The sequence below is a fragment of the Shewanella sp. SR44-3 genome, assembly GCF_014163735.1.
Taxonomy (GTDB): Bacteria; Pseudomonadota; Gammaproteobacteria; order Enterobacterales; family Shewanellaceae; genus Shewanella.
In genome coordinates this window covers 1-55749 of record NZ_JACJDV010000020.1, presented here as the reverse complement: position 1 = coordinate 55749, position 55749 = coordinate 1, and the positions used below count along the sequence as shown (strand labels likewise).

At 43.8% G+C, this 55749-nt stretch carries 61 protein-coding genes and 3 pseudogenes (1 of these 64 only partly in view); 38 read left to right on the top strand and 26 right to left on the bottom strand.

Translation table 11 applies throughout. The annotated features are described in order from the left end of the window. Positions 1-1381, top strand: the 3' portion of a protein-coding gene (locus H5073_RS11440) for an ABC transporter permease (RefSeq protein WP_182679707.1). 1103 nt of this gene lie to the left of the window's left edge; only the last 1381 of its 2484 coding nucleotides appear in the window; the start codon falls outside the window, past its left edge; it ends in the stop codon at positions 1379-1381. 106 nt (positions 1382-1487) lie between these two features. Here H5073_RS11440 and H5073_RS11435 read toward each other — a convergent pair whose 3' ends face one another. After that, on the bottom strand, positions 1488-2000 hold the full coding sequence (locus H5073_RS11435; RefSeq protein WP_182679706.1) for a lactoylglutathione lyase family protein: 513 nt from the start codon (positions 1998-2000) through the stop codon (positions 1488-1490). Between the two features lie 208 nt (positions 2001-2208). Here H5073_RS11435 and H5073_RS11430 point away from each other — a divergent pair, with 208 nt between their 5' ends. Then, a complete protein-coding gene (locus tag H5073_RS11430; protein ID WP_182679705.1) occupies positions 2209-3111 on the top strand; it encodes a LysR family transcriptional regulator in 903 nt (300 codons plus the stop codon). 338 nt (positions 3112-3449) lie between these two features. Here H5073_RS11430 and H5073_RS11425 read toward each other — a convergent pair whose 3' ends face one another. Continuing rightward, positions 3450-4178 (bottom strand): LysE family translocator, encoded by a 729-nt coding sequence (locus H5073_RS11425; RefSeq protein ID WP_182679704.1) that lies wholly within the window; start codon positions 4176-4178, stop codon positions 3450-3452. 368 nt (positions 4179-4546) lie between these two features. Here H5073_RS11425 and H5073_RS18610 point away from each other — a divergent pair. Together H5073_RS18610 and H5073_RS18280 are read left to right on the top strand one after the other, a co-directional pair. Beyond that, positions 4547-4639: pseudogene (locus H5073_RS18610) on the top strand (DUF3302 domain-containing protein); the annotation flags it as partial. A gap of 204 nt (positions 4640-4843) precedes the next feature. Continuing rightward, positions 4844-5011 (top strand): hypothetical protein, encoded by a 168-nt coding sequence (locus tag H5073_RS18280; RefSeq protein ID WP_220488044.1) that lies wholly within the window; start codon positions 4844-4846, stop codon positions 5009-5011. A gap of 151 nt (positions 5012-5162) precedes the next feature. Here H5073_RS18280 and H5073_RS11415 read toward each other — a convergent pair whose 3' ends face one another. Next, on the bottom strand, positions 5163-6056 hold the full coding sequence (locus H5073_RS11415; RefSeq protein ID WP_182679703.1) for a TIGR01777 family oxidoreductase: 894 nt from the start codon (positions 6054-6056) through the stop codon (positions 5163-5165). A 94-nt stretch (positions 6057-6150) separates the two neighbouring features. Next, complete coding sequence (gene folX / locus H5073_RS11410) at positions 6151-6522, bottom strand: dihydroneopterin triphosphate 2'-epimerase (RefSeq protein ID WP_182679702.1); 372 nt, start codon at positions 6520-6522, stop codon at positions 6151-6153. Positions 6523-6593: 71 nt separating this feature from the next. Between folX and H5073_RS11405 the strand changes: the two genes are divergently transcribed. The 3 genes and pseudogenes from H5073_RS11405 to H5073_RS11395 all read left to right on the top strand — a co-directional run. Then, positions 6594-7832, top strand: a complete 1239-nt coding sequence (locus H5073_RS11405) for an AI-2E family transporter (protein ID WP_182679701.1) — start codon at positions 6594-6596, stop codon at positions 7830-7832. Between the two features lie 69 nt (positions 7833-7901). Further along, positions 7902-8819, top strand: a complete 918-nt coding sequence (locus H5073_RS11400; protein ID WP_182679700.1) for a class I SAM-dependent methyltransferase — start codon at positions 7902-7904, stop codon at positions 8817-8819. Positions 8820-9241: 422 nt separating this feature from the next. Next, a pseudogene (locus H5073_RS11395) lies at positions 9242-9595 on the top strand (transposase); the annotation flags it as partial. 60 nt (positions 9596-9655) lie between these two features. Here H5073_RS11395 and H5073_RS11390 read toward each other — a convergent pair. Next, positions 9656-10144 carry a hypothetical protein gene (locus H5073_RS11390; protein ID WP_182679699.1) on the bottom strand — a complete coding sequence of 163 codons (489 nt, stop codon included), beginning with the start codon at positions 10142-10144 and terminating at the stop codon, positions 9656-9658. Positions 10145-10624: 480 nt separating this feature from the next. Here H5073_RS11390 and H5073_RS11385 point away from each other — a divergent pair, with 480 nt between their 5' ends. The 7 genes and pseudogenes from H5073_RS11385 to H5073_RS11355 all read left to right on the top strand — a co-directional run bounded on the left by H5073_RS11385 (position 10625) and on the right by H5073_RS11355 (position 17720). Next, complete coding sequence (locus H5073_RS11385; RefSeq protein WP_182679698.1) at positions 10625-11896, top strand: efflux RND transporter periplasmic adaptor subunit; 1272 nt, start codon at positions 10625-10627, stop codon at positions 11894-11896. Beyond that, the gene (locus H5073_RS11380; RefSeq protein WP_220488043.1) at positions 11889-12596 is read left to right on the top strand and encodes an ABC transporter ATP-binding protein; all 708 of its coding nucleotides are present in this window, start codon (positions 11889-11891) and stop codon (positions 12594-12596) included. Before H5073_RS11385 ends, H5073_RS11380 begins: the two co-directional genes overlap by 8 nt. After that, positions 12586-14961 carry an FtsX-like permease family protein gene (locus H5073_RS11375; protein ID WP_182679697.1) on the top strand — a complete coding sequence of 792 codons (2376 nt, stop codon included), beginning with the start codon at positions 12586-12588 and terminating at the stop codon, positions 14959-14961. Before H5073_RS11380 ends, H5073_RS11375 begins: the two co-directional genes overlap by 11 nt. Positions 14962-15120: 159 nt before the next feature. Beyond that, entirely contained in the window at positions 15121-15975 is an 855-nt protein-coding gene (locus H5073_RS11370; RefSeq protein ID WP_182679696.1) for an alpha/beta hydrolase, read from the top strand. Between the two features lie 224 nt (positions 15976-16199). Beyond that, positions 16200-16519 (top strand): annotated as a pseudogene (locus tag H5073_RS11365) (GNAT family N-acetyltransferase); the annotation flags it as partial. A gap of 90 nt (positions 16520-16609) precedes the next feature. Beyond that, positions 16610-17233 carry an FMN-binding negative transcriptional regulator gene (locus H5073_RS11360; RefSeq protein ID WP_182679695.1) on the top strand — a complete coding sequence of 208 codons (624 nt, stop codon included), beginning with the start codon at positions 16610-16612 and terminating at the stop codon, positions 17231-17233. Between the two features lie 238 nt (positions 17234-17471). Then, positions 17472-17720: a DUF4282 domain-containing protein gene (locus H5073_RS11355; RefSeq protein WP_182679694.1), complete on the top strand. Its 249-nt coding sequence runs from the start codon at positions 17472-17474 to the stop codon at positions 17718-17720. A gap of 92 nt (positions 17721-17812) precedes the next feature. Here the strand turns inward: H5073_RS11355 and H5073_RS11350 are convergent, their stop codons facing one another. The 3 genes from H5073_RS11350 to H5073_RS11340 form a co-directional block, all read right to left on the bottom strand. Then, on the bottom strand, positions 17813-18313 hold the full coding sequence (locus tag H5073_RS11350; RefSeq protein ID WP_182679715.1) for a M48 family metallopeptidase: 501 nt from the start codon (positions 18311-18313) through the stop codon (positions 17813-17815). A 283-nt stretch (positions 18314-18596) separates the two neighbouring features. Beyond that, positions 18597-19034 (bottom strand): DUF3010 family protein, encoded by a 438-nt coding sequence (locus H5073_RS11345; protein WP_182679693.1) that lies wholly within the window; start codon positions 19032-19034, stop codon positions 18597-18599. A gap of 54 nt (positions 19035-19088) precedes the next feature. After that, positions 19089-20462: a DEAD/DEAH box helicase gene (locus H5073_RS11340; protein WP_182679692.1), complete on the bottom strand. Its 1374-nt coding sequence runs from the start codon at positions 20460-20462 to the stop codon at positions 19089-19091. A 164-nt stretch (positions 20463-20626) separates the two neighbouring features. On the opposite strand from H5073_RS11340, the gene rssA reads away from it, so the two are divergent. From rssA to nrdG, 3 genes are all read left to right on the top strand, one after another. Continuing rightward, complete coding sequence (gene rssA / locus H5073_RS11335) at positions 20627-21637, top strand: patatin-like phospholipase RssA (protein ID WP_182679691.1); 1011 nt, start codon at positions 20627-20629, stop codon at positions 21635-21637. A 285-nt stretch (positions 21638-21922) separates the two neighbouring features. Then, complete coding sequence (nrdD, locus tag H5073_RS11330) at positions 21923-24037, top strand: anaerobic ribonucleoside-triphosphate reductase (protein WP_182679690.1); 2115 nt, start codon at positions 21923-21925, stop codon at positions 24035-24037. A gap of 71 nt (positions 24038-24108) precedes the next feature. Further along, complete coding sequence (gene nrdG / locus H5073_RS11325; RefSeq protein ID WP_182679689.1) at positions 24109-24582, top strand: anaerobic ribonucleoside-triphosphate reductase-activating protein; 474 nt, start codon at positions 24109-24111, stop codon at positions 24580-24582. Between the two features lie 62 nt (positions 24583-24644). Here nrdG and H5073_RS11320 read toward each other — a convergent pair whose 3' ends face one another. From H5073_RS11320 to norR, 4 genes are all read right to left on the bottom strand, one after another. Beyond that, positions 24645-24950: a hypothetical protein gene (locus H5073_RS11320; protein ID WP_182679688.1), complete on the bottom strand. Its 306-nt coding sequence runs from the start codon at positions 24948-24950 to the stop codon at positions 24645-24647. Next, positions 24943-26676 (bottom strand): PepSY domain-containing protein, encoded by a 1734-nt coding sequence (locus tag H5073_RS11315; protein ID WP_182679687.1) that lies wholly within the window; start codon positions 26674-26676, stop codon positions 24943-24945. Before H5073_RS11315 ends, H5073_RS11320 begins: the two co-directional genes overlap by 8 nt. Beyond that, positions 26676-27014, bottom strand: a complete 339-nt coding sequence (locus tag H5073_RS11310) for a hypothetical protein (protein WP_259394882.1) — start codon at positions 27012-27014, stop codon at positions 26676-26678. Before H5073_RS11310 ends, H5073_RS11315 begins: the two co-directional genes overlap by 1 nt. A 117-nt stretch (positions 27015-27131) precedes the next feature. Further along, positions 27132-28727 (bottom strand): nitric oxide reductase transcriptional regulator NorR, encoded by a 1596-nt coding sequence (norR, locus tag H5073_RS11305; RefSeq protein ID WP_182679686.1) that lies wholly within the window; start codon positions 28725-28727, stop codon positions 27132-27134. A gap of 197 nt (positions 28728-28924) precedes the next feature. Between norR and H5073_RS11300 the strand changes: the two genes are divergently transcribed. Both H5073_RS11300 and hmpA read left to right on the top strand, forming a co-directional pair. Next, a complete protein-coding gene (locus tag H5073_RS11300) occupies positions 28925-29200 on the top strand; it encodes a hypothetical protein (protein WP_182679685.1) in 276 nt (91 codons plus the stop codon). A 381-nt stretch (positions 29201-29581) separates the two neighbouring features. Next, positions 29582-30796: an NO-inducible flavohemoprotein gene (gene hmpA / locus H5073_RS11295; protein ID WP_182679684.1), complete on the top strand. Its 1215-nt coding sequence runs from the start codon at positions 29582-29584 to the stop codon at positions 30794-30796. A 125-nt stretch (positions 30797-30921) separates the two neighbouring features. Here hmpA and H5073_RS11290 read toward each other — a convergent pair whose 3' ends face one another. After that, positions 30922-33399 carry a TonB-dependent siderophore receptor gene (locus H5073_RS11290; RefSeq protein ID WP_182679683.1) on the bottom strand — a complete coding sequence of 826 codons (2478 nt, stop codon included), beginning with the start codon at positions 33397-33399 and terminating at the stop codon, positions 30922-30924. A 322-nt stretch (positions 33400-33721) separates the two neighbouring features. Here H5073_RS11290 and H5073_RS11285 point away from each other — a divergent pair, with 322 nt between their 5' ends. The 3 genes from H5073_RS11285 (at position 33722) to H5073_RS11275 (ending at position 35808) form a co-directional block, all read left to right on the top strand. Further along, positions 33722-34078: a YibL family ribosome-associated protein gene (locus H5073_RS11285; RefSeq protein WP_182679682.1), complete on the top strand. Its 357-nt coding sequence runs from the start codon at positions 33722-33724 to the stop codon at positions 34076-34078. 90 nt (positions 34079-34168) lie between these two features. Continuing rightward, positions 34169-34786, top strand: a complete 618-nt coding sequence (gene ribA, locus H5073_RS11280; RefSeq protein ID WP_182679681.1) for a GTP cyclohydrolase II — start codon at positions 34169-34171, stop codon at positions 34784-34786. 44 nt (positions 34787-34830) lie between these two features. Beyond that, complete coding sequence (locus H5073_RS11275; RefSeq protein ID WP_182679680.1) at positions 34831-35808, top strand: hypothetical protein; 978 nt, start codon at positions 34831-34833, stop codon at positions 35806-35808. A 42-nt stretch (positions 35809-35850) separates the two neighbouring features. On the opposite strand, the gene H5073_RS11270 is transcribed toward H5073_RS11275, so the two are convergent. The 6 genes from H5073_RS11270 to suhB form a co-directional block, all read right to left on the bottom strand. Continuing rightward, on the bottom strand, positions 35851-36252 hold the full coding sequence (locus tag H5073_RS11270) for a VF530 family DNA-binding protein (protein ID WP_182679679.1): 402 nt from the start codon (positions 36250-36252) through the stop codon (positions 35851-35853). A gap of 68 nt (positions 36253-36320) precedes the next feature. After that, the gene (locus H5073_RS11265; RefSeq protein WP_182679678.1) at positions 36321-36644 is read right to left on the bottom strand and encodes a replication protein RepA; all 324 of its coding nucleotides are present in this window, start codon (positions 36642-36644) and stop codon (positions 36321-36323) included. After that, entirely contained in the window at positions 36631-37299 is a 669-nt protein-coding gene (locus H5073_RS11260; protein WP_182679713.1) for an AAA family ATPase, read from the bottom strand. The genes H5073_RS11265 and H5073_RS11260 overlap by 14 nt, the downstream gene beginning before the upstream one ends. Before the next feature lie 87 nt (positions 37300-37386). Continuing rightward, on the bottom strand, positions 37387-37692 hold the full coding sequence (locus H5073_RS11255; protein ID WP_182679677.1) for a PilZ domain-containing protein: 306 nt from the start codon (positions 37690-37692) through the stop codon (positions 37387-37389). A gap of 105 nt (positions 37693-37797) precedes the next feature. Then, positions 37798-38202, bottom strand: a complete 405-nt coding sequence (locus H5073_RS11250; protein WP_182679676.1) for a phosphate-starvation-inducible protein PsiE — start codon at positions 38200-38202, stop codon at positions 37798-37800. A gap of 113 nt (positions 38203-38315) precedes the next feature. Continuing rightward, positions 38316-39119: an inositol-1-monophosphatase gene (gene suhB, locus H5073_RS11245; protein WP_182679675.1), complete on the bottom strand. Its 804-nt coding sequence runs from the start codon at positions 39117-39119 to the stop codon at positions 38316-38318. Positions 39120-39280: 161 nt separating this feature from the next. Here suhB and trmJ point away from each other — a divergent pair, with 161 nt between their 5' ends. The 10 genes from trmJ (at position 39281) to H5073_RS11195 (ending at position 47169) form a co-directional block, all read left to right on the top strand. Then, a complete protein-coding gene (gene trmJ / locus H5073_RS11240) occupies positions 39281-40084 on the top strand; it encodes a tRNA (cytosine(32)/uridine(32)-2'-O)-methyltransferase TrmJ (RefSeq protein WP_182679674.1) in 804 nt (267 codons plus the stop codon). A gap of 17 nt (positions 40085-40101) precedes the next feature. Then, positions 40102-40923, top strand: a complete 822-nt coding sequence (gene cysE, locus H5073_RS11235; RefSeq protein ID WP_182679673.1) for a serine O-acetyltransferase — start codon at positions 40102-40104, stop codon at positions 40921-40923. 263 nt (positions 40924-41186) lie between these two features. Further along, a complete protein-coding gene (gene iscR / locus H5073_RS11230) occupies positions 41187-41648 on the top strand; it encodes a Fe-S cluster assembly transcriptional regulator IscR (protein WP_182679672.1) in 462 nt (153 codons plus the stop codon). 90 nt (positions 41649-41738) lie between these two features. Continuing rightward, complete coding sequence (locus H5073_RS11225) at positions 41739-42953, top strand: IscS subfamily cysteine desulfurase (RefSeq protein WP_182679671.1); 1215 nt, start codon at positions 41739-41741, stop codon at positions 42951-42953. Positions 42954-42991: 38 nt separating this feature from the next. Then, positions 42992-43375 carry a Fe-S cluster assembly scaffold IscU gene (gene iscU, locus H5073_RS11220; protein ID WP_182679670.1) on the top strand — a complete coding sequence of 128 codons (384 nt, stop codon included), beginning with the start codon at positions 42992-42994 and terminating at the stop codon, positions 43373-43375. 14 nt (positions 43376-43389) lie between these two features. Continuing rightward, on the top strand, positions 43390-43713 hold the full coding sequence (iscA, locus tag H5073_RS11215) for an iron-sulfur cluster assembly protein IscA (RefSeq protein ID WP_182679669.1): 324 nt from the start codon (positions 43390-43392) through the stop codon (positions 43711-43713). Positions 43714-43758: 45 nt separating this feature from the next. After that, on the top strand, positions 43759-44283 hold the full coding sequence (gene hscB / locus H5073_RS11210) for a co-chaperone HscB (RefSeq protein ID WP_182679668.1): 525 nt from the start codon (positions 43759-43761) through the stop codon (positions 44281-44283). Positions 44284-44354: 71 nt separating this feature from the next. Then, the gene (gene hscA, locus H5073_RS11205; RefSeq protein WP_182679667.1) at positions 44355-46214 is read left to right on the top strand and encodes a Fe-S protein assembly chaperone HscA; all 1860 of its coding nucleotides are present in this window, start codon (positions 44355-44357) and stop codon (positions 46212-46214) included. 8 nt (positions 46215-46222) lie between these two features. Beyond that, positions 46223-46558 (top strand): ISC system 2Fe-2S type ferredoxin, encoded by a 336-nt coding sequence (gene fdx / locus H5073_RS11200; protein ID WP_182679712.1) that lies wholly within the window; start codon positions 46223-46225, stop codon positions 46556-46558. Positions 46559-46872: 314 nt separating this feature from the next. Continuing rightward, a complete protein-coding gene (locus tag H5073_RS11195; protein ID WP_182679666.1) occupies positions 46873-47169 on the top strand; it encodes a cytochrome c in 297 nt (98 codons plus the stop codon). 155 nt (positions 47170-47324) lie between these two features. Here the strand turns inward: H5073_RS11195 and xthA are convergent, their stop codons facing one another. The 3 genes from xthA to H5073_RS11180 are packed head-to-tail and all read right to left on the bottom strand — an operon-like array spanning position 47325 to position 49019. Further along, entirely contained in the window at positions 47325-48134 is an 810-nt protein-coding gene (gene xthA, locus H5073_RS11190) for an exodeoxyribonuclease III (RefSeq protein WP_182679665.1), read from the bottom strand. Next, positions 48134-48433, bottom strand: coding sequence for a YciI family protein (locus H5073_RS11185; protein WP_182679664.1), 300 nt, complete (start codon positions 48431-48433; stop codon positions 48134-48136). The genes xthA and H5073_RS11185 overlap by 1 nt, the downstream gene beginning before the upstream one ends. Positions 48434-48473: 40 nt before the next feature. Then, positions 48474-49019, bottom strand: a complete 546-nt coding sequence (locus H5073_RS11180; protein WP_182679663.1) for a septation protein A — start codon at positions 49017-49019, stop codon at positions 48474-48476. 265 nt (positions 49020-49284) lie between these two features. On the opposite strand from H5073_RS11180, the gene H5073_RS11175 reads away from it, so the two are divergent. From H5073_RS11175 to H5073_RS11155, 5 genes are all read left to right on the top strand, one after another. Then, complete coding sequence (locus H5073_RS11175) at positions 49285-49983, top strand: aspartate/glutamate racemase family protein (protein WP_182679662.1); 699 nt, start codon at positions 49285-49287, stop codon at positions 49981-49983. Positions 49984-50030: 47 nt separating this feature from the next. Next, on the top strand, positions 50031-50345 hold the full coding sequence (locus H5073_RS11170; RefSeq protein WP_182679711.1) for a deaminase: 315 nt from the start codon (positions 50031-50033) through the stop codon (positions 50343-50345). Positions 50346-50450: 105 nt separating this feature from the next. Then, positions 50451-51086 carry a DUF6058 family natural product biosynthesis protein gene (locus H5073_RS11165; RefSeq protein WP_182679661.1) on the top strand — a complete coding sequence of 212 codons (636 nt, stop codon included), beginning with the start codon at positions 50451-50453 and terminating at the stop codon, positions 51084-51086. A gap of 148 nt (positions 51087-51234) precedes the next feature. Next, positions 51235-51549 carry a pyrimidine/purine nucleoside phosphorylase gene (locus H5073_RS11160; RefSeq protein WP_182679660.1) on the top strand — a complete coding sequence of 105 codons (315 nt, stop codon included), beginning with the start codon at positions 51235-51237 and terminating at the stop codon, positions 51547-51549. Positions 51550-51935: 386 nt separating this feature from the next. Next, positions 51936-52502: a TlpA disulfide reductase family protein gene (locus tag H5073_RS11155; protein ID WP_310734248.1), complete on the top strand. Its 567-nt coding sequence runs from the start codon at positions 51936-51938 to the stop codon at positions 52500-52502. Between the two features lie 52 nt (positions 52503-52554). Here the strand turns inward: H5073_RS11155 and H5073_RS11150 are convergent, their stop codons facing one another. From H5073_RS11150 to H5073_RS11140, 3 genes are all read right to left on the bottom strand, one after another. After that, positions 52555-53169: a GNAT family N-acetyltransferase gene (locus H5073_RS11150; RefSeq protein WP_182679659.1), complete on the bottom strand. Its 615-nt coding sequence runs from the start codon at positions 53167-53169 to the stop codon at positions 52555-52557. 2 nt (positions 53170-53171) lie between these two features. Continuing rightward, complete coding sequence (locus H5073_RS11145) at positions 53172-53585, bottom strand: hypothetical protein (protein ID WP_182679658.1); 414 nt, start codon at positions 53583-53585, stop codon at positions 53172-53174. 84 nt (positions 53586-53669) lie between these two features. Then, a complete protein-coding gene (locus tag H5073_RS11140; RefSeq protein ID WP_182679657.1) occupies positions 53670-54416 on the bottom strand; it encodes a class I SAM-dependent methyltransferase in 747 nt (248 codons plus the stop codon). Positions 54417-54678: 262 nt separating this feature from the next. Here H5073_RS11140 and H5073_RS11135 point away from each other — a divergent pair, with 262 nt between their 5' ends. After that, positions 54679-55158 (top strand): MarR family winged helix-turn-helix transcriptional regulator, encoded by a 480-nt coding sequence (locus H5073_RS11135; RefSeq protein WP_182679656.1) that lies wholly within the window; start codon positions 54679-54681, stop codon positions 55156-55158. Between the two features lie 307 nt (positions 55159-55465). Here H5073_RS11135 and H5073_RS11130 read toward each other — a convergent pair. Further along, positions 55466-55749: ISAs1 family transposase (locus H5073_RS11130; protein WP_182679655.1), on the bottom strand; the 284-nt coding region annotated here is incomplete at its 5' end.

The window sequence follows — 55749 nt, the reverse complement described above, 5'->3', positions numbered from 1 at the left end:
TAGGGTATTGCAGCGTCAGCTTGAAGGGTTACAACTGGGCATGTGGCTGCATTTACTGCTGAGCCTAACCGCCATGGCCTTACTGGGTTACCTCTATTCAGGCAGTATTCCTTTGACGCTCACCGTGGTTTTTACAGTGTTATTGCTTGGCACACTGTTAAGTTTACTTGGGTTTGCGATGATCCGTATGGGGCACAGCGTTGGGATGAAAACCACCAATCCGTTGCAATTGGCTTTAGCTGGGCTTAGGCGCAGGGCGAAGCAAAATGCAGTGCAACTGGTGGGCTTTAGCAGTGCCTTGGTGCTACTGCTGACCATATTAGCGCTGCGACAAGATTTACTTAATGAGTGGCAAAAACAGCTGCCAGACAACGCTCCTAATTATTTTTTGGTTAACATTGCCCCTGAAGATGCTAAACCGCTGAATGATTTTATGAGCCTTAATCAGATTGCGGCCACTGATATTTACCCGGTGATCCGTGGCCGCTTAACCCATGTTAATGATGAAGTGCTGATTTCCGATGAGCAGCAAAAACAGGGTGAGTCTGGCAGAGTCGGGATTTCAAGGGAGCTTAACCTCACTTATAGGGACAGTTTACCGCCCAATAACAGCATCACAGAAGGGCAGTTTAATCAGCATGATGATGAGGTTTCAGTAGAAACAAAAGTTGCCGAGCGCTTAGGCCTTAACCTTAACGACACCTTGACCTTCACCATAGACAATCAATTGGTTAAGGTGAAGGTTACAAGCTTTAGGCAAGTGCAGTGGGAAACCCTGCAGCCTAACTTCTTTATGATTTTTACCCCCAAAGCGTTGGCGGAGTTCTCTTATACTTCGATGGCAAGTTTTCATCTAGACAATGACAAGCTTAAGCAAGCAGGAAGCACGCTCACGGCCAATCAAGTGGTGCTGCAACTGATCAAACGCTTCCCAACCGTGTCAGTCATAGATGTGGGCGCTATGGTGGGGCAGTTAAGGCAAATTATAGAGCAAGTATCCTTATCGTTATCTTTAGTCCTTGCGCTAGTGCTGCTCGCCAGCGCTTTAGTGCTGATAGCTCAAACTGAAGCTGGAATGGCAACGCGTCAGCGTGAACTTGCGGTATTGCGCACCTTTGGCGCATCGGGCTGGCTGTTGCGTTCTGCTACAGGGCTTGAGTTTGCCTTACTTGGTGCTATTGCTGGGCTATTGGCGGTCATAGTGGCGGAATTTGCACTCTATATGCTTAAAACCCACGTGTTTGAGCTGGTGGTATATATGCATTGGCCTTGGTGGGGATTAGCCCCATTAATGGGCGCTTTGATTGTGGCGTTTCTCGGGGTGTGGCGTTGTCGTCAGCTGCTTAATCAGTCCTGCGGTGAGTTATTAAAAGCGGGTTAACGTCGGTTTAATCACTCGTCTTGTCGGTACTACAGCTACAGTGGCATGATGGAAATGACAGCATAAAAAACCGTTTGTTAAGTTAACAAACGGTTTTTTAGTTTGGCTATTTATTGCTGTTATAGGCACCGCTAGCGTAATGCAATTCATAGCTGTGGCTATAGATTTCTAAAATATTACCGAAGGGATCTTCCATGTAGATCATGCGGTATGGCTTCTCGCCTGGGTAGTAGTAGCGCGGCGCTTTCATGCGCTTTTTACCGCCCGCGGCAACAATTTTTTCAGCTAACTCTTCAACGTTTGGATCTTGAACGCAGAAGTGGAAAATCCCTGTCTTCCAATATTCAAAGTTATCCTTTGGATTTTCTTGATTAGTAAACTGGAATAACTCCACCCCAATGCGGTCACCGGTTGATAGGTGGGCGATGCGAAACGATCCCCAACCTGCGCCAAATACATCGGTACACATCTCACCGATTGGGGTGTCTTCTTCAACAATTTCAGTTGGCTGCATAATTAAATACCAACCTAATACTTCAGTATAAAATTTAACTGCGGCCTCTAAATCCGGTACCGAAATACCAATATGGGAAAAGCTACGTGGGTAAGTCTGACTCATAATAACCTCGATAACGTTAGGGGAAAGGCTGACTCATTCTGTTACTTCAGTCTGAGTCGATGGATAAAGTGTACGAGACTATTTATTAAAATGTAAATTATCAAAATCACTCATAATGATAACTTTAAATTATCATTATGCTGTTATGCTAATCATCCGTAATCCGTAATCCGTAATCCATAGTCATTTACCCCATTTGGAGGTCATCATGTTGAATCAGCAGTGGTTAACTACCTTTATCAAGTTGGTGGAACTAGGTCACTTTACCCATACCGCCGAGCAGCTGTTTATGACTCAGTCTGGCGTGAGCCAGCAGATCAAAAAGCTTGAACAACAAGCGGGCGCGCCATTGCTTAATCGCATTGGTAAGGGGTTTGAGCTCACTCAAGCCGGTATTGCTTTATTGGCTCATGCCAAGCAATTACAGCAGCAACAAGTGGAATTGTTGGCTAGTTTTCATCAAGATGATGCCTATCGCGGCGAGTGTAAATTGGCCTGCTCAGGCTCGATGGCAATGCTTATCTACCCGCATTTAATTGACTATCAATTGCAGCACCCTCAACTAAACATGTCATTAGAAGCGGCGCCAAATCAGCGGATTATCGATAGGGTGCTGGATAACAGCATTGATGTGGGTATTATTACCCAGGAGTTTGCTCACCCTGAATTGAGCTTAAGTCTGCTTGGCAGCCAGCGGCTTTGTTTAGTGTTACCAGAGGCTTGGGCAAGCCAGTTACCTCAAGTTATCGAGTACCATTCATTGGCAGAACTTGGGATGATAGACCATCCAGATGGCATGCATTACTGGCAGCATTTTGTGAGTTGTCATTTTCCTCAGCAGTTACCTAAAGCCAGCACCATTAAGCGCCTCAGTTACGTGAATCAACTCAGTCAGATTTTAATGCCAGTAAGCAAAGGGTTAGGCTTTGCGGTATTACCCGAATTTGCGGTTAAGCAGGCAAGCTCACTTAAAGGGTTATTGATAGTGGCAGAAGCGCGCTTATCGGCTCAATCAGCCAGTGAATCCTTATACCTTATTCAAAAACGTCATCGCCCGCTGGCGCTACGCTATCAACAAATCATCTCTCTAATAACAGGCTTAATACGCTAAAGATGAATCGCTAACGCTTAACTGAAAAATGTTTACCATGTCATCAATTAGCTTGGTTTGAGAGCTGATACTAATCCTTATAAATATCTGATCAGTTCAGAGCTATGTCAGCGGTTCTAAAACCAGCAAAATTGGTGACGTCATAGTGGTGCTATGGCGAGACAATTTGGCGCAGTAGTCGGACTGCTGACAAGCTCCCGCAGGGCGAGTTTATAAGGGGGGTATGCTGTGTTGGCCGATGTCGACTTATCCCGATAGGACTTCCATCGGCCGCCTTGCCTACCTTCCCTTATAACACTCGCTGAATGAGCACATATTTATGCGGATTGGTATTAATGTTAAACAAACCGTTGAGTGCTTAACACTTGATAGAGAATCGCTAAGGCGACGCTGGTAAACAGCAACCCAACCACAGTATCTATAGCGGGAGTTAACCGTATAAGGTGTTGTTTAACGCGCTCTTTAGTCAGCATGATGGCAAGACAGCCAAACCAGCTAAATGACAAACCGAATAACAGCAGCGCCGCTGCGGCTTTAGTGCTCTGATTGACCTCTGGGGTAATAAGCACTGAGAACAGCGTCATAAAAAACACCAAAGCCTTGGGGTTGAGTAAGTTAGTGTATAAGCCTTTTAAGAATCCTTGCTGGTTGCTCATCATTTGAGGCCCTGGACCTGAGGGCATTGCCCCTTGGCTTAGCTTGTCAAAGACGGCTGCATCAGATGCTTGAACCATATCTGATGTTGGAGCTGTGAGGTTATTGGGTTTGTTTTTAAGGCTTTTTAGCGCCGAAGTTAACGCGCCTATGCCCATCCAACCAAGGTAGGAGGCCCCCACAAGCTGCATCAATACATAGGCATAATTGGAGCTTTGTATAAGTAAACTTACGCCTGTGAGGCTCAGTATAGTGTGGGCTAATATGGCCACTGAAATACCCGCCGCGCAGGCAAGGGCGACGCTTCTACTTTGCTGACTGGCAAGTTTTACCACAATAGCAAAATCAGGTCCTGGGCTTACTAGCGCAACTAAGTGGATGATGCCTATGGTCCAAAGTAAAGATAAATCCATGAAAAACACTCGACGTGTGTTGGGTAACACCATTCTGCTCAGCTTATCGGCCTTAGACCAGTAAAATATTGCAGCGGCCACATTTTTAGGCTTAGCACTTTGTAACAAGTCTAGGTTAAGCCTGACTCTTCATCATGCTTTTTAATATAAATCATCGAGATAGTTTCATCTGACTTTATGCGTAATCATTGCGAATTTAAGATGGTAAGGATAAAAATCGACCTATACTCTCTTTGGCCTGTCGTTAGAATAGGTTATCGAGATGATGAAATACTCGTTGATATAAATGCAATCATGTAAACGCAATCATATAAGTGCTGCGACATAAATGCTGCCATATAAATGAGAGTTAATAATGAGGGGGCACTATGTTTTTAGATTATTTTGCGCTGGGGATATTATTCTTTGTCGTTATTGTGATTTTTTACGGCATTATCGTGATTCACGATATTCCTGATGAAACCCGCTATTTTGCCGGTGCGTTTTGGCAAAATTCATTGCTTCGCTTAAAAGAAGGTGATGAGGCTGAGGTGATTATTGATGCCATGCCAGGGCAAGTGTTTAAAGGGCGGGTTGCCACAGTGTTGCCGGCCATGGCTGAGGGGGAAGTGCAGTTTAGCGGTAATTTACAGTCTTAAAGTCGTTTGTTTCAGCGAGGCCGCGCCTTGGTATTAATTGAACTTGAAGATGATGCCATCAGACAATCTTTACCTGCAGGAGTGTCGGGTCAAGTCGCCATTTATACCGAGCATTTTAGTCATGTGGCGGTGATGCGCAAAGTCTTACTGCGTATGCAAGGCTGGCTTAATTATGTGTTTATGGAAGGGCACTAGTTGTTAAGTACACTAGCTTCAACGGCGCGAATTTCGTGCGCTAATTTGAGTGGATAAAAGCGAAACATGCTAAGCGTTGTTTTAATGTAAAGCTGCGCTAACTTAACAAAGCCCGTGAGCCCTGATGATCTAGGTTCATGGGCTTTTTTGTCTAATCAGGGTAGATATTATTGAGGGCTGATCCCAATTGAGTATATTTAAAGTTAAATCCTGCTTCTAAGGCGCGCTTTGGCAATACAAATTGCCCTTGGGTCATCAGTGACGCCATTTCCCCTAACAATATCCTCATCGCCCATGTTGGCATGGTGAGTTTGGCTGGACGGTTAAATGTGTCAGCTAAGGCTTTTGAAAACACTTTATTACTCACAGGGGTGGGGCTGGTGGCATTGAAAATCCCGTGAACAGCGGGATTTGTTATCATGAAATGGATAAGGGTTATCATATCGTCTAAATGCACCCAGCTCATCCCTTGCTCGCCATCGCCTATGGGGCCGCCTAAACCAAGGCGAAAGGGCAATGCCATTTTCTTCAGCGCGCCGCCATTTTTGCCTAATACTATGCCGGTTCTTAAAATGCATACTCGGGTTTTATCTGATTGTGCCTGAAGGGCAAGGCCCTCCCAAGTGGCGCAAATATCATGGCTAAATTCATTGTGGGGCGAGGTATGTTCATCAATCATTTCATCCCCATGGGCACCGTAAAATCCGATGGCAGAGCCACTGATAAAGCAACTCGGTGGGGTTTTGCTGTCTTGAATAAGGGCGGTAATTCTGGCGGTGATATCCCAGCGGCTGTGGCAAATCTTATGCTTTTGCTTGTCGGTCCAGCGTTTGGCGATGATGGGCTCACCGGCTAAATTGATAACGATATCAAAACCATTGAGGTGAGTGAGGCCTTGCAGACTTTCAATATAATCATGACCATCACCGAGCTTTTTAGCTGCTTTACGCTTGTTGCGGGTCAAGATGGTTAAATGATGACTTTTAAGTGACGCCACTAAGGCTTGGCCGATAAACCCACTGCCGCCGGTGATGAGTATATTCATAGTTTGTGCTACTCCCCTCGAGATTGAGTTATCATTTTTTATCAGATAACTATAGGCAGAATTTAGCTTAAAGCCCCATTATTGTAGTTGTGGTTTATTTACTGTGGTTTTGATAGCACAACTCCATCGACACAGAATCAGCAAAGCGCAGCGCGTGGGGTTTATCGATTTCGACACTGGCAAATTCAACCCAATGATGCTCGCTGGCAATGGCCAAGGTTTGATTAGTGAGGTTTTCTAATAATGAAAAGCGATTACCTTCGATTAAGCTAATGATTTTCTTTGTAATGGTGCGATAATTGAGTGCATCAGCCACATTATCACTATTGCGTGCCTTTTCGGCGCAATAATGGATCACCACATTTACTATGATGTCTTGTTTATTTTGGATTTCATCATCTTTAATGCCGATAAATGTGCGTAATCTAAGATTTTTAATGCGTATAATGGCGGTTTCTGGTTTCATAGGCGCTTAGCTATTCCGTCTTTTTGTGACAAATTTTTCTTAGCCTAACAATATTCGAAAGGATTTCCTATATGGACAAGTTAACTTCCTCATCTATGGCATTGAGAACCACGGTGATTTTAGCCAGTTTGGTGATTATTTTAGCGGGTATAAAGGCGGCAAGCCCCATAGTAGTCCCCTTTGTATTGTCGGCATTTTTAGCCGTGATCTGCAACCCCGCTATTGTCTTGATGACTCGCTGCCGGTTACCCAAGTGGCTAGCTGTGTTATTACTTATGGCCTTTATTGTCTTGATGGGGCTATGGCTGACTAGCTTAGTGGGCCGCTCAGTCAATGAGTTCTCGACCCAAGTTCCAGTGTACCGTCAACAGTTGATTGAGCAATTCGCGTGGATAATTGAGCGCCTGCAAGGCTTTAATATTCATATTTCACAGCAAAAAGTGTTGGATTATTTTGACCCCGGCATGGCCTTGTCGATGACAACCAATATGCTCTCGGGCGTGGGCAATGTGATGGCGAATCTGTTTCTTATCATACTTACTATCGTATTTATGCTGTTTGAAGCGCAATCCTTGCCCAAAAAAGTCCATCTGGCGATGGATGATCCAGATATGCGCTTAAAGCAGATTGACCGTTTCTTGCAATCGGTCAATCAATACATGGTGATTAAAACCTTAGTGAGTATTGCCACCGCATTTATTGTGGGTATAGGCTTGAGCATCATAGGGGTGGATTACGCCTTGTTGTGGGCGGTATTGGCGTTTTTGTTTAATTACATTCCTAATATCGGTTCCATTATTGCCGCTATTCCTGCGGTACTTTTAGCATTAATTCAATTAGGCCCAGCAGCCGCAGGCGGCACGGCATTACTCTACCTTGGCACGAATATGGTGATGGGCAATGTGGTCGAGCCTAAATTTATGGGCAAGGGCTTAGGGCTTTCGACTTTAGTGGTCTTTTTGTCGTTAATCTTTTGGGGCTGGCTGTTGGGCTCTGTGGGCATGCTGTTGTCAGTACCGTTGACCATGATTGTAAAAATTGGCCTAGAATCCAGCAGAGGTGGCAGCTGGCTGGCCATATTACTGACCGATGATACTGAGCTTGATGTGGGAAGTGACCCCCAATCACCCCGCGAGCTTAGCAGTGGATTAAGTGTTGAATTAGATGCTGAACTAAATGATAAGTCAGCTTGTGAGGCAAAAGGTGATGAAGGCACAGCGCTAGGGATAGATAAAGTGACAGACTCAGGCTGTAAAGCAACTGCAGATGAAGCCACAACATCAACCGCTGAAGCAAAATCACTGCCATAAAGCCAAAGACGTAAATCAAAGAAGTACAACGATAGCCTATACAGTAATTAATTGAAAAATAGAGTGATAATGAATATCGAACGATTGTTTTCCCAGCACCAAACAAGCGAGTTAGGCACAGATATTTGCCGCATCTTCCATGGACGCGGTGGCCTACATGCAGGCTGTGAGCACTTGTGCCTAGATTGGTACAACCCAGTGTTACTGCTAACCAGTTTTAAGATCTTAAGCGACGATGAATTGGCAAGCTTAGTGGCTGAGATTGAGTCATTTTGGGGCCAAAGCGTTCGTAGCCATGAGCTTAATTTGGTGTATCAATACCGCAGTGGCGGTGAGACGGTAACTGAGCTTTTACGCGGCGCAGTGCCTGCTCAACACAATGTGAGCGAAAACGGCGCTAAGTTTGTTATCCATCTACTTAAAGGGCAAAATCATGGCCTATTTTTAGACATGGCAAACGGCAGAACCTGGGTAAAAGCTCATGCTAAGCACAAGAAAGTGCTCAACTTATTCGCCTATACCTGCGGTTTTTCTGTGATGGCCTTACAAGGCGGCGCCGATGAAGTGGTTAATATCGACATGAGCAAAGGCGCGTTGAGCATAGGCAAGCAGAATCATCTGCTTAATGGCTTTGGCTCGGGGGCACGTTTTTTAGGCCACGATATCTTTAACTCCTGGGGCAAACTCACCAAGCTTGGCCCCTATGAGATGATCATCGCCGATCCACCCAGTAATCAAAAAGGCAGCTTCGTTGCCACTAAAGATTACGTGCGTCTACTGCGCCGTTTACCTGAATTGCTCGCCCCAGGCGGGGATTTGCTATTGTGCCTCAATGCCCCAGAGCTAGGTTGTGATTTCCTGATGGCCCAAGTTGCAGAAACTGCGCCACAGCTTACCTATCTCGATCGCCTCGCTAACCCCAGTGTGTTTGCCGACATAGATGAACAGAAGTCATTGAAAGTGCTGCGTTATACCAAAGCGGGTTGAGCTATGACTTAAGCCGTTGCAGCGATTATGTTGGAACGGCAAGCTGTGCTTCACAGTCTTCATAAATACCGCGATGGTGACTATGGTTTCAGATCATGTTTAATTTCAATAAGATTTTGACTTAAAGTTAATTTTGTATAGGTCCACTCAGTGTTCTCAGCCATTGGGCTAATCTCCCGAGTGACACCGTATTCTTACCGGAAAAAAGGTCCAATGGGCTCGGGCGCAGCATCCCTGCTGCTAACGCACTCGAGCCATTTAGCCCAATAACCTCTCATTGGCATCCTAGTTGCCGTTTAGCTCTAAATCAGCAGTGCATGCTTATTTCAACTTTGACACGTTTTTTCTTCAGAGAGGAATTTAACAATGCTTGGCACCGTTAATCTTGTGGCGGATAAGGTGCGTACTTTTGTCGATTTGGTTTGAAGGCGGCCTTAAAAGGCGAACAACCTAATAACTTACTGCCTTTCATTGGCAATGAACGCAACCATCAACCCAAGGGTATAGCATTTTCGCTGCAAGATTATCTTGAGCTGGTTGATGATACGGGACGTATTATTCGCAATGACAAGCGTGGCGCCATCAGCAGCAATAGTGCTAAGTTACTATCAAGGTTGAATATCCCTCAAGAAAATTGGCTCAAACTCACTACTGAGTTTGGTAAGCTCTTTCACGGCCCAGTGGGCACACTTCAAGAACTTACCCGCTATTGTGAGCATCTAGAAAAACGACGAAGACACTTCGCAAGTAGCTGCCAGCACTTAAAAGCGGGCTAATCTAAAATTCCTTGCAATAACAATGTTTCTAAATCAGCTGATAGTGATTTCTTGTTTAAGTTAATAGGTAGTATAAGTGCGTGAGTTACTCTGTAAGCTGAGTACCGATTTTAATATTTTGTCTTTTTCTATTAAGTTAGGTTCCATAGCTTTAAATTGCTCAAGCATAGGGCCTGGTAAGTTATCGTAATAGATAACATAGTCTCTATCGAATTTTATAGCAGGCACAGCTTGAGACAGTTTGGCGTTGGTTGTATTAAATTGAGCGCTATCTTTAACCCAATTGATGGTCGCTTCCTTCCAGAGTTCTTGTGAGTCCAGTGTGCCGAGATAAGCTCTCGCTTTATCTAGGCTTAGAAATTGTTGCGTTTTAACACTATAAACATAAATAGCCGGAAAAGATGGTTTTGTCTGAGTGGAGGCTGTTTTATAAAAGCTGTTTTTTCCACTTTGTCCTAATGCTTGCAAGGATGTTTCATTAGCGCTAACACTGACATTAGCGAAAAAGGTAGTAGCTAGCGCTATTGAAATAAGCCATTTTCTATTCATACATTAAATCCATTTATGAAAGAACGCACTAAAAGTGTGTGCTCAAATTGTCATTTATTTAACTACATTTTTATTACTCAGCTTTCATACCAATCGTATTAATTTTCTGGTCATTCAATGGGAGCATCTCAAGCATTGCACTTCTTCGTTGCATTAATTTGAAAGGGAATAACCCTTACTGCATTAATGTGATTGGTATAATTTTTCGAGCGTGCCCTACGAGCAATTTAGGCTGCGATAATTCATTGTTAGCACATTTCTCACTAAGTTTACTGTTGTGAAAACCCTTGACTGTGTTAACCAAATCGTCTGCATTAAACGAAAAAGAGTTTGTTTAATTGTGGCAGTACATCTTTATCTGCGATTAAAAAGCTAACAAGCTTAATAGCTTAAGTCAATAATAAAAGTAAAAAAACATAGTGATTTCTCAACTCGTATTGGTTATCTTTGTGTAACTAGATAGTAAAAGGAATTCGCTAAATGTTTAACATCCCTAAGGATAGGAATTACTCAAAAAAATTAAAAATACTACCGTTTTTATTGGCTGCGATTGTTTTGTTCATCGTTATTTTTGCCACTTTTACACCTCAAGCATTCTCTATTGCCACATCTAACTCTGAACATTTAATGTCCGAAGTCGAGTATTCCTCAATGACGGTAATGGTCTCGGGCTATGGCAAACTCGTGCCTAAAATACAGCGCGGTGTTAATGCTATAAGCAGTGGCCACATAGTGGAAGTTGTCCTCAAGCCTGGCAATATTGTTAATAAGGGGGATGTCATTTTAAGGTTGAACAACCCTAAACTATTACGAGCAATGGAAACCAGTGAACTTGAACTGCTTGAAGAGAAATCACACCTACAGCAGGTGATGGCTGAATCTCGCCAAATTCTGGAAGACCAATTGGGGGCTATTCGATTAGCTAACGTTCGCTTAGCTTTGTCTAAGGCGGAGTTGACTGCCAATGAAACACTCAAAGAGAGTCATGTTATCTCTGCGCTAGAGCTGCATAAAGCCAAAGTTGAGTGGGAAAAAGAAGATGCTATTTTACAAATGGAAACAAGTCGTTACAACACTCTGCAACAGACTAGGCAATCTATCAATCAAGCGGCGTTATATCGCTTAGAGAAAGCTCAAAAACAATATGAGATGTTCGCATTAGAAGTTAACCAACTATCCATTACGGCGAGTATGGATGGCATGTTAACTGAGCTAGCTGATGATCTTGAAATTGGTCGTCATTTAGATGAAGGACAGGCTGTAGGAATGATTGCAGATTTATCAAGCTATTACGCAAGGATAAGTATTACTGCGAATGATGCTGAATTTGTTAACCCTAAGTTAGCTGCGAAAGTATCCATTAAAGGAATTGACATGCCGGGCTTTGTCTCACGTGTTGAGCCGTCAGTTACTAATGGCAGCGTAGAAATAGACATCAGTTTTACTGGGGATTTACCGACTTCTGTGCGCCCCAATATAGATGTTAATGCCATCATCGAAGTCGCCGAACATAAAAATACTTTAATTGCAGACCGCCCTGTGGGTGTAATTAGAGGGCATAGAGAATACCCAATGTTTATTCTGAATGAAAAGCTTGAATTGTTTGAGAAAAGACAAGTTCTAGTGGGTGATATTTATGGGGATAAGGCACAAGTGATTGCAGGCCTTACACAAGGAGAACAGTTATTATTGCAAGTGCCTACACATCTGGCTAACAGGGAAGAATTTACTATGGGTGATCTTTATGACTGATGCGGTTATACAACTCAATAAACTGAATAAATCTTTTAATCATAGATCTGGTAGCAACCACGTTTTAAAGGATATAAATCTCAAGGTTAATAGTGGTGAGATGGTGGCAATTGTCGGGCAATCAGGTAGTGGTAAGTCAACCTTGTTATCAATCCTTGGCCTGTTAGACGTTGCGGATAATGGCAGTTATGACCTGTGTAATCAAAATACACGTGAGCTATCAGAATTTCAGCTTAGTCAGCTGCGAAACCAACATATTGGCTGGGTGTTTCAGAACTTCAATTTGATTGCAGACATGACAGTAGTTGAAAATCTCACTGCACCATTGCGGTTTAATAAGAAGGTAAAATCCTCAGAATATAGTCAGTTAATTCAAGATGTGTTAAATAAAGTTGGCTTAAGCGATAAAAAAGATTTTTTCCCAGATGAACTCTCTGGCGGCCAGCAACAGAGGGTTGCAATTGCACGGGCGTTAATCTGTAAGCCTGATATTTTACTGTGTGATGAGCCTACAGGTAACTTAGATTCCGAAAACTCGCAAAAGATAATGGACTTGTTGTGTGAGCTCAACCAGGAGGGGCGAACTGTGTTAATTATTACTCATGATGAACGTGTCGCGCTTTGTTGCCAGCAAGCATACAAGATGTCCGATGGTATCCTTTCTGTGGTGCATAATCAGGAGTTTAAACGTGTTGTTTGATATTCTGTATGGTTGGCGTAAGTGGCGCGGTCAGCGTGGTATGTGGCTTGTTTTGATCGTAAGCCTTTGCTTATTTTGCTGTTTAATTGGTTTCTCATCAAATTTGATCTGGATGCTTAGCAGTGACAGACCGCAATGGGTTCAGCAAAAAGATCCGTTAATTACCATTGTTAATCAAGATCATAATGGAAATGTGCAGCCGATTTCTGTTTATGATATCGAGCTATTGCAAAAGTTACCTGCAATAAAAAATGTTGCTAGCGTTAGCATTCAAAGCGCTGCTTTGACTGTCGGATTAAAGGATATATCCGGAGTCAATATTGGGTTCTATTCTAAAAGTTTGATTGAGCTTTTAGCAATGCCCAAGCCCTTTACTCAGAAAATCTGGGAAGAAAAACAAGTGGTTCTATCGTCCCGCTTTTACAATCAATACAACACATCAAAAGGGATTGATGAACTTACTCTTTATTATAAAGGTCAGCGCCTGCCTATCGCGGGGGTGGCTTTACCATCAATGGCAAAGATTGGTGACAGGGATATCGATATATGGGTGCCTGATAGTTACCTGCTTCAGGATGTGCCGACAATGTTTGCCGAAAACCCTGAGCTGTACGTCAAAACAAAAGGGAGTCATTACGGTTTTGCGCAACTCAGCCGGGCTCACTCAGCAGAGCAGTTGCAACAAGCGTATCGCTTATTAAGAGCGCAAACCCCAAGGCCACAGGGTGGGTTTGTTGATAGCCATTTTACTCCGTTAATTATTGATGGCATGGAGATCAAGCCTAATGAGCGGCTGCTTATTCAAAAACAATCATGGGTATTACTCGTCTTACTGCTTTGTTTTGGTTTTATAATTTGTAGTGGTATCGTTTCAGCTTACATGCAACAAAGTATTGTAAGGCGTGCAGAAATCCAGTTGAAAGTTGCCTTGGGTGGTGAGCGAAGGGATATTTTTTTACACTTGGTTCGGGAAAATTTGCTAACACTTGCTGTGCTGGCGCTTGTGAGCCCCGTGCTCGGCATCATCTTTACGGATTATGTTGCCAATATACCCCTTTATAAAATCTATTTTGATGGCGGGTTATCGTTTAATTTTTGGCTCTGGATTGCGGCAGTGTTTGTCTCTGCGGGTCTATTTTTGCTGTGCGCTCAAATGCCAATGATGGATGCTATGTCGTCGCATTTCTCTCGTGGACGCCAAGGGCAAATGGACAAAAAACAGGTGTTAATGAGCCAGTTTATTTTACTTATTCAGCTGAGTGTAATTATATCAGTGATTATTTTAAGTCTGGTTCTGTCATTTACCGAATGGAAAAAATACCAAAAAATTAATATTTCTCAATCTGTCTACAGTTTTAAACCTGTGGTCAAAGGCCAATTATCTTTGTCTTTATCGGCCGAGCAGTTTAAAGGAGATTGGCAGGTATTGGGGAGTGAAGTTGCACTGTCCTCAACCATGTTTACTGATTTGGGCGCTCAAAGGTTGAGTTATCAAGTTATTGGTCAGTCTGCTTTGGCAAAACCTATTAATAGTCTCTATGTCTCTTCTAACTTTTTTGACCTGCTCGGGATCAATTCAATATTGCCATCAAGACTCACTGCAAACAGTTTAGTGATTAATCAAACTATGGCATATCAATTAGCAGAGGAATTAGGCTTAGCAAACTACAGGTCTGTTAAAGGCATAGATATAGAAGTTTCTGGTTTTTTTTATACAAAACAGTTTAAGGTCACTGGGATCATTGAAGACCTGCTCCATTTTGGACTTAATCAATCCCCAAAACCTGTGCTTTATTTGCATTTAAGCGAGCAAAATCCATTATATGCCCATAGAGTAGCACCGGTTGTTTATACTAAGCATGCTAATCAGCAACTCTTTCTATCTCATTTAAATGATTGGGCTGATTTACAATCTTCGGCATTAGGCTATCAAGATTCAGGCAGTTTAGTGCGACAGATAATAAGCACAGATCCTGCTGGGCGATTATTGTTTATTACTTCTAGTGCGATGGCATTGATGATTTTTTTATTAGTTATTTTTACATTGTACTACCGCTTTCAGTTCACAGTAAAAGTACAACAGATGAAATGGGCTATTTTACTTGCAGTTGGTGCCGAGAAAATGAGTTTGATCATGCAGATGATTAAATTAAACCTTATTTTAACTGGGCAGGCGTCAACTTTTTCTGTATGCCTGCTATGGATATTAGACAGTCAGAGTTTGAAGCTGCTTGGCGTATCACTTTTACAGCCATTATTAATGTGTACCAGTATTATAATTTGTATGCTAATTGTGGTTTCAATTACGTTTTTAGCTTCAAGAAAAACCCTAAAGCACAGTATTAGTGAGTTACTGCGTATTTAATATATAGAATCAAGTTCGTACAAATGGCTGTTGAGCGCATGCGAAATTGGATTATGTTATTGTTTTCAATGGCTGGCTGATTAGTTGGAAAAAATGCTCCTAAAATCCCCATATGTTAAGCGTTAACTGTATTTAACTGTCAGATATTTAAGGTGAATTATGTTTTTTAAGTTAGTTTTTGTTGCTGTTGTTTTTTTCTCTGCGTCAATAAGTGCCGAGGAAAGTACTGAATTTAAAATTCGAAATACGCATACCCTGCAATTAAAATCTGAAGTAAGCGGGTTGGAATATGAACTATATGTTCGTTTACCTAACGATTACTCAGAAAATACCAAAAAATACCCGCTGGTTTTATTAAACGATACAGGTTATTCAGTTGCAGTGGCGAGTGGCATTGTGCATCTGATGGCCGGCCGGGATATTGAAGATGTCATTATTATTGGGATTTCATATTCCAAAGGGCATAACCCTTTGCTTAGTCGCACCAGAGACTACACCCCAACATATGCCCCCAATGAAAAAAGGGGGCATTCGCTCGAAGTTCAGAAGTATTCAGGCAAAGCCAGTCAGTATATTAATTTCATTGCAGACGAGGTTTTACCTCTGATCAGTCAAACATACCGCGTTAGAGAGGATAAAAAAGTATTTGTTGGTCATTCATATGGTGGATTGCTAGGCGCCAATATATTGATCACAAATCCCGAGTTATTTGATTACTATATCTTAGGTAGTCCATCGTTCTGGTACGACAAAAAAGCGATGTTTCGACTGGAAAGTGACTATGCAAAAAGTAATAAAAGTATGAAAGCAAAGGTTTTCATGTACATAGGTAGTCAAGAGGGGAGTATGGTCGAGGAAATGCTGGCATTTGAGAATCAATTGAAATCAAGAGATTATCAAGGGTTAATTGTGCGATCCAAAGTATTGTCAGGATTGACTCATCACAGTGCTTTTGCAGTGCTATTAACGGATGGGCTTCAACAAGCGGTCCCAAGGCAAAGCAAGGGCAGCTAACACGTTTAGTCAGCGGATGCCTAACAATACCGCTGCTAAAAGCTCAAGGAATTATCAGGCTTCATATGCAGAACAAATACCTGTATATATGAAAAGGGAATTGTGGCTGAATCAATGTTAACGTGTAATGCTTTTTGGCTATATATCACTATTTTTCAATGAAATCAGTCTATTTTGTTAATCAGCTTCCATAAACTCCTGTCATATCGGTCTTCTAGCAGTAAAAACCGCTGATCTTAGAGCAGTATTTTGATGCTGTTGATTTAAGAGGTGCCAAAAACAGCAATGGTGAAATACTGGGATTCTGTGGTGTACATGATGGCAATATTGAACTGCTATTTATTGCCCTGAGGTGCGTGGCAAAGGCTTTGGTACCTTGTTAGCTACCTATGCCATCCAATCTCAAGGTGCTAGTAAAGTTGATGTTAATGAGCAGAATGAACAAGCTTTAGGTTTTTACCAGCATTTTGGCTTTGAGGTAACTGGACGTTCATCAGTCGATGGACAGGGCAAAGCTGACCCTTTGTTGCACATGGCGCCATAAAGTATTGAACGCTCGTTTTCATTGTTAAACTTTTGGCATATTTCAATCTGCATTCATATTAATTTTTTAATCTCAGAGGTTTTGTTCCTTATGTATATCCCTAAAAACATGCTGATGGATGATGTTGCGGTGGCAGCGTTTATTCAGCAATTTAGTTTTGCTGCTTTAGTGACGTCAGATCTTAACATCAGTCATTTACCATTTTTGTTTCAACCACAAGAGGGTGAGAACGGCGTACTTTATGGCCATATGGCTCGGGCGAACGGTCAACATAAGATGACTTCAGGAGGACGAGTGGTAGTGATCTTTAATGGCCCTCACGCTTATGTGTCACCGACTTGGTATCAAAATCAACCTGCAGTGCCCACCTGGAATTATGCTGCGGTGCATTGTTATGGTGAACTTGAACTGCTTGATGGCGAGCAAACGGAGCAGTTGATGCGTGATACTGTTGCCCAATATGAGCCGAGTTTGCTGGATAATAAAACCTTAATGCCAGACGAATACCTTGAGAAAATGCGCCAAGCCATTGTGGGTTTTAAAATAGTTGTCGATGATATTCAGGCGAAAGAAAAACTGGGCCAACATAGAAAGCTTGGGGATCAGCAAGGGGTATTTGCTGCCCTTAAACAAAGTGCTCATCTTGATGCTAAGCAGCTGGCCCAATATATGGAGCTGCGCGGTATTGGATTAGGTGAAGATAATGAAGCTTAGTCGTGGCTTTTACTAAACCCCTGATTTTCATTACCAGACTTATGAACACTCTCTATTTATTTGATGCCTTAGCGCGGATCGCAGATTATTTTCTTTGTAAATCAGTGCCAAAGTTCTTAGTAAATAAGTTATCATTGCATTTTTCAACAGGTGGTCGCAGCCATTTTGCTACTGCTTGTTGATTGTCGAGTACGATGTAAGGCTTTTTTAGGTTACACATAATTAAAAGGATTTTTCTATGAAAGACATATTTTTTTTCGATTCAATGCTCACCCCAAAAATAATCACTTTCGTCTACTGGTTATTGCTCCTAGCTAGCTTAATTTCTGGTGTTGGCACTATATTCTCTCAGTTTGGCGGTGGTTTATTCGCGGGATTAGGCATTATTATTGCCGGTGCAATAGGCGCGAGAATTTGGTGTGAATTATTAATTGTGCTGTTTAAAATTCATGAGAACTTGCAGAAGATAGCCAATAAATCAGAATAAAGATTCAAGCGTAAAAGCCAACATAATCTAGCGTTAATGGCCGGTATTAGGCTATTGACGCTTAACTAACTAAACCAATGTTGAAGCCAAATCTACACCTCGTAGGGCGATTGTCCTAACGCTTCGCAGATCAGCAATAGCCTTAAATCAAACTCCAACTGATGATAATCACTGAGCATGAACTCACAAAGTTTATAGAAGGCTTTGTTGTGCTCTTTTTCCCGTAAATGCGCCAATTCATGGATGACCACCATGCGTAATAGTGGCTCTGGGATGCGTTTTAGCCTTGATGAAATCCGAATTTCGTTTTTGGCCTTAACTTTGTTGCCTTGTACACGGTTAACAAAAGAATGTAGACCTAAGGCTTGATGAGTTAAGGTGATTTTTTCATCATATATCACCTTGGCCAAAGGATCTGACTGGCGCATAAACTGATGTTTAAAGCCGAGGGTATACTCATACAGGGCTTTGTCGGTGCGAATGTCGTGAATGACGGGGTGACGTGACAACAACAAACTAGCCAAGCTGTTGTCTTCGATATGGCGTTGAACTTGCTCGATAACGCTGGCGCTATAGCCATTGAGTAAGCGCATCACACCTTGTTGTGATTTAACCGCTGTGACTTGCTCGCTGGTCATTAGACTGGCGATATCTGTCGCTGGTTTTAACCCTTGGCTCGAAGATTTCTTAGGCATGACGGGCGGCGCTGTAGGTTTCTTGGTCATAGTTTGGGTCTTTAGTTTTTTGGTTTTTATTTTATTAACTAAACTGTTTTATCGGCCATTTAGATACAAAAAAGACCACAGCGCATCACCGTAGTCCTTGTTTTTATACTGTTCTAAAGCACTAAAGCACTAAAGCACTTATCAGTAACGGTTAGATTTTGCCGAAGATGTGGCGATTGTGCTGCACGTAGGCCACGTCAAAGGCATTTTGCTGGACGCGTTTAAGATCTAACGATTCAAAGTCAACCAAAGGCGGGTTGCGCTTTAACTGCTCTTTAATGGTCACGGGTGAAATCAAATGCACAGGCAGTTCAGTCAGTTGAATTGCTGCTTCTAATTTGAAACTGGTGGCACTGCCGGCTAACTTGCCTTTTTGCTCGCGCTCTATAATCGCGATTTCATCCACTCTGTAATCTTCCATTAACTTGTGGAAGGTGAAGTGAAATTCACGAATTGACTCAGTACTGGCAGACTGAGAAATACTAAACGACACCTTGCGACAAGCTGGTACGTTGAAGGTTTCACCTTCATAGGTCAATAAACTGATGATGGCTTCGCCACCTTTTAACTCTACACCACAAATTTTCATGATATTCCTACTATTAACTGTTGAGCGGCAACGCGGGGGCATTGCCGTTAAGATTTATTCGTCGTCTGAGTCGAGTTCAGACTTAATGCTGGCATCACTTTCAATAATCATGCTCGGCTTAACTTTACGGCGCATTGGCGCATCTCCCACATCAATGCCTGTGCTAAAGCGATTATCACGCTTTGGCGCTGCTTTGGCATGAGGTGATTTTGCTTTAGTGACCGCTTTGGCTACACGTTTGGTTGAGGCGACGTTATTCGCTTTTGTTTTCGCTTTAAGGCCACTGAACTTGGCTTTTAGGCCATCGATCACGCTGAACTCAAAGGTTTTACGCAGGAAGGCTTGCACCTTGATAAAGCTGTCCCAATCTTTAGGACCCACTAAAGAGATAGCATCACCCTTAGCGCCAGCACGGCCTGTGCGGCCAATACGGTGGACATATTCTTCGGCAAATTTTGGCATATCAAAGTTAATCACTAATGACACATTGATAAGGTCAAGGCCGCGGGAGGCGACATCGGTAGTGACCAAGATTTGTTTTTGACCACGGGCAAATTGATCCATGATCTGATTGCGTGCGCCTTGCTTGAGATCGCCACTTAATGCCGCAGTGGCAAAGCCTTTGTCCGCCAGTAAGCTGGCTAAGCGCTCAGTATCAACACGGGTGGCAGTAAAGATGATGATTTGCTTTTGGGTTTCGTTATTTAGCACATGTTCAAGCAAGGCTTGCTTGTGATCTAAGTGATCAACCAAAAAAATGCGCTGGGTAATATCGGCGTGTTCAGTGTAAGCCGCGCCAATGGCAACATGGTTGGGGCTCTTAAGTAAGGTTGCCGCAATGTCGTTGATTTCATCATGCTCAAGTGTTGCTGAGAACATTAACGTCTGACGGCGCTTATGATCGGCTGCAGTGTTAATCGCAGCAAGCTGCGGTGCAAAGCCTAAATCCAACATGCGGTCAGCTTCATCTAAAATCAGCAATTCAAGGCCATTTAAGTGCAAGTGGCGCTGCTGCAGGTGGTCAGCAATACGCCCAGGCGTTGCCACGATAAAGTGTGGCTCACGGCTTAAGGCTTTGGCTTGGTCGTTAAAGTTTTCACCACCGAGTATGCTCACCGCCTTGTATTGAGTATTTGCCACAAGCAGCCTTAACTGGCCATAAACTTGCTGAGCAAGCTCGCGAGTGGGTAGCAATATCAACACCCTAGGGTCACGCTTAGATAAGGCTTTAGTGGAGATAATCCTTTGCATGGCAGGCAGCAAAAACGCCAAGGTCTTTCCTGAGCCAGTTTTTGAAGACGCCATTAGATCTTTGCCTGCTAAAGCTATAGGCAGCGCTTGTTCTTGGATAGGCGTTGGCGCGGTAATGCCTAAGTGTTTCAAGCTGTCGAGCAGGCGCTTATCTAATGAAAAATCTGAAAATTGCAAAGGTTGTTCCCCTAAAAAATTATAGCCGCATAGTATAACCCCTTCACAGGGCTATAGCCAACAACTCCTGCTTTGGTTATGCTGTTTTTTATCTGGTTCACAAGTTGTTTTTTGCAGCTATTAATTGATCGTGAATCGAGAATAATTTAATAAACAGGATCCAAATGGCATTAACAACCAAGAGTAACAAAACCACGACAGCCGTATTACCAAAAAAGCCTGTGATTGGTCTGGCATTAGGCAGTGGCGCTGCTAAGGGCTGGGCCCACATAGGGGTTTTAAATGGCTTAGCAAAATTAGGGGTTTATCCTGATGTTGTGGCCGGATGTTCAGTTGGCGCGGTAGTGGGTGCGGCCTATGCAAACGATAATTTAGCTGATTTAGAGCACTGGGTGCGGGGTTTTTCCAGCTGGGATGTGTTTGGATTGATGGATCTTCGCTGGCGTAAAGGTGGAATTATCAATGGTGAAAAAGTCTTTGAGGTATTGTCGACTCGTGTGGGTAATTTAAAGATTGAAGAATTAAAGCGTCCTTTCGCAGCAGTGGCGACAGACTTGTATTCAGGGCGAGAAATTTGGTTTAAAGAAGGGAATTTACGTCACGCAGTAAGGGCCTCTTGCTCTATGCCAGGCTTTTTACCGCCAGTGCAACAAGATGATCTCTGGTTGGTGGATGGTGCTGTGGTTAATCCTGTGCCAGTTTCTTTATGCCGCGCCATGGGCGTCGATGTGGTTATTGCTGTGGATCTCAATGGTCATCGCCGCGGTCAAATGCAGTTGATGCCTGCGCAAATGGTGAGTTGTGAGGCGGAAACATCCCAAACGGTGACAGAAAAACCCCAGCTAGAGTCGGGTTTTATGGATCTTTGGGGTAAAAGTAAAGACTATATAGCGAGTATAACCGAGCAATTTTCTCTTGGAATTTCCCATCACCCCGGTATGCTTGCCGTGATGTCTCAATCTATGGATATTCTTGAGCAGCGCCATAAAAGAGCTCGGCTGATGGGCGATCCGCCAGATATCTGCATAGTGCCGCAAGTGTTTGATATTGGTACCATGGAATTTCATCGCGCTGCGGAGTCAATTGCAGCAGGTGAGCAAGCGGTGGCAGATATTAGTCATCTAATTAAGGCCATCATTGGTGCGAGTGCCGACGATAAAGTGCCGACAAGATAATGTCCAAGTAAGCGTATCAGTCGAACTTTACTATTAAAGATTTTCCTCTAGTCAAATCATTGCAAATTTGCAAGATTTATTGTGCTTTTTTTCACTTCAATAACCATGATCTAGATCAAAGCATTTATTGGTAATTTAACGCCTAATGCCACCATATATTGTGTTTTTTAGATTTTTAATGTCGATATGTAGTTATTTTAGCCTGTTCCAACTTTTCACTCTTTAGGGGGGGGAAGGTGTTGGTTGTGCTGTATTTTAGCTTATGTCGCACAGAAGGGGTGAAGCATGCTTGTAGTGATAAAAAGGGATGGTTGTCGTACTGAGTTTAATTCCCAGCGCATTGAAGAGGCGGTGATTGCGGCTATGGCATCGGCAGGTAAAAAGGACAAGGATTATGCCTGTACCTTAGCTGAGCAAGTTAAATTACAACTAACGGGTAGGAACGAAGTCGACATACATGAACTACAGGATGCGGTGGAAAATCATTTGATGTCAGGGCCCTACAAAGCCGTGGCGCGTCATTATATCGAATATCGCCATGATAGAGACTTGTGTCGTGAGGCTAAGAGCAAACTCAATCGACAGATTTTAGGCTTAGTAGAGCAAAGCGATGCCGCGCTTTTGAATGAAAATGCCAATAAAGATGCCAAAGTCATCCCCACCCAGCGGGACTTACTTGCCGGCATTGTTGCAAAACATTATGCCAAAACTCATTTGTTGCCAAAGGATGTCGTCAGCGCCCATGAGCGCGGCGAATTACATTATCATGATTTAGATTATGCGCCGTTTTTCCCTATGTTTAACTGCATGCTTATCGATTTAGGCGGTATGTTGACTCAAGGCTTTAAAATGGGCAATGCCGAAATTGAGCCACCTAGATCTATCGCCACCGCGACCGCAGTTACTGCGCAAATAATTGCTCAGGTTGCCAGTCACATTTATGGCGGCACCACCATTAACCGCATCGATGAAGTGTTGGCCGAATTTGTGCAAAAAAGTTACCAAAAACATCTAGCTACAGGCATAGAGTGGCAAGTGGCAGATGCGGCGCAGTATGCTTTGTCACTGACGGAAAAAGAGTGTCACGATGCTTTTCAATCACTTGAATATGAAGTCAACACCTTGCACACCGCTAATGGGCAAACCCCGTTCGTGACCTTTGGTTTTGGCTTGGGCACTTCTTGGGAGTCAAAACTCATCCAGCGCTCGATGCTTAATGTACGTCTTGAAGGCCTAGGAAAAAATCGTAAAACGCCGGTATTCCCTAAGCTTGTATTTGCCATTAAAGATGGTGTGAATCATAAACTTGGCGACTGCCATTATGACATTAAGCAATTAGCGCTTAAGTGCGCCAGCCTTAGAATGTATCCAGATATTCTCAATTATGATCAAGTGGTTAAGGTTACTGGCTCTTTTAAAACGCCCATGGGGTGTCGCTCATTCCTTGGTGCCTATGAGGAGAATGGTGAACTTATCCATGAAGGGCGCAATAACTTAGGCGTAGTGAGTTTGAACTTGCCGCGTATTGCCATAGAAGCTAAGGGCGATGAGGCGACTTTTTATCAATTGTTAGATGCCCGCTTACTTATTGCTAAAAAAGCCTTAGATACCCGCATTAACCGTCTTGATGGCGTGAAAGCCCGTGTTGCGCCTATTCTTTATATGGAAGGGGCCTGCGGCGTGCGACTCAAGGCCGATGATGAAGTGTCACAAATTTTTAAAGATGGCCGTGCATCAATTTCATTAGGCTTTATTGGCTTACATGAAACCATCAATGCGCTTTTTGGCCAAGAACACCTTTTTGATAGTGCTATGTTGCGAGAAAAAGCGTTAGGGGTTATTCGCTATCTAAAACGTGCTACAGAAGCGTGGAAGGCAGAAACGGGTTACGGTTTTAGCCTCTATAGCACCCCAAGTGAGAACCTCTGCAGCCGTTTTTGTGAACTTGACAGCAGCGAATTTGGACTCATTAAAGGCGTGACAGATAAAGGCTATTACACCAATAGTTTTCATTTAGACGTTGAGAAAAAGGTTAACCCTTTTGATAAGCTCGATTTTGAAATGGCTTATCCTGAAATCGCTAATGGCGGCTTCATTTGCTATGGCGAGTACCCCAACATGCAGCACAATCTATCGGCGCTTGAGCAAGTGTGGGATTACAGTTTCAGTCGGGTGCCATACTACGGTACAAATACCCCCATTGATGAGTGTTATGACTGCGGATTTTTAGGTGAATTTAACTGCACCAGCAAGGGTTTTGTCTGCCCTAAATGCGGTAATCATGAGCCAAGCCGAGTGAGCGTGACTCGCAGGGTGTGTGGCTATTTAGGCAGCCCAGATGCACGGCCCTTTAATGCGGGCAAGCAAGAAGAAGTCAAGCGCAGGGTTAAGCATCTATAGCTTTAGTGCCTATATTGTTAGGTTGAGAATACTAGGCTAAAAATGTTAGGGCAAAAGTTGCAGGAGAGAATATGTTTTACAGTGCCTATCACAGTATCGATGTTATCAATGGTGAGGGCACTCGCTGTACTTTATTTGTCAGTGGTTGCGAACATGCCTGCAAAGGATGCTATAACCAAGCCACTTGGCGACTGGATGCTGGGCACCCGTACAACCAAGCTTTAGAAGATCACATCATCCGTGATTTACAGGATGAGCGTATTATCAGGCATGGCTTGAGTTTAAGCGGTGGCGATCCCTTACACCCGAGTAACTTAAGCGCAGTGCTTAAGCTAGTTCAGCGGGTTAAATTAGAGTGCCCCACTAAGAATATCTGGCTATGGACTGGCTATCGCCTTGCTGAGCTAAATGACGACCAGCAGCAATTACTTCACTATATTGATGTGCTGGTGGACGGAAAGTTTGTCCAATCCTTGGCTGATCCGTCACTGGTATGGCGCGGCAGCAGTAACCAAGTGATCCACAGATTGAGCCATCAAGAGTAAACCGCCATATATGGCGTTTTACTCTTGCTCGTTTTAGTACTGCTTGAGTCTCGCTTTATCGCTTAATCAGCACTGACATTAAATAAGCCACATAGGCTGGTAATTAATCCTACAAGGCAGGCACTGGCGATGAAGCTTAATAACCCAAGTCCAAAGTCTAAGGTGAGGATAAATAAGCTCAACGAAGCGATAAGTATTAAGCTTGCGCTAATTAAGCGCTGATAAGCTCGGCTCATAGTATTGCCTTGACGGAGCAAGGCAATGGCGACCCAAATAAGGCCAAAAGCCAGTAGCATGCCTAATAGATTTGCTATTGATTGACCGGCTAATTGAGCGGGCAAACCTTCTTGAAACACACTGCTATCCATTGATGCCTCCATGATTGATCTTGCTATGCAGTTCTGATGATGCTTTAGCGGCATGATTAGCACTTATATCAACATCAGCATTAATACTCGCGTTAGCACCATCAGTTACACCATGGCTTGATGCTTGAGCGTTTATCTTGTTAAATACCTTGGCCTCTATTTTAAGTAGGCTTAAGCCGAGCAATAAACAAACGCTGTCAACGCCAAGGGTGAGCCAGTGGCCAGTGGTCATCACATTAAACAGATGACTGCCAGTGAGCAGGGAATTGAGAGGCATTAAACTTATGAGCAATAGAGCCGTGAGACGCCAGAGTAATTTTGCGAAAGCATTGAGGTTAGGCACCAAACAGGCAAGCAGGCTTACCAGTATCCAGACCCCAAAAAATATTGGCCCCATGGCTTGGCTTAAGCGGCTATTGTCAGCAAAGTAGCCAAGCAAAAGTTGGGCTGCAAACAGGCTCACGCAGGCTAAGACTAAGCCTGCACATAGGCCAAGGCTTAAACGGTTGGCCCAGAGGTATTGTCTTTGGCTAAAAATGGCCTGTGCCCCGCGGCTACGTTTATCAAACCACATCATCACCCCAGTTAGCGGCAACAATGCGGTCGTCAAACCAAGACAAGCCCAGATAAGTTTAATTAAAATGCCTGTGGCATTATTGCTATCGCCAAAGTTACCTGTGTGCAGTGGTAGAATTAAATCCAGCAAGGGTAGAGCGCTACTGTCTAAGTCACCATAGACACTGAATTGCTTGATAAATTCGCCATTATTACCTTGGTATTTAAGCAGTTGGGTGGAAAGTTCCTGGCCTTTTGCCCGCACATAAACCATGGCGTTGGCATCGCCGTAAGCCATAACGGTAATGTCTTGGATGACATTAAACTGGCCTTTCTTTTCTATATCTTTGAGGATAAGCCCAAGCTCTGTGGTCTTGTGAGTGCCTGAGGCATGAACTTCTGGCATTGGGGTGAAGGCCTGGAGTAATTTATCTTGATCGCCGCCGAAGGTCACCATGGCGGCTGCGGGCAATAAAATGACCGCAGCAAGCCCTAGAAATGCACCGGTAAAGCCGATAGTAAAGTGAAACAAACTGCCCCAAATCCCCATTATCTTGTGGGCATCGCTAATAACGACAGAGGCGTTTTTATCACGCCTAAAACTGAACATTTGTTTGATTTTTTGCCTGTGAACCACAAACCCCGTCACCACAGACAGCATTAAGGTTAGTCCCAGTAAGCCCGTGAGAATAAGCCCTACAGGGCGGCCTAAATGTAAGTCAGCGTGAAATTCTGCTAAAAACCTTGCCATATCAGTGTCGCGATTGGCGATGTAATCTCGGGTTAGGCTGTTGCCTTTTTCAACTAAACTTAAGCTTTTGGCATCAAATTGAAAATACCAGCTGGCGGCTTTGTTAAAGACTTCATCGCCATCGTGGGATTCAAACATTAATACCAGATCCACATTACCGCGCTGACCGGGGTAATAAATATGAATATTGTCGCGGTAAATGGGCGGTACTTCTTGACTGTATTGGGACACCAAGGCATCCAACTGCTGGTGATTGACCTGAATATCACCTCTGAGTTCAGGATTGCCCCAAATGGCAAGCTCTGGGCGGCTAAATACGGCAATGATGCCACTAAAAGCTAAGATAAACAGCAGCACACCTGTTATGACGCCAACCCAGCCATGGAGTAAATAAAGCTTTTTAATCATCAATGCATTCATTAGCTTTGCCCCCAAATTGCGCTGTAGCTTAACCAGGCATGACTCAAGATCAGTAGCAGCATTAATAACCAAGGGCGGTAAGCTTGTTTTGCTAGGTAAGAGTACATAAATAACCCAAGCCAAATGAGTGGGAACAGCAAAATAGGAATAAGAATTTGATCTGCGGCGCTGGCCGTTAAGTAAGTGGTCATCCCCGGAATGGTGATGGTCGCGGTGAGTAGCGCCATCAAACAGGCGGCAATATGGCGCAGCCATAAATGAGTAAAAGTGGCAGACTTAGCCTTAGTGAACGGGGCAATGACCGATTCAGAGGCGATTACCGATTTAACTGTGGACATTAATGTAGGTGCTCAAAAATTATGTAAATAAGAGTCATTATCACATTAAACCTTGGGTTAATGACGTAATGCAACACAATTTACAAAAGGATCCCAGTCAAGGCGTGGCCATTTTTGCTATTGCACGGATTTTACCACCCTGATATCTAAGCGTTTTGCGAGTCGATTTAAGTTGGCTCTGTCTGTCTCAAGCTGGCGGGCACTGGACGCCCAGTTACCTTGTTGTTGAGAAAGTACCTTGATGATGAGTTGACGCTGAAACTCATCGGTCGCCGCGCGTAAATTCATTGTCGATGGGCTGCTTGATGTTGACTCAGGTAAAGGCTGGGATGAAAAACTGAGTTCAGTGGCCGTAGATGGCGCTTTTTCGCTGCTGAGCAGCTGGCCGCAATCTATTGCATCTATGGTGACCATGGTTTTTTGTCGCTGACGTGCCTTTGCTTTAAGGGCTGCCCGGCTCACAAGATGTTCAAGTTCTCGGACGTTACCGGGCCAATCGTATTGTTCAAATATTGCTATGGCTTCACTGGCAAAGCTTAAGGTGTTGATGGCGAGTTTGCGGCGCAGGCGCTCAATAAAAAAGCCTGCAAGTAGAGGGATGTCACCATGGCGCTGGCGCAGTGGTGGGACTGTGATGGGAAATACACTGAGGCGATGGAATAAATCGGCGCGAAAGCGACCTTTATCTACTTCTTCTCGTAAATCTCTATTGGTGGCCGCCAGTATCCTAACGTTGACCTTTTCGACCTTGTCTTGGCCAACGACCTGAATTTCATTGCTTTGTATGGCTCGCAAAATCTTACTTTGAGCCGAAAGCGGTAATTCACCTATTTCATCTAAAAACAGGGTGCCGCCATCTGCGATAGAGAACTTTCCTGCTCTATGGTTCACCGCTCCGGTAAAAGCCCCTTTCACGTGGCCGAACAATTCACTTTCAATTAAGTGCTCAGGCAGCGCGGCGCAATTCACGTAGATCAAGGGACCATGATGACGCAATGACTGCTGATGCAAGGTCTGAGCAACGAGTTCTTTGCCGACGCCGGTTTCGCCGTGGATCAAAATAGTAAATTCTGAACGCGCCACTATGTTGATGTCTTGTTTAAGTTTTTGCATCACTGGGCTGTCACCGACAATTTCTCCGCCATCGTGTTTCCAGGCTTGTTCTGTTAACTGAGCGACCACTTCTTGAGAGTGATTGGCCTGAGTTTCCAACTGCTTGAGCAGTAAAGCGGTATTGAGTGTGGAGGCGGCGATGGCTGAAATTAACGCTAAAGTTCGGCTGGGAATATCATCAAAAACATTGGGAGTAAGGCTATCTAGAGTGAGCAGGCCGAGTAATTTGTCATCAAATAACAAGGGTAATCCCATGCAAGCATGCATGGGGAGATCGCCGTCTCTGTCATGCAATAGGCCATCGTAAGGATCGGCTAAAGGGCTATCGGCACTAAAACGTACTGGGCCTTTGGAATGACACAAGATCTCAAAGCGTGGATGCTCAGCAATGATAAAACGGCGCCCTAACGTGTCGCGACTTAAGCCTTGCAAGGCGATGGGTTTGAGCATGTCACCATGAAATGACAATAGGGCTACAGCATCACAATGAATGGTTTTACGCACAGTATCGAGCAGGCGCTCAAACCTGTCTTGCTTATTGACACTGCTGGACAGCTCCAATGCTAAATCAAGTAATGCGGTTGTTGAAATGGCCGTCATGGTCGTTTCTCTATTGGTTTTAGTTTCACTTGTGGGTTCAAATGATACGCTAGAGTCTTTTTGACTTCAATTCTGTGGGGTCTTTATGACTCCCTTTGTAGCAATATCAACCTAACATACTGAAAATTTTGATTTTAAATATTGGCATCAGTTTTGCTAAATACAGTGAAACCTCTTTAAAGCCAATGAGAATAACGATGAACTCATGTTTTGTTGATCCAAATCAATTTTCAGGCGCCTGTGAAGCCAGCGCTTATTTTAAGCGTTACTTAGCTGTCGCTGAATGGTTACTGCTGTCGTCGGGGTTGGTTATCCTAGCGTGCTTGGTACTGTCATTTGGATTTGAGCAAGCGTTAGCCATGCCAATTCTGATTGGCACTCATATCGGCACGATTATTTTTGCGGGAGTGTTCAAGGTGGCTTATGTCCTTAGGTGCGTGTGTTTGCATGGACTCGGTGAGACACATTTCTAATATGAAAGCGCTTAACTTTATTTATGGTGCTGTTCCGCTGCTTTAATAAGCTGCTACTGTTAGTTGGATTATTTGCCGTTGCACTGTTGCATTTTGTCGGTGAATTAACTGTGCTAAGCACTATCCTTAGTGAGCATTTAGCCCGTACAGCCAGCCTCTTAGGGGCATTTCTACTACTCATGCAAATAGCGCCTTAACATCAGCACAGTGATTTTCAATGGACATGGCAAGAAGCTGCGTCTTATGCCAATCAATAGCATTGGTATTAATACTGCGAAGGAGTGTGATCATTTAGCGTAACCTTGATGTATACCCTAAGGTTTGAGGCCTAGGTCATAGATTAAGTGGGCTATTTTTTATTTGTTAATATTTGGACATTTTATGCTTACCGAAAGCCACATTATCATTATCAAAAGTACTATTCCTTTGTTAGAGCAGGCAGGCCCTGAATTGACGAAATATTTTTACCAAAGAATGTTCAATCAGCATCCTGAACTTCAACATATTTTTAATATGAGTCATCAGCACTCAGGACGCCAACAAGTGGCGCTGTTTGAAGCTCTTGCTGCATATGCTAAAAATATAGACAACCTTGCGGCGTTGACCACAGCTGTTGAGCGTATTGCCAATAAACACACCACCTTTAATATTCAGGCAGATCATTACGCGATTGTAGGCACACACCTTATCGAAACTTTGCGTGAACTGGCGCCTGAAGCGTTCACCGCCGATGTGGAAGCCGCGTGGGCTGCTGCTTATCAGTTTCTAGCGCAAATATTTATCGGCCGCGAAGCTGAGATTTATCAGCAAAATGGAGCGCGCCAAGGGGGCTGGAGCGGTGGCCGTGAATTTAAACTCATTATTAAATCTATTGAGTCAGAGTTGATTAGCAGTTTTGTGTTTGAGCCTATTGATGGCGCTAAGGTGCTTGATTTTAAACCTGGTCAGTACATAGGTATTGAAGTGCAGCCTCTGGGGGCGGATTATAAAGAAATGCGTCAATATTCTTTATCAGCCAGCCCAAATGGTCGCACTTACCGAATTTCAGTGAAGCGTGAAACCTCGAAGCTTGATTTTACCGCAGAAACTGGAGTTGCTGCTGAGAGTAAACCTGGGGTGGTATCTCACTTTTTACATAATGATCTTAAGCTTGGTGATACCGTGACTCTGTACGCCCCTGCAGGGGATTTTTTCTTGGTAGACAAACAAACCCCAGTGACATTGATTTCTGCCGGAGTGGGGCAAACGCCTATGTTATCTATGCTCAATACTTTGTCAGAACAAGCTTATGGTCATCCTGTGCAGTTTTTACATGCCTGTGAAAACGCTCGTCAACACGCATTTTCAACTTGGGTCACTGAGCTTACTCAGCGCCATAGTTGGGAGCAAAAGGTATGGTACAACGACGAGCTAAGTGATACCGCAGCTCATGGCTTGATGGACTTAACATCGGTGAATTTACCTGTGGATACGGGGAATTTTTACTTATGCGGCCCGCTGGGATTTATGCAGTTTATTAAACAGCAATTACTGGGCTTAAATGTCAGTGCAAACAGAATTCATTATGAAGTGTTTGGCCCTCATGAAGCGTTTTAAAAGTCATGATTTATTTAACCTGTTTACGGGTTAAACCAGCCCCAAAGGGGAAATGTAAAAAAGCACAGCCCTAGGGCTGTGCTTTTGATTTTGGCTTGAGATTAACCAAGCCGCTAATCTCGTCTTTACAGACGGTAAGTTAAGGTGAGCTTAGCGTTACGCTCTTCCCCTGGCATGCCGCCTAGGAACATGGCTTTTTCGTAATAAACCTTATTAAACATGTTGTTAATGTTTAACTGGATCTTATAGTCTTGGGCATCATAGCTGATGGCTGAGTCCATAACGGCATAACTTGGCACATAGCCGTCAGGAATACCAAAAGAGCTTGAATGTGTGCTGCGCTCGCCGACGTACTTTCCGCCCAAACTAAAGGAAATAGGCTCACGTAAGCCAAAGTCAGCGGCGTAGGTTGCCCAGATGCCAGCGGTGACGTATGGCACGCCTTTTTGACGTTGATTTGCATCACTGCGGCTTGGATCTTGGTTATCTCGGGCGTCTTGATAAACAGCATTGACATTGATTGTCCATCGCTGGTTAAGATCGGCGTTGATATCAAGCTCAACACCTTCAGTATCTTCACTGCCGTTATTAAAATACTGCGCCACTTCAGGGCCAGACACGCCAGCTTCATAGAGTGGGTTATCGTATTGCAAGTTCACCCGTGATGTTTTGAAGAAAATTAATGAGGCCAGTAATTGATCATCAAAGCCTTTGGCTCTTATGCCAAAATCTTTGCTGACTGACTCAGAGTCTTTTCTGTCACTTTGATCGCCCTTAATATCCCCAAGCACGCTGTAAGCGGTGCGGCCTTTAGCATGATTGATGAAGAATGATAAATCATCAATTGGCATATAGGTTAAGCCTAGGTTATAGGTCATGCCGTTATCTGTGGTGTCAGCAAGTTGGGTCGGTGCTGCGCGGCTTGAGCTGTAGCGGCTATCGACACCTAAGTGCTCGTAGGTTTGTTTGATTTCATTAAACGCAACCCCAACACGGCTGGTAAAGCCATTGCCTAAATAACCCACGTGTTGCAGACCCACGCCCCAGGCACCGATAGTTTTGTCATAGTTACTGGTAAGCAATGGATCGTAATCTTCAAATTGTCCCGTGCCCCAGTTTGGGGTGCGGATATCATAGATGTAGGGCAGGCTGCCTTGATAGAGCACTTGGCCAGATTTATTTTTGGTGACGTAATCTTTGTCCCAAATCGAATATTGCTGCGAGCGCACGCTTCTGTCTTCAAAATTTGCATTCATTAACAGTTCGTTGTCTATGCCTGCAAGTTCGAAGTCGTAGCGTAAATCTGCAAAGTACTGCCATGATTTTTCATCAGCGGTGGCTTTACGGTACTCCTGACGGCGAGCGGCAAAGGGGTATAACTTGCCATCTTCTAGCAGTGGCGCACGGGGATCGGCATTGATAACGCCGCCTCGTTCCCAGTACACATAGTTGTAGGCACCCGTTTGGCGAGCAAAGCCAGTGTCATAGTTACGGTATTGCAGCTGCTGGTTTAAATGCAGATTATCGCTTAAGTAGATGTTGTGCGTCAGCTTAAGGCGCAGCTCTTCACCTTCATTGGCTTTGGCCATTGGGGAGATTAAGCCGTTGTGACCAAAGGTATAAGGCGTTAGGCCGTCGCTTGAACTTAAGGAGTTTGCCAATTCTTGACGCTGAAGCTCAGTAAGCTGTATGCCTTTGCTGGTGGAGTCATTGACTAAGTCTTGCCAGGTGGCTTCACCTGCGGTTTTACCATCGACTGACTCAGCATTATAAATACGGATGGGATGGCCGATAGAGTCTACTGGGATAGCATCTTTAATGTAGGCGGCTGATAACATGATATTTTGATCATCATTAATCAAAAACTTTAACGAACCGTAAACTTCATCTCTGTCGGTGCCCATGTCACGGTAACCGTCGCTGCGGGCGCTTTTAGCGACCACACGATAGGCTAAATCATCGCTGATGGCTCCTGTGCTGTCAGCTAGCATTGAATAGCTGTCCCACTGGCCTAGTTCAAGTTCAAACTCATGCTGACTGGTAAATTCTGGTTTTTTCTCAATGAGGTTAATCACGCCGCCAGCGCTACCCATGCCATAAAGACCGGTTGCTGGGCCTTTTAACACTTCAACCGAGCTCACGTTTGCCAGTGAGCGGGTCGGGTTAAAGGTGTTGCCTAAGCCTGCGCCGCCATACATGCCGTCATAGGTATAGTTAGCGCCTAGGCCGCGTACCACTAAGTTATCACCTATGCCATAATTGTTGCCGGCTTGAGTTACGCCGCTGATGTTACGTACCAAGTCTTGCATATTGCTAAGACCTTGGGCGTCGAAAAGCGCCTCATCGACAATAACAACCGCCGCAGGGGTTTCCATCAATGACATATCAGACTTGGTGGCAAGGCCTGAGTTCATCACCACTTGGTTTTGTCTTCCATAGACGGTTATACGCTCAACATCCTTGTTATCACGGGCCTTATTAGTCTGTTCCTCAGACATGGCTGCCGTTTGTGAGGCGAGGGTAGTAGTTTGTGCACTGGCATTAACGGCAAACAGTGCGCTATGGCAAGCAAGAGCAAGTAGAGATAAACGTAACGACTTCATAACTGACACCTTTATAAATTAAGTTGCGAATGATAATGATTGTCATAGGCATTGCAAGTATAATTTTGCATAATTGGGTTACTCATGGGTAATGGGCTGGAGATGAAATCTAGTTAGGTTGGTTTATGACCCAAAGGCTGATGGCTAGTGGGGAATGACTAAAGAGAACATTAATGTGATTGGTATTAGGTATTAGCTTGTTAATGTGTTTCAGCAAACTTGCTGTTATACTTCGCCCAAGTCACTGTGCTGTAGTCAATTTTTGCCAGTATTGATGGCCTGATAAATGCTGAAAGCATGATTAAGATATTAAGGTAAAACAATGAATTTAAAGCAAGAACTGCAAGATTTGAATGATAAGTTAGAGAAGTTTCGCCGTAAGCTCGCAGCCGCAGAGCAGCGTGGTGATGCCACTATTATTCTGCAGTTTAAGAAAGAAATCACCACTGTGTCTAAGCGTATTAGCAGTGTTAAAGGTCAGCAGACCCGTGAGCTTAAAAAAGCAGGCACAGACGTAAAAACCTTGTCATTTAAGCGTCCACTCACTAAAGCCGAGCAGGCAGATATGGGCAAGCTTAAAAAGTCAGTTAAAGGCTTAGTTGTGGTGCATCCTATGACGGCACTTGGCCGTGAAATGGGCATCAAAGACGTTACAGGTTTCGCTCCTCAAGCGTTTTAGTTTGTCGCTAATGATGACTGCTAAGGCAGTCATATGTTTGATTTGGAAGATTTAAGTCTCACGGAGTGAGCGCAGTTGTAAGGTTGGCCCATGTCGATAAATTATATCGCTACTTCTAAATTACCTACGCCTTGGGGCGTGTTTTCCATGCACGGTTTTGAAGATACTCAAACGGGTAAAGAGCATGTTGCACTGACCTTAGGTGAGTGGCTGCCAAGCCAAGCTATCTTAGGTCGTATTCATTCTGAGTGTTTGACCGGCGATGCTTTATTTAGCTTGCGTTGTGATTGTGGTTTTCAATTGCAAACGGCGATGCAAAATATTGCCGAAGCGGGCCAAGGGTTTATTTTGTATTTACGCCAGGAAGGACGGGGTATTGGCTTACTCAATAAAATTCGCGCCTATGAATTGCAAGATGCTGGCGCGAACACGGTTGAGGCTAATGAGCGTCTAGGCTTTGATGCTGATATGCGTAAATACGATATGATAGCGCCAATGCTTGAGAAAATTGGGATCACTCAAGTTAAGTTGATGACTAACAATCCTCGAAAAGTCAAAGCAATGCAAGACTTGGGTATTACTGTTGCTGAAAGGGTTCCTTTGCAGGTGGGTAAGAATCGCTACAATGAAGCCTATCTCAAGACGAAATCGACTGAGCTGGGTCATATGATGTCAGAACATCATTTTAATGATGACTCAGGCAACTAGAACCCCGTGGCTCAGTATAATGAAAATGATACTGAGCTAATTTTATGTCAATGATTGCTAAGCTATTACTCTTTTTTAGTAAGCCTTTTTTCAATGACTCTGTTAGTTATAGCTGCACTGAATATAACCGTGCTTATCCTCGCTTCGCTTTCTATCGTTACCCCTTATTACTCTTGTGCTGCTTACCCCATTTAGGGTTGGCACAATCCCAAACTGCGCCGCCAACCCAAACTAAAGATGTATCCCACTATGCGTTTGCCAATTATTTAGGCAGTGGTGTTTACCGTACGGCAGAGCAAAGCGCTGCAGTGATTAATATTCCATTGAGTTTTGAGTTGAAGCGTTTTTATGGAGTAGATCATGATGAAACAACCGCCAATAGCACTGAGCCTCCTCAAGGACAGTTGTTTTTACGATTACCTATGTCTTTTGGTTTTTTTAACTATGACTTTAACAGCCTTCCCCGCGGTGATATCCCTAGCAATGTTGGCACGCTAGTGGTGACTCCAGGGCTTGAGTATCATTGGCAAGGCGCAGACCGTTGGCGTTATGAAGTTTATGCTGACTTAGGTTATGGGGTTAATTTTAGTAATGATAACCAGGTGAGTATCTTCTCTATGGGCATCTCAGCCCTTTATGATATTGATTTACCTAATTACTCACCAACATGGATTAACCGGCTTTATTACGCTGGATATCGTAATAAACTTGATCACAATACTGAGAGTTTTTCTGTGTTAAGTAGTGGTATTGAATCAGGGATTAACCAGCAATGGCGATGGGGGACTGCGGCGCTTGAACCTAGATTGTTTCTGGGGACAAATTGGTATTTTGACAAGCTTAAATTTAGCTCTATGACTAAAGCCGAGACTTTTACTAATTATAGCGTCGAGTTAGGTTTTAGTTTGTTGTTTGCCAAGCCTGTAGGCTGGGAATTGCTGGACATAAAAAGGGCTGGCCTCAGTTATCAATTTGGTGAAGGCTTGAGGGTCATCAAGTTCCATCTTGATTTCCCTTTATAGCGTGTTTAGCCGAAGCTGTCGGCTAAACATAAAGGCTGCGACTTAGTCACCTTTAGGAGCAGCATTACCCCATATCGCTTTATTTACCTGAGGTAAGTCATCAGTTTGATTGGTTGATGTCTTAGGTTGTGCTTTAGTTTTCACCATTTGAGCTTCCGAGGAGCGCGGCATTTTTCGAGGCTTATCTTCAAACTTGCTTGTGCCTGAATCAATTTTAGGCGCTGGTAAGGGCAATTTGTTCGCTTTAAGGTACAGGTATTCGACCTTATCTCTGGCCCACTGGGTTTTGCGCAAAAATGCTAAGCTGGATTTGATGCTGGGATCGTGAGTGAAACAGCGAATATTAATCCTAAGGCCTAACTCTTCCCAACCGTACTTATCCACTAGAAAGGTTAAGATTGCCTCAAGTTTTAGGCCATGTAAGGGATTATTTTGTTGGCTCATAGTGCTGGATCTTAGTTAACGAATTTTGGCTATTGTAACACCAGAAAGCGCAGAAGACTGCATTGGCTTTAGTGGCTATTATCATCGATGAGGCTGACACTCGGGTCGAGTAGTTGCTTGTGATAAAAGTCATCAATAAGTAGACGTAAAATTTTGGATTTAGCGAGCTTGTTGTTCATTGCCAGTGTGTCTAATTGGCTGATGCTGTGCTCTGTCAAAGTGAAGGTTGCATGACGATATAGAGAGCTGTTTGTTTTATTTAGCCCAGGTTTTATCAATGACTGAGCTTTGTTGCCCATAGCATAATTGTCAGCGTCAGATATAAACTCATCTGCCGAAATCGACTTAGGTTTAGGTTTGAGTTTTTTGCGTTTTAGATCAGTTAAGCTCATAACTATTTTCTGCTGGTATGGCGAATAATTCATCGGCGATGGCGCGAATTTCATCGGCAGCTTTACCATCGGGTTCAATTTCAATCACTGAGCTACCACTTTCTTCACTGTCATCATAAATGTTGCGGCAAAAAGTGATGGCATCTAATACTCGTAATCCAAAGGATTGCACCACTTCTTTGGCTTCAAGGATGCGCTTATATTGGGTCGGCAATGCGGGGCATTGGGTGAGCACTATGGTGGCCACCATTTTGGGATTGACCATTTTACAGGTGCTGAGCATGTCTTCCATATGAGGTAAGGTTTTTAAATCTCTGCGCTTTGGACGCAGCGGTAATAAGACATAGGTGGCAACAGACATGGCTGCGCGCATAGCTAAATTATCTTGGCCGCCACAATCGACGACCACATAGTCAAAGCGCTCTGAGAGACTTAATAGATCGTTACGGATTTTTCCATAAAGCTGGATGCAGTTGATCAAGGGCAAGTTTGGGTCATTGTTTCTGGCTTGGATCCAATCTGAGGTGGTACGCTGGGGATCACAATCCACCATCAATACATTGGCTTGGTATTTTTGTGTGATGTGTACGGCGAGGTTTTGTGCCAGGCAGCTTTTACCACTACCGCCTTTTTCACCACCGACTAACAATATCAGTCCCATATCCATATACCCAGTTGAGCACTTTTTTATTGAGTATAGGACAGCTTAGCTAAACTGTTTTGCTTGTGTATAACAGCAGCACTAATTTAACAGCTGCAAGGCAACATAGAAGCTTTCTGCGGAGCGAGTATTACATCTGCATACTTGGCCGAAGACTTGATGTTGTTTATCTGTGTTAGGGTTAAAGGTTACCGCAATCAGGGCACCAATATCAAAAGGGTAGCTATAATCAAACAGCAAGCCATTGCGGGCTAAGTCCATACAGACTGCATAGTCTTGCTGTTCGGTACCATCACTATTTTTCCAATCAATAAGCACACGCTCAGCTTCTAAATCTAAGCGGATTGAATCACGTTTTTCTATTTCATGACTAGATGCTGAACTCATATTGGTTCTCCGAAAGAATGCCATGCAGTAGAAATAGCATAATCACTTTTTCTATTTATACCAATGAAGGTGCTAAAAAACATCTTTTTGAGCAACTTAAGTCAGTTAGTTATCATAGTCCTGATTTTTTGGATAAGGCATTTTAAGCTGACCCCAGCGGATCACTATTACAGTGACAGCCAGTAGGATAGTTGAAAGTGAAATGGCCAAAATACGCCAATCATCCATGGCTTTCATGTCTAAGATAAGATAACGGGCCAGAGCGACGATGGCGATATAAAGTGGCATGCGGATCGGCAGTTTGCCCGATTCGATATAATTGACCACCATGGCGAGCACTTCAAGATAGATAAACAACAGCAATAAATCAGCTAAGGCTACAGTGCGTAAATTTATCATGCTGTAAATTTCTTCACCAATAGAGACTAAGGTTGCTATTGCGATGATAAAGAGTACTAAGTATTCGATTTTTTTAAGTAAGGACAAGCTTACTCTACGGGTTAGTGACATTGTGTTTATCCTGATGAGTGGACGGTGCAAAATAGGGCCATAAAAAAACCGCCTAAGCATGATACTCGGCGGTTGTTTTTATACCAATAGCGGACTGAGCTGTTGTTTGATAATTAACGCTTTAAGCCATCATTTAGTAATGGGCGCATTAATTTCACAAGTTCAGTGGTCACTTTAGGAGAACCTGCAACGATATTGCCAGAAGCCATATAGTTATGATTACCGGTAAAGTCAGTCACGGTGCCGCCAGCTTCGCGGCAGATAAGATCGCCCGCTGCAATGTCCCACGGTTTAAGACCAATTTCAAAGAAACCGTCTAAACGGCCAGCCGCAACATAAGCTAAGTCTAACGCTGCAGAACCTGCACGGCGAAGATCTGCACACACAGGGAACAGTGTGGTCAGAATTTTCATGTAACTTTCAGTGTGTTGGCGAGCTTTGAACGGGAAGCCAGTACCGATTAAGGTATTGTTTAATTCAGTTACCTTGGTCACGCGTAAGCGAAAATCATTAAGTTTTGCACCTTTACCACGTACAGCAGAAAAGAGTTCTTCACGGACGGGATCATAAATCACAGCCACTTCAATTTTGCCTTTGTATTGAAGGGCAATAGAAACAGCGAAATGAGGAATACCACGAACGAAGTTGTTCGTGCCATCAAGAGGATCGACTATCCAGATATAATCTTTGTTGTCACCGCGATGTTCACCGCTCTCTTCGCCCACCACTGTGTGGTCTGGGTAAGATTTACGGATCTGATACACAATAGTAGCTTCAGCTTCCTTGTCTACACTGGTCACAAAGTCGTTTAGTCCTTTGGCAGAAACTTCGACACGGTCGAGTTCAGTATAGGCGCGCATAATAGTTTGGCCCGCGGCGCGTGCAGCGCGCGTAGCGATAGTCAGCATCGGATGCATAGCAATCCCCTGGATGTTAAAGAACGATAAATAGCGGCCGTATTATACGTAAATAATTGATTATATCAAATGATGATTTTCATATAAGCAGATTATTACCACAGGCTGCAGCATGTGATAGTATGCCAGCCTTCATTTGTTGATTAGTTTAGTAAACCATCATGCTCAGTAATATTCGTGTCGTTTTAGTTGGAACAACGCACCCAGGAAACATAGGCTCTACAGCAAGAGCCATGAAAACCATGGGATTATCAAACTTATACCTTGCTGAGCCGAAGGTTGAACCCGATGGTCAATCTATCGCTTTGTCAGCGGGTGCAAGCGACATTTTAAAGCACTTAACTCGGGTTGACTCATTAGCCGAAGCCATTGCCGATTGTAGTTTAGTGATTGCAACCAGTGCTCGTAGCCGCACTTTAGATTGGCCAATGCTTAATCCAAGAGAAGCGGGTATAAAACTCACCGCTGAAGCCGTTAATGGGCCTGTTGCTATCGTATTTGGCCGAGAGAACAATGGTTTGAGCAATGAAGAGTTACAAAGTTGCCAATTTCATGTGGCGATTCCTGCCAACCCAGAATACAGTTCATTAAATTTAGCCCAAGCTGTACAAATCATCTGTTATGAAGCTCGAGTGGCACATTTAGCTCAGGTTGATGCTATGGCGTCTTCTGATGAAAAGCCTGAAATCACTAAGCAAAATATCGCGTCATCAGCTGAAGTCCTAGATATAATTCAAGACGATGCCGTGCCTCAAGCATATCCGTTATCAGCAGATTTAGAGCGTTTTTATACACATTTAGAATCGACGCTGTTGGCCACAGGCTTTGTGATTAAGAATCATCCTGGGCAAATCATGATGAAACTCAGACGCCTTTTCAGCCGTGCTCGTGTTGAAGAACAAGAAATGAATATCCTTCGTGGAATTTTAACCTCTATCGATAAAAAAATGCCGCCAAAAGAGTAAGGGGCAAAGGAAAATCTATGGGCATGATAGCCAGAATTAAAGAAGACATAGCCTCCATTTATCATCGCGATCCCGCGGCGCGCAATGCCTTTGAAATTTTATTTAATTATCCAGGCATGCAAGCCATTTGGATCCACAGGGCAAGCTATAAGTTGTGGCGCGCCGATTGGAAGCTAAGCGCTCGCTGTTTGTCGACTTTTTCACGCTGGCTTACTGGGGTCGAAATTCACCCTGGTGCCACCATAGGAAGACGTTTTTTTATCGACCACGGCATGGGTGTCGTGATTGGTGAAACTGCCGAAATTGGTGATGATTGTACTTTATATCATGGGGTCACCTTAGGCGGCACCACTTGGCGAGCTGGTAAGCGCCATCCCACATTAGAAAATAATGTGGTCGTAGGGGCAGGGGCTAAAATTCTAGGCCCTATCACTATGCATGATGGCGCTCGGGTAGGGTCCAACTCTGTGGTGGTTAAAGACGTCCCCAAAAATACCACTGTGGTAGGTATTCCAGGGCGAGTGGTAGCAACGCCGACTGAGCAATCTAATGAGAAAACTCAGCGTCGCAGCGCCATGGCTGAAAAATATGGTTTTGATGCTTATGCGGTGTCGCCGGACAATCCTGATCCTGTTGCTAATGCCATAGGTCAAATGCTCGACCACATGCATTTGATGGATTCCAAAGTACAAGATTTGTGCCAAGCCATTCAGGGCATGGGCGGCAATGTGTGCACCGATAAACTGCCCCAACTTAATGTGGGTGAGTTTGATGAAGCAGAGAAAGCTGCAGCTCAAAGACGTAAACTGGATTTGGATGAGTTTGACCCAAGTATCTAGGGGGGATTCGAGCTTAAATTGTTGGCTTTATGTAACCGTAATGACACCAAGAAGCTTACTTTCATCGCAAACCTTACTGATTTAAGTAAATTCAGCCTTTTGGATTGAATGTTTAGTCATAAAAAGGTTAAATACCGCAGCTACTTGTCGCCATTTATATGGATTTTTTCAAATAATACTTGAGTAAATCACTCGGTTTAATACTTGACTAATTTACTCGGGTATGATGAAATTAGGTCATACTTTTGGGAGTTGTAGTCAATATGAAACTTACATCAAAAGGTCGCTACGCAGTAACAGCCATGTTGGATGTAGCGATTCATTCAACAACTGGGCCAGTTCCCTTAGCTGATATCTCTGAAAGACAGGGGATATCGCTTTCTTATCTAGAACAACTTTTTGCAAAATTACGCAAAGAAGGCCTAGTCGCCAGTGTCCGTGGTCCTGGTGGCGGTTACCATTTAGGTTTAGAAGCAAAAGATATCTCTATTAGCATGGTCGTGCATGCAGTAGATGAGTCTGTTGATGTTACTCGCTGTCAAGGCAAAGGAAATTGCCAGAGTGGCACACGTTGCTTAACCCATTCATTGTGGGGTGATCTTAGCAAGCAGATCGCCGACTTCTTGGATGGTATTTCACTTGCTGGCTTGATGCAAAAGCGAGATGTGCAATTTATTTCGTTAAAGCAAGATGAAATTCAGAAGGAGCATAGACTGAGTCTTTAACTCTACTATGTTGATTTAAATAAAATTATTATAGTACTTAGTGTCGTTCTCAACAGCGTTTGAGTTCAAGAATTGAGTACGGAGTGTGTTATGAAGCTTCCTATCTATTTAGATTATGCCGCAACAACCCCAGTGGATCCTCGCGTTGCTGAAAAAATGATGCAACACATGACGATGGATGGTGTGTTTGGAAATCCAGCATCCCGTTCACACAAGTATGGTTGGCAAGCCGAAGAAGCGGTGGATATTGCCCGTAACCAAGTGGCTGATTTGATTAACGCCGACCACAGAGAAATTGTGTTTACTTCTGGTGCAACTGAATCAATCAACTTGGCGATCAAAGGCATTGCGCATTTCTATCACAAGAAAGGCAAGCACATCATCACCAGTAAAACAGAACATAAAGCAGTATTAGATACTTGCCGTCAATTAGAGCGTGAAGGTTACGAGGTGACATACCTTGAGCCAGAAGCAAACGGCCTAATTCCACTGTCGCGTATTGAAGCTGCCATGCGTGATGACACTATTCTAGTCAGCATCATGCACGTGAATAACGAAATCGGTGTTATTCAAGATGTGATGGCTATTGGTGAGTTATGCCGCTCAAAGGGTATTTTCTTCCATATGGATGCAGCCCAAAGCGCAGGTAAATTACCAATCGATGTACAGCAACTTAAAGTTGATTTGATTTCTATTTCTGCCCATAAAATGTACGGCCCCAAAGGGGTTGGTGCCCTTTATGTGCGTCGTAAGCCACGCATTCGTTTAGAGTCACAAATGCACGGTGGCGGCCATGAACGTGGTATGCGCAGTGGCACCCTTGCGACTCACCAATTGGTGGGATTAGGTGAAGCCGCGGCGATTGCTAAGCAAGATATGGAAATCGATAACGCCCGTATCCGCACTTTACGTGACAAATTATGGAATGGCGTTAAGCACATCGAAGAAACGTACATCAATGGCGACATGGAGCAGCGTTTTTGCGGCAGCTTAAATGTCAGCTTCAACTTCGTTGAAGGTGAGTCATTGATGATGGCATTGAAAGACTTAGCTGTCTCTTCAGGTTCTGCCTGTACCTCAGCAAGTTTAGAGCCAAGCTATGTATTACGTGCATTAGGCTTAAATGATGAAATGGCCCACAGCTCAATTCGTTTCTCAATTGGCCGCTTCACCACAGATGAAGATATAGATCATGCGATCAAAGTCATTACCCAATCCATAGATAAATTGCGCGAAATGTCACCGCTTTGGGAAATGTTTAAAGACGGTATCGATTTGAATCAAGTCCAATGGGCACATCACTAATTTTTTGATAATACCTTCACGGTATTTGGAGCAGTATCATGGCTTATAGCGAAAAAGTAATAGATCACTACGAAAACCCACGTAACGTAGGCTCATTCGATAAAGATGATCCCAGTGTTGTCACCGGCATGGTTGGTGCGCCGGCGTGCGGTGACGTAATGAAATTGCAACTTAAGATCAGTGCTGATGGCATTATCGAAGATGCAAAATTCAAGACTTACGGTTGTGGCAGCGCCATTGCATCTAGCTCATTGGTAACTGAGTGGGTAAAAGGCAAAAGTGTTGAGCAAGCTGGCAGCATCAAAAATGCTGATATCGCACAAGAATTGGCGTTACCTCCAGTGAAAATTCATTGCTCGATTTTGGCTGAAGACGCGATTAAAGCCGCGCTTGATGAGTATAAATCTAGACAAGTTAAGTAATACCTGGAGTTAACATGGCAATTACAATGACTCCTGCTGCGGCTGACAGAGTAAGATCATTTCTCGTCAATCGCGGCAAAGGATTAGGTCTTCGTCTTGGGTTACGTACTTCTGGCTGCTCAGGCATGGCATACGTGATTGAGTTTGTTGACACACTCAATGACGATGATGAAATCTACACCATAGATGATGTTAACATCATTATTGATGCTAAAAGTTTCATCTATCTGCAAGGAATTGAATTGGATTTCGTGAAAGAAGGCCTTAATGAAGGTTTCCAATTTAATAACCCAAATGCGAAAGGTGAGTGCGGTTGTGGTGAGAGCTTTACTGTGTAAGCTCTCAGCTTTTGCTATCAAATACAAAAAGCATGATGTTTGCCAATGAACTATTTTAACCTGTTTAATTTTATACCTTCCTTCGATATCGATACTGGCTTACTTGCTGAGCGCTACCGCGAGCTGCAAAAAGCGGTCCATCCCGATAAGTTTGCCAATGACAGCGAGCAGCAAAAGCTACTCGCCGTACAGCGCACAGCTCAAGTTAATGACGGTTATCATACCCTAAAGCAGCCACTACGCCGTGCAGAGCACCTGCTTAGCCTAGGTGGCGTCGACTTAAGTCATGAAACCACCACAGTCAAAGACACTGCATTTTTAATGCAGCAGATGGACTGGCGTGAAGCTTTGGAAGACATTAAGCATAGCAAGCAGCCCCAAGCTCAAATTGATGAACTCTACGATTCATTCTCAGCTCATGAAAAACTGTTGTTCTCACAGTTAAGCCATTTATTGCAAACCCAAGATGAGGTTGCCTATCTAAAGGCGGCAGATCAAGTGCGTAAGCTTAAATTTATGGCAAAATTACAACAAGAGTTAACCCATATTGAAGATGCCTTGCTTGACTAATCACATCGAGTAAACTCTTATTGGATCACCCATGGTTGAGCTTAGCTTGGCCAATAACAAGATGGTAAATTATGGCACTGTTGCAGATTGCTGAGCCTGGCCAAAGTGCCGCGCCTCACGAACATAGACTCGCTGTGGGCATAGACCTTGGCACCACAAATTCCTTAGTTGCCGCAGTTCGAAGCGGTGAAGCGCTGACCTTAGCTGATAGCGAAGGGCGTCATTCTTTGCCATCGGTTGTGCATTATGGCGTTGACTCAACCTTAGTTGGCTATGACGCTGAAGCCTTGTCGGCACTTTTCCCCGCGCAAACATTAGTGTCTGTGAAGCGTTTTATGGGTAAAAGTCTTAATGATATTCAAGGGAGTGCGCAAGTATTCCCCTATGAATTTTCTGCCACTGAACAAGGGCTACCTTTATTTGTTATGCCTCAAGGGGCGGTTAACCCTATTCAAGCCTCTGCGGACATATTGCGCCCTTTAATTGAGCGGGCAGAGCAGACCTTAGGCGGTCAATTACAAGGCGTGGTAATTACAGTGCCGGCCTACTTTGATGATGCCCAGCGTCAAGGCACTAAAGATGCGGCCGAATTACTGGGCGTAAAAGTGCTGCGTTTACTCAATGAGCCCACAGCGGCCGCCATAGCTTATGGACTTGATAGCAAACAAGAAGGCGTAATTGCCGTTTATGACTTAGGTGGCGGCACCTTTGATATTTCTGTGCTGCGTTTAAGTGGTGGGGTGTTTGAAGTCTTGGCTACAGGCGGCGACTCAGCCCTTGGCGGCGACGATTTTGACCATTTATTACAGCAACATCTGCAAGCCGCTTGGGGGTTAACCTCAATGTCAGCACAGTTATCCCGCCAATTGCTCATTGAAGCCCGCCGAGTTAAAGAAGCCTTGACCGATAACGAAACAGTCACCGCTCATGTTAACGTAGATAACTCAGCATTTAGTCTTGAGATAAGTAAAGCAGATTTTGAAGCCTTAATTGCCAGCTTAGTGAAGAAAACCATCAGCAGCTGTCGCCGCACTCTACGTGATGCTGGCATAAGCACAGATGAAGTGATTGAAACTGTGATGGTTGGTGGCTCGACTCGGGTACCGTTAGTGCGCCAGCAAGTTGAGCAATTGTTTAATAAGGCGCCATTAACCTCAATCGATCCCGATCGCGTGGTTGCTATTGGGGCTGCGATTCAAGCCGATATTTTAGTGGGTAATAAGCCGGATTCAGATCTGCTGTTGCTTGATGTTATTCCACTGTCCTTAGGCATAGAAACCATGGGCGGTTTAGTGGAGAAAGTTATTCCCCGCAATACCACTATTCCGGTTGCCCGCGCTCAGGAATTTACCACCTTTAAAGATGGTCAAACTGCCATGGCCTTCCATGTGGTACAAGGCGAGCGTGAGCTAGTAGATGATTGTCGTTCATTGGCGCGCTTTAACTTAACCCATATTCCAGCATTATCGGCTGGCGCAGCTCACATTCGAGTGACCTTCCAAGTGGATGCTGATGGCTTATTGAGCGTCACCGCCATGGAAAAGTCAACCGGCGTTAACACCAGCATTCAGGTTAAGCCTTCCTTTGGCTTATCAGATCTTGAGATTGCGACCATGCTTAAAGATTCCATGAAGCATGCTAAGGACGATATCAGCCTGCGTATGCTCACCGAGCAAAAAGTTGAAGCCATGCGAGTGATTGAATCTTTGCAAGCTGCTATGGCTCACGATGGTGACTTGCTTGAGCCTAGTGAGCATGAATCGTTGCAACTCGCCCTTGCTAGCCTGGCTGATATTGCTAAAGGCGATGATAGAGACGCAATCGAGCAGGCCATTAAGGCCCTAGATGAAAAGACTCAAGATTTCGCGTCAAAGCGTATGGATAATTCTATTAAGGCGGCCCTTAAGGGTCAGTCTGTCGATAATATATAGGTGATATGATGCCACAATTAGTATTTTTGCCCCACGCAGAGCTGTGCCCAGATGGCGCAGTGGTTGAAGCCCAAGTGGGTGAAACCATTTTAAATGTTGCTCTAAGAAATGGTATTCACATCGAGCATGCTTGTGAAAAGTCATGCGCATGCACTACTTGCCATGTGATTGTTCGTGAAGGATTTAATGATTTAGAGCCCAGTGATGAATTAGAAGATGACATGCTAGATAAAGCCTGGGGTTTAGAGCCTGAGAGCCGTCTTTCATGCCAAGCTAAGGTGGTTGATGGTGATATGGTGGTTGATATCCCTAAGTACACCATCAATATGGTCAGTGAAGGCTAATCTTTTAAGATAGCAGAATCCATTTTACGATAATTAAAAAAGTAACCGCCTGTTTAGGCGGTTTTTTTTGGCCTTAAATTTAGATAAGAAACAGAAAGTGTCGAGTGGATCACAAAGTGACTCTATGGTGTTTCCTTATCGGTTAAGATGCATTTACGATGCTAGTTAATGGAGTGAATAAGAATTCCACCGTGCTCAGGTGTAACATCTCGATGACGATTTAGCCTAATTAAGTGAAGTTATTTAATAATAAACTGAGCCGATAAAACCGTGTTGTGAAACTAGTGTCGTGAAACCAAAATTAAGGATTGAAGATGAGAAACTTAGCCATATTAGTATTATCCAGCTTATTGTCCATGTCAGCTATGGCCGCCGATGTTGATGCGGGTAAAGCCAAGTCTGGTATGTGCGCTGCCTGCCATGGCGCAGACGGTGTTTCTTTCGCACCTATGTACCCAAACCTTAAAGGCCAAAAAGCGGCTTACCTTGAGAAGCAACTTAAAGATTTTAAAAGTGGTACCCGTAAAGATCCTGTTATGGGTGCGATGGCAATGCCATTAAGCGATGAAGATATCGTTAATATCTCAGCCTACTACGCAGGCCTTAAATAACTTTCGCTATCCATAGTGACAGCTGCTATTCGCGTGTTACACAGCGAATTAGCGCGATAAAAAAGCACAGTTAACATCAGTTAACTGTGCTTTTTAGTTTTGAGCCTAGAGTTTATTCTGTGAGAGCCAAGTAACCTCACTTGGTTTAAGCAGGTTTACACTGAAAATGTGCTCCAAATTGGCGCATGATCTGAGGGCTTTTCTATGCCTCTGAGCTCATAATCCACATCAGACTCGAGTAACTTTGTGGTCATAGGGGCTGTGATTAAAATCACATCGATGCGCAGGCCACGGTTATCATCAAAGCCTTTACTGCGATAATCAAACCAAGAATAGCGTTGTTCACGCGTTGGGTGCAGTAAGCGAAAACTGTCGATAAAACCCCAATCCAGTAAACGTGTTAACCACTCACGCTCCTCAGGTTGAAAGCTGCATTTACCCGTCTTAAGCCAGCGCTTAGCGTTAACATCGCCGATGCCAATGTCTAAATCTAGCGGTGAAATATTGATATCACCTATGATAGCAATGTCTTCATCAGGGCTATGGTTTGCATCTAAATGAGCCATTAAATCTTGGTAGAACTTACGCTTGGCTGGGTATTTAGTCTCGTGGTGAATGCTTTCACCCTGAGGGAAATAGCCATTAATCACTGTCAGCACCCGGCCATTGGCTTGGTTAAATTTGGCCATGATAAGCCGGCGCTGGGCATCCTCTTCATCGCTACTAAAGCCTTTTTGTACTTCAATCGGGTCAAGCTTTGATAGCATAGCCACGCCATAGTGAGCCTTGCCACCATGGTAATGCACCTTGTAGCCCATGGCTTCTACGTCGGCAACTGGAAACGCCTCATCATGAACTTTAGTTTCTTGCAGGCCAATAATATCGGGTTGATGTTGGTCGATAAGGGCTTGCAACTGATGTAATCTAGCGCGCAGGCCATTAATGTTAAAAGAGATAATTTTCATTAAGGCAATACTCGTTTAAAAGGTTTAACTATCACGCTGGCATATACGCCTGCTTCAATATAAGGGTCGGCATCGGCCCAAGCTTGAGCGAGCTCAAGGCTTGCAAAGTCTGCAATGACCAGTGAGCCTGTAAAGCCAGCATCCCCTGGATTTTCATTATCAATGGCTGGATGGGGGCCTGCCACTAACAAGCGACCTTCATCGGATAGCTCTTGCAGCCTGGCTAAGTGAAGCGAGCGGACTGATAAGCGTTTTTCTAAACTGTTTTCAACATCTTGCGAAGAAATCATATACCACATGTTTAATGCTCCTTGATTGTCCACCTAAGTGGTCACTTATTTAATTCGCCGTATCATCCTGTTCAGGCTGGGCATGTTTGTATATATAGAAAACGCTGATAACCGTATTGAGCAAGGTCAGTGCGCTTAAGCCAAAGACTTTAAAATTAACCCAAGTCTCTAAGGGTAAACTAAAGGCCACATAGACATTGAGTAAGCCACAACCGATAAAGAACAGTGCCCAATACCAAGTGACTCTAGCCCAGATGCTGTCATCAGCCTTTAACTCTTTGCCTAGCATAGCTTTAATAATGGATTTATTCATTATTTGACTGACGGCTAATGCAATAGCAAACAAGCTATAGATGATGGTGACTTTCCATTTGATAAAGGCATCATCATGAAACGCTAACGTCAGTGTGCCAAATACCGTCACCATAGCAAAAGTGACAAGGTGCATCTTTTCGACTTTTTTGTAGACAAAGTAGAGGATAGCGATTTGAACTGCGGTGGCGGCGATTAACGCGCCGGTGGCAGTGTAAATGTCGACCAATTTGTATACGGTAAAAAAGATAATTAATGGCAGGAAATCGAGCAGTTGTTTCATAATTGACTGTGCTAAATGAACGATGAGCCGAGTGTATCACGGCATAGTCTTAGCAACAAAAGCTAGAATGCGTATATTATGCTAACCAAATACTCATGAATTGATTTTTTTAATTGAGAATTTAATTCCGTATTAATCAAGACTTTTCTTACTCCATAATCTCTCATATTTGTCTGTGCAACGACGATTAGGATGATATTGACTTTGGCAGCTGAAAAGGTCAGTTTATTGGCTTTCTAAAATACTCAGATTAGGCACCCATACCATGGAAAGAATTGGATTATTAGGCGGCACGAGTTGGCCGTCGACGATAGAGTATTATCGGCTGTTAAATGAGAAGGCCCAAGCACACTTTGGCGAGGGACATTCGGCGCGGTTATTGTTATCTAGCATGGATTACTTTGAGATCCGTCAGCACTACCCAGAGGGGTGGGATAATATTTATCCCATACTGCAAAGAGAACTGCAGTATCTCAATGATTTAAATCCAAGTTGTATTTTGATTTGTAATAATACGCTGCACCAAGCGTATGATGCGATTAAAGATGAGCTGAATTTATCTGTGCCTGTGTTTCATATGGCCGATTTAACGGCGCAGTATTTACACCAGCAAGGTCATAAAAAAGTATTATTGACGGGGACTCAGTACACCATGGAAAGTGGTTACTATAGCGATAAAATTGCCGCCTATGGTATCGAGGTTATGGTCCCAGTCCTTGAAGAGCGCGTCTTGATGCAGTCTATGCAGCAGAGTATCGCTAAGGGACATGCTACAGAGCAATTTAGTGCAGCATTTGAGGCAATATTAGCCAATTACACCAATTGTGATGCCGTTATCACAGCTTGCACTGAGCTTCCTTTAGTGATTACCTCAAACATAACGCCACTGGTTATTGTCGACCCCATGGCGATTCAGTGCGAAGCCGCTTTTAAGTTTGCTTGCGCTATTCCTAATCAAGGTTAGACAACTATCTCAGCATCCTGTTTATATATTGCAGTTGACTATTACGTATAGGATTTACCCAGAGCATTGGCGGGGATCATGCAGAAGTTGAGGCCTTAAATGCAATTAAAGGTGAGCTGGCAGGTGTGACGGCATACGTGACTTTGGAGCCTTGTTCATTTGTGGGCAGAACGCCAGCCTGTGCGGCGACACTTGCCAATTCGGGTCTCAAACATCTGGTGGTGGCCATGCTTGATCCCGCCCCTAGAAATTGTGGTAAAGGCATAGCCATGCTGCAAAGTGCAGGCGTTAATGTTGAACTTGGGATATGTGAGGCGCAAGCGAGTGCATTTTTATCGCCATACCTGTCAAAACCTGAGTGATGAGTTAGACAGGTACTGGCTTTGCTCTAACGGACAAGTTAATGACTGTACTGAGGGGGTCACGTTTCGGAGTTGAATTCGGTTTTTATAGGGAGTGTTATAGCAATGGAATTAATGAACTATTTAAATGAGCACTTTTTTACTCAGCAGCAACTGCTTGATATTTCAAAGGTCAGCCAGCAAGATTTACTGAGCTATCAACAACAGGGATTGATGCCTAAGTGTTCTTATCAATTGCGCTTACAATTGCAAAGTGACTCTTTCTTCGGCCTGCATCATGAAGAACAGACCATTGAGTATTATGCTAAAGGTTACGCCGCATGGCTTGGGCTTATTCAAGTTTCAAGTTCTGTGAGTGCGGTCTTCGAGGTATTCGCCACTCGTTATAAAATGGCCCTTGAAGATCTGAAAAGGCAAGGGCACAGCACCAGCAATGCCAAGGTAAATGCTGAGTTTGATGCGCACATAAAACAGGAATGGGCTCATTTTTTAAATGGGATATATGGCTTATGCACTCGTTCTGGTTTGCCTGAGGATATAGCGGCTAAAGAATTAGCAATCTTAGAAATTAATGAATTATTAGACGTTGATGAGTTAACTCAAGCACAGCTCAGTCAGCTGAGGTTAGCAGTAAATTTGCTAGATAAAGCGAGCTCGATGTTTGCTCCCCACGAAAGGCTTAATAGCTCTCGCCAGCGTTTAATCAATGAAGTGCGTTACCAATATCAGTTAGCCATTTAATCTACTGCGATGACTTGCGAGCAATCACGGCTCGCTTGCTCATTACTCATTGCTCAGAGTGAATAGTGTCGATGATTTGTCCATCTGATTGTTAATTCAGCTTAATCCCTGTAATCTCAGGGCATAATAGTAAGCACTAGGAGTTAACATGTCACAATTTAATAATGCCACCATCATCAAAGCCGCTAATGTGTATTTCGATGGCAAGGTGAGTAGCCGTACTGTGCAGTTTGCTGACGGTAGCCATAAAACCTTAGGGCTAATGTTACCAGGTGAATATGAGTTTGGTACTCAAGCCAAAGAGCTGATGGAGATCTTGTCAGGCGAGTTGCAAATTTTGCTGCCTGAGAGTCACACTTGGCAAACCATAGTGGGGCCGCAAAGTTTTGAAGTGCCAGCAAATGCTAAGTTTCAAGTGAAAGCCAGCACAGTTATCGACTATTGCTGCTCTTACATTGACTAATAGATAAAGAGATTAAGTGCCAGCGCCATGGGCTTAGTTATTTTCTGATTTCGGGTTTAGCCTATACTATTGAAGTGCTACTGTTTCTGGTGGCACTGCCTGTTAAGATAACGATTCACTAGCTATTCACACCGCTGTAGTTTTCTTCCCCACCTTTAGCAATCTTATTGATGTCATCTCAGAGTATCCGAGATTATTGAAGGTTATCTAAGGTTATCTAAGGTTATCCAAGGTTATCCAAGGTTATTTAACGCTAAATTTTACTGCCGCTGAACTAAAATTGTACTCGGTGCGGTCTTATGGACAAATTGTTAAGCCGTTAAGGGACTCATCGTTCAGATTAGGCCGTCATTGCGGCGAGATGTAAATCGATAGGAGTGCGGCAAGTGATAAATCAAATTAAGCAAACTAAACCTTGGCATAAACTTTGGCAGTCTCTGAGTGGGTTAACCTTATTACTGTTCATTGGGTTTGCCGTGAACTTTGGAATGAGTCTTGCGTTTAGCGGTAATAGCCTTGCAGCAGAAGCTGAGCTTACAAAAGCGGCGGATTTTAGTCTGCAAGATGAGGCCGGTAATAAGCTGAGCCTAGGGGACTTTAAGGGCAAACCGCTAGTGCTGCACTTTTGGGCTACATGGTGCCCTTATTGCAAGAAATTACAACCTGGATTAGACAAACTAAGGTTAGCTAACGTCGCCACAGACTTACAGATGCTGGCCATCAGCTTTAACGAAGATGAAGGCGCTATGCCAAGTCAGACCTTAAAGGAGCGCGGCATTGGCATTAACACTGTCATCAATGGCGAAAGCGCGGCACGTGCTTATGGCGTACAAGGCACACCAACCACAGTGTTTATTAATCGCAGTGGCGAGATAGTGTGGCAAACCAAGATTTCAGATCCCAACAGCCCAGAACTTGCGCGGGCTGTGGCGTTTATTCTGCAAAAAGAGTAACTTCAAAGCAGATAAAAAAGCCCGTTAGAAGCCTGTAATAACAGGCTTAAACTCAGAGCTTGTTGAGCTGTCTTTGCATAAATATCGTTCCAACCTCGGGCTTTGTGACCTTGTTTTTTGAGTCAATGCCTGATGGCATCATGTTGAAGCCATTTTTCTCTAAAATGGCGACTGAGGCCAAGTTTTGCGCTTCAACTCCTGCAATAAGGGTGTTTATGTTTACCTGATGACGAGCCCAAGTGATAAGCGCTGCGATCAGCTCGCCGCCATAGCCTTGACCCCAACGTGACTCCCGCAGTAAATAGCCTATATGCATCTCAGCTGTTTCAGCTGAGACAGGGGATAAAAACACTAGCCCAATAAGTTGATTATCGGCTTTATGCCAAATGCCATAAAAGCCGCCTTCATTCGCCCTTTGTTGGCACCAATGCTTAACTGAGATTATGTTATTAACCTTGCCCCAATCTGGCGGTAAGTATGCAGTGGTCGCAGGTGTGAGTAGCGTTTGCACCTCTGCCAGTATTTGTAGCAACAAATCATCTTCTACGGCATTACCAATTACAGCATGACTATTTATGGCATTGCTTTGTTTTACCGTCATATCCACAAAGCTAGGCATAGGGCTGATAATTAAGCGCTTACTGCTAAATGGATCAGTATTGGCCATTCTTATTTCTCATCGGAATTGGGCTTAAATGACTGCTTAAATTCCATGGTCATTTGATGCCCTTTAATCGCGGGGACGGCAAGGGCATTTAGGCTCAGTTGCCCTATCATAATTAAGGTTGCTGTGGCTAAGGCATCAAGAAAATAGCTGCTAACTATCGCGCCTTGCCCTAGGTTATCAATCATGGCCGCTGACATAGCATCAAGTGCTGGCAAGGTGTGTACACCAGTGAGGCAGTGCAGCGCTAAAGCAGCCCAAAAACCAAAGCAAAATGGGCAGCGCCATGCCTCATAAAGATAAGCCAAAGGTTTAGGTAAATGTTTGATAATAGTATTAAACCAATTTCCCCAATCGGAGAGTTTTTCCCAGAGAAGTATATGAAGTGATAGGCCAAGCAAGGCTAAGGCTAGGTCCATGTTAGTTTCCAAGGTGTTGATTAATTTATATATATTCGTTTCTTGGTGCTGCATTCAACTGGATAGATATCAGCTGCTCTTCACTTAAAATTCTGCTTTAACATCCCGCTTGAAACCACTGATTATCACGGCTTCAACTTCATTCATTCGATACTCTCGGCTGTTAATGCCAGTAAATTGGGCTTCTGCCATAGTGCGCTTAATGACTCCCACTAGTTTTAGTTCTGCCATGCTAGATGCCAGCTCTTGGGGCTGAGTATTAACCTGCTTGTTAACTACGGCTTGCTCATTTTCTTGGGGTAAAGACGCGCAAGTTTGAGTGGCGTATTCGGGCATTTCATCCCAAATATCATCGATAATGACAAATTTACCCAGCGGCTTTAGCACCCTTAACACTTCACTTAAACCAGCGGTGACATCAGTCCAATGGTGAAAACTATTAACGGCGAGCACCAGATCTAGGCTGTCATTTTCAAGGGGAATGGCTTCGGCGCCCGCGTGAATAAAGCGGATCTGCTCAACATCTGTGCCTGTTGTTACGCTCGTCATTCCTGTTGCCATTGGTGTCAGCTTGGTGGCGATTTCAAGCATTTTCGCTGTTGGGTCTATGCCAATCACTTGTCCAAGCTTAAGCTTTTCTGCAATGGCCCTGACCGCTGCGCCGCTACCACAGCCTATGTCCAAGACTTTGTCTGTGTTCTTTAAATGGCACAGTTCTGGGATTTTTTGATGCAGCGGCAATTCACCCCATTTGGACACATAGTCTAAGGTGTGCTGTTCATTCCAAGCGCCCATTGGGCAAGTATCTCTTGTCTGTTGATCTGTGTTCATAGTCGTTAGCTTTTTATTGGTTAGGTAAGCTAACTATCTTGGTTTTTGGTTAGGTAGTCAAACTATATTTGTGTGTTTATAACGTGGTGGTCATAAAGCAAACTAATAAATGCGAGTTATCCATCTGATAAATAATAAGTAATTTAACATTTGCTTAGGAAAGAAAAATTTCTGCTGTGAGGCTTTGACTTAGCTCCTTGACGTGTTAGTTTGCTAAGCTAACTAATAACCCCATACCTACAAAAACAATACGGCGATAACTATGACGATGGATTTGCACACCTCACTGATCAAACTGCAGCGACTATTGTCGCAAACTTGGGGTAATCAGGTTCAGGATAAGCAGCAAGAAGTACTGAGCGCCAGTGAATTTGAATATCTTCATTACGTGCATGTTGCAGAGAGTGCCCATGTGCATGAAAACCCTATCGATGACGCCGATATTGAACATGACTCCAGCAGTCATATGTCGGCGATAGCGGCGGAGATGCAAGTGCAAAAATCTTCGGCGAGTTTAATGGTGAATAAACTTGAGAAACGTGGGCTTATCGAACGTGTCACTTGCCAATTCGATGCAAGGGCGCAACATATCTTGTTTACAGATAAGGGCCGGGAGTTATATTTGTCTACCGAGGCGAGGGTGTATCTGCACCTCGCTGGATCATTTAAAGACCAGCTGGATGCCGATGAATACCAACAACTAGAACATCTTTTGGGCAAAGCCTGCAATAAGCTGGGCTAGTTGGCGCTTATTTTGGAGGCGCAAATTTTGGAAAAGTTTGAGTTAAACTCGAGTGCTTCCAAGTTTTAGCTTACTACTCATCAAACTTTTTGCTGCTGATGCCGACCTTGTCAACGACAATTTAGCTTTAAAAGGGGGATTGAAGTTTGTTTTACTTTTTTTAGGTATATGTCTTGCTTTATCTAGTGGGAAGTTCACCGTAATATCTACATTTGATACTTCAACGTAGGTATCTGATGAAATGTCTACAGATGTATTAACTTGGTCTGGTATTGAGGCAGGGTGGGATTACACTTTGTTAAATTCGTTAACCAAAGAATAATTCAGCCCTAAAATCATCATTCCATGCCGCTTTTCTCATCTTGCTTAGCTTACTCGCCTTTAGCGGGTGTTGCTCTAACAAATTCAATACGATACGTCTAAGCAATGCCATTTTCTTCGCATTTTCTCTGTCACCAATACGACAACTATCTTCTTTAAACGTCACATCTAACACCCAATGCTGTTTGTTTTCAATGTGCCAATGCTGACGTATGGCTCGATAGGCTAACTCAGGCTCAATGGCTAGCGAGCTCAAGTAGTAGTGGGTAT

Excerpts from the sequence above, each read along its gene's own strand:
- H5073_RS11390 (WP_182679699.1), bottom strand. The coding sequence starts at position 10,144 with ATGAATAGAAAATGGCTTATTTCAATAGCGCTAGCTACTACCTTTTTC.
- iscU (WP_182679670.1), top strand. The coding sequence starts at position 42,992 with ATGGCTTATAGCGAAAAAGTAATAGATCACTACGAAAACCCACGTAAC.
- H5073_RS11160 (WP_182679660.1), top strand. The coding sequence starts at position 51,235 with ATGTCACAATTTAATAATGCCACCATCATCAAAGCCGCTAATGTGTAT.
- H5073_RS11135 (WP_182679656.1), top strand. The coding sequence starts at position 54,679 with ATGACGATGGATTTGCACACCTCACTGATCAAACTGCAGCGACTATTG.
- folX (WP_182679702.1), bottom strand. The coding sequence starts at position 6,522 with ATGAAACCAGAAACCGCCATTATACGCATTAAAAATCTTAGATTACGC.
- H5073_RS11380 (WP_220488043.1), top strand. The coding sequence starts at position 11,889 with ATGACTGATGCGGTTATACAACTCAATAAACTGAATAAATCTTTTAAT.
- H5073_RS11165 (WP_182679661.1), top strand. The coding sequence starts at position 50,451 with ATGGAATTAATGAACTATTTAAATGAGCACTTTTTTACTCAGCAGCAA.
- iscA (WP_182679669.1), top strand. The coding sequence starts at position 43,390 with ATGGCAATTACAATGACTCCTGCTGCGGCTGACAGAGTAAGATCATTT.
- hscB (WP_182679668.1), top strand. The coding sequence starts at position 43,759 with ATGAACTATTTTAACCTGTTTAATTTTATACCTTCCTTCGATATCGAT.
- H5073_RS11255 (WP_182679677.1), bottom strand. The coding sequence starts at position 37,692 with ATGAGTTCAGCATCTAGTCATGAAATAGAAAAACGTGATTCAATCCGC.
- fdx (WP_182679712.1), top strand. The coding sequence starts at position 46,223 with ATGCCACAATTAGTATTTTTGCCCCACGCAGAGCTGTGCCCAGATGGC.
- H5073_RS11300 (WP_182679685.1), top strand. The coding sequence starts at position 28,925 with ATGAACTCATGTTTTGTTGATCCAAATCAATTTTCAGGCGCCTGTGAA.
- H5073_RS11265 (WP_182679678.1), bottom strand. The coding sequence starts at position 36,644 with ATGAGCTTAACTGATCTAAAACGCAAAAAACTCAAACCTAAACCTAAG.
- H5073_RS11320 (WP_182679688.1), bottom strand. The coding sequence starts at position 24,950 with ATGGATAGCAGTGTGTTTCAAGAAGGTTTGCCCGCTCAATTAGCCGGT.
- xthA (WP_182679665.1), bottom strand. The coding sequence starts at position 48,134 with ATGAAAATTATCTCTTTTAACATTAATGGCCTGCGCGCTAGATTACAT.
- H5073_RS11250 (WP_182679676.1), bottom strand. The coding sequence starts at position 38,202 with ATGTCACTAACCCGTAGAGTAAGCTTGTCCTTACTTAAAAAAATCGAA.
- H5073_RS11275 (WP_182679680.1), top strand. The coding sequence starts at position 34,831 with ATGTCAATGATTGCTAAGCTATTACTCTTTTTTAGTAAGCCTTTTTTC.
- H5073_RS11370 (WP_182679696.1), top strand. The coding sequence starts at position 15,121 with ATGTTTTTTAAGTTAGTTTTTGTTGCTGTTGTTTTTTTCTCTGCGTCA.
- H5073_RS11310 (WP_259394882.1), bottom strand. The coding sequence starts at position 27,014 with ATGTCCACAGTTAAATCGGTAATCGCCTCTGAATCGGTCATTGCCCCG.
- H5073_RS11355 (WP_182679694.1), top strand. The coding sequence starts at position 17,472 with ATGAAAGACATATTTTTTTTCGATTCAATGCTCACCCCAAAAATAATC.
- H5073_RS11145 (WP_182679658.1), bottom strand. The coding sequence starts at position 53,585 with ATGGACCTAGCCTTAGCCTTGCTTGGCCTATCACTTCATATACTTCTC.
- H5073_RS11140 (WP_182679657.1), bottom strand. The coding sequence starts at position 54,416 with ATGAACACAGATCAACAGACAAGAGATACTTGCCCAATGGGCGCTTGG.
- iscR (WP_182679672.1), top strand. The coding sequence starts at position 41,187 with ATGAAACTTACATCAAAAGGTCGCTACGCAGTAACAGCCATGTTGGAT.
- H5073_RS11400 (WP_182679700.1), top strand. The coding sequence starts at position 7,902 with ATGAATATCGAACGATTGTTTTCCCAGCACCAAACAAGCGAGTTAGGC.
- H5073_RS11435 (WP_182679706.1), bottom strand. The coding sequence starts at position 2,000 with ATGAGTCAGACTTACCCACGTAGCTTTTCCCATATTGGTATTTCGGTA.
- H5073_RS11270 (WP_182679679.1), bottom strand. The coding sequence starts at position 36,252 with ATGAGCCAACAAAATAATCCCTTACATGGCCTAAAACTTGAGGCAATC.
- H5073_RS11315 (WP_182679687.1), bottom strand. The coding sequence starts at position 26,676 with ATGAATGCATTGATGATTAAAAAGCTTTATTTACTCCATGGCTGGGTT.
- H5073_RS11415 (WP_182679703.1), bottom strand. The coding sequence starts at position 6,056 with ATGAATATACTCATCACCGGCGGCAGTGGGTTTATCGGCCAAGCCTTA.
- H5073_RS11180 (WP_182679663.1), bottom strand. The coding sequence starts at position 49,019 with ATGAAACAACTGCTCGATTTCCTGCCATTAATTATCTTTTTTACCGTA.
- trmJ (WP_182679674.1), top strand. The coding sequence starts at position 39,281 with ATGCTCAGTAATATTCGTGTCGTTTTAGTTGGAACAACGCACCCAGGA.
- norR (WP_182679686.1), bottom strand. The coding sequence starts at position 28,727 with ATGACGGCCATTTCAACAACCGCATTACTTGATTTAGCATTGGAGCTG.
- H5073_RS11405 (WP_182679701.1), top strand. The coding sequence starts at position 6,594 with ATGGACAAGTTAACTTCCTCATCTATGGCATTGAGAACCACGGTGATT.
- H5073_RS11150 (WP_182679659.1), bottom strand. The coding sequence starts at position 53,169 with ATGGCCAATACTGATCCATTTAGCAGTAAGCGCTTAATTATCAGCCCT.
- H5073_RS11360 (WP_182679695.1), top strand. The coding sequence starts at position 16,610 with ATGTATATCCCTAAAAACATGCTGATGGATGATGTTGCGGTGGCAGCG.
- H5073_RS11350 (WP_182679715.1), bottom strand. The coding sequence starts at position 18,313 with ATGCGCTTACTCAATGGCTATAGCGCCAGCGTTATCGAGCAAGTTCAA.
- H5073_RS11285 (WP_182679682.1), top strand. The coding sequence starts at position 33,722 with ATGAATTTAAAGCAAGAACTGCAAGATTTGAATGATAAGTTAGAGAAG.
- H5073_RS11425 (WP_182679704.1), bottom strand. The coding sequence starts at position 4,178 with ATGGATTTATCTTTACTTTGGACCATAGGCATCATCCACTTAGTTGCG.
- H5073_RS11290 (WP_182679683.1), bottom strand. The coding sequence starts at position 33,399 with ATGAAGTCGTTACGTTTATCTCTACTTGCTCTTGCTTGCCATAGCGCA.
- hmpA (WP_182679684.1), top strand. The coding sequence starts at position 29,582 with ATGCTTACCGAAAGCCACATTATCATTATCAAAAGTACTATTCCTTTG.
- H5073_RS11385 (WP_182679698.1), top strand. The coding sequence starts at position 10,625 with ATGTTTAACATCCCTAAGGATAGGAATTACTCAAAAAAATTAAAAATA.
- H5073_RS11225 (WP_182679671.1), top strand. The coding sequence starts at position 41,739 with ATGAAGCTTCCTATCTATTTAGATTATGCCGCAACAACCCCAGTGGAT.
- cysE (WP_182679673.1), top strand. The coding sequence starts at position 40,102 with ATGGGCATGATAGCCAGAATTAAAGAAGACATAGCCTCCATTTATCAT.
- ribA (WP_182679681.1), top strand. The coding sequence starts at position 34,169 with ATGTCGATAAATTATATCGCTACTTCTAAATTACCTACGCCTTGGGGC.
- nrdG (WP_182679689.1), top strand. The coding sequence starts at position 24,109 with ATGTTTTACAGTGCCTATCACAGTATCGATGTTATCAATGGTGAGGGC.
- nrdD (WP_182679690.1), top strand. The coding sequence starts at position 21,923 with ATGCTTGTAGTGATAAAAAGGGATGGTTGTCGTACTGAGTTTAATTCC.
- rssA (WP_182679691.1), top strand. The coding sequence starts at position 20,627 with ATGGCATTAACAACCAAGAGTAACAAAACCACGACAGCCGTATTACCA.
- H5073_RS11345 (WP_182679693.1), bottom strand. The coding sequence starts at position 19,034 with ATGAAAATTTGTGGTGTAGAGTTAAAAGGTGGCGAAGCCATCATCAGT.
- H5073_RS11175 (WP_182679662.1), top strand. The coding sequence starts at position 49,285 with ATGGAAAGAATTGGATTATTAGGCGGCACGAGTTGGCCGTCGACGATA.
- hscA (WP_182679667.1), top strand. The coding sequence starts at position 44,355 with ATGGCACTGTTGCAGATTGCTGAGCCTGGCCAAAGTGCCGCGCCTCAC.
- H5073_RS11195 (WP_182679666.1), top strand. The coding sequence starts at position 46,873 with ATGAGAAACTTAGCCATATTAGTATTATCCAGCTTATTGTCCATGTCA.
- H5073_RS11430 (WP_182679705.1), top strand. The coding sequence starts at position 2,209 with ATGTTGAATCAGCAGTGGTTAACTACCTTTATCAAGTTGGTGGAACTA.
- H5073_RS11185 (WP_182679664.1), bottom strand. The coding sequence starts at position 48,433 with ATGTGGTATATGATTTCTTCGCAAGATGTTGAAAACAGTTTAGAAAAA.
- suhB (WP_182679675.1), bottom strand. The coding sequence starts at position 39,119 with ATGCATCCGATGCTGACTATCGCTACGCGCGCTGCACGCGCCGCGGGC.